This window comes from Streptomyces sp. TRD_SC_5, from assembly GCF_056836825.1.
The window spans coordinates 6081929-6138209 of the sequence record NZ_JBWZZS010000001.1; the positions used below are offsets into that span (position 1 = coordinate 6081929).

At 69.5% G+C, this 56281-nt stretch carries 52 protein-coding genes and 2 pseudogenes (2 of these 54 cut by a window edge); 38 read left to right on the plus strand and 16 right to left on the minus strand.

The genetic code is table 11. The annotated features are described in order from the left end of the window. Nucleotides 1-138, minus strand: the 5' portion of a protein-coding gene (locus tag AC1P0E_RS27865; RefSeq protein ID WP_482744856.1) for a hypothetical protein. Its footprint begins 72 nt before the window's first position; the window shows 138 of its 210 coding nt (coding positions 1-138); its start codon is at nucleotides 136-138; its stop codon lies off the left edge, out of view. A gap of 145 nt (nucleotides 139-283) precedes the next feature. Here AC1P0E_RS27865 and AC1P0E_RS27870 point away from each other — a divergent pair, with 145 nt between their 5' ends. Genes AC1P0E_RS27870 through AC1P0E_RS27885 form a run of 4 tightly spaced genes read left to right on the plus strand, consistent with a single transcriptional unit; the run spans nucleotide 284 to nucleotide 3838 of the window. After that, nucleotides 284-1498 (plus strand): sensor histidine kinase, encoded by a 1215-nt coding sequence (locus AC1P0E_RS27870; RefSeq protein ID WP_482744857.1) that lies wholly within the window; start codon nucleotides 284-286, stop codon nucleotides 1496-1498. Beyond that, entirely contained in the window at nucleotides 1495-2169 is a 675-nt protein-coding gene (locus AC1P0E_RS27875; protein ID WP_482744858.1) for a response regulator, read from the plus strand. The genes AC1P0E_RS27870 and AC1P0E_RS27875 overlap by 4 nt, the downstream gene beginning before the upstream one ends. Before the next feature lie 53 nt (nucleotides 2170-2222). Further along, nucleotides 2223-3422 (plus strand): cytochrome P450 family protein, encoded by a 1200-nt coding sequence (locus AC1P0E_RS27880; RefSeq protein ID WP_482744859.1) that lies wholly within the window; start codon nucleotides 2223-2225, stop codon nucleotides 3420-3422. A gap of 20 nt (nucleotides 3423-3442) precedes the next feature. After that, the gene (locus tag AC1P0E_RS27885; RefSeq protein ID WP_482745926.1) at nucleotides 3443-3838 is read left to right on the plus strand and encodes a PaaI family thioesterase; all 396 of its coding nucleotides are present in this window, start codon (nucleotides 3443-3445) and stop codon (nucleotides 3836-3838) included. Here AC1P0E_RS27885 and AC1P0E_RS27890 read toward each other — a convergent pair. The 5 genes from AC1P0E_RS27890 to AC1P0E_RS27910 form a co-directional block, all read right to left on the minus strand. Further along, nucleotides 3822-4802 carry an NAD(P)-dependent alcohol dehydrogenase gene (locus AC1P0E_RS27890; RefSeq protein WP_482744860.1) on the minus strand — a complete coding sequence of 327 codons (981 nt, stop codon included), beginning with the start codon at nucleotides 4800-4802 and terminating at the stop codon, nucleotides 3822-3824. The genes AC1P0E_RS27885 and AC1P0E_RS27890 overlap by 17 nt on opposite strands. Then, nucleotides 4799-5035 (minus strand): helix-turn-helix transcriptional regulator, encoded by a 237-nt coding sequence (locus tag AC1P0E_RS27895; protein ID WP_482744861.1) that lies wholly within the window; start codon nucleotides 5033-5035, stop codon nucleotides 4799-4801. The genes AC1P0E_RS27890 and AC1P0E_RS27895 overlap by 4 nt, the downstream gene beginning before the upstream one ends. After that, nucleotides 5029-5457 carry a hypothetical protein gene (locus tag AC1P0E_RS27900; protein WP_482744862.1) on the minus strand — a complete coding sequence of 143 codons (429 nt, stop codon included), beginning with the start codon at nucleotides 5455-5457 and terminating at the stop codon, nucleotides 5029-5031. The genes AC1P0E_RS27895 and AC1P0E_RS27900 overlap by 7 nt, the downstream gene beginning before the upstream one ends. Before the next feature lie 93 nt (nucleotides 5458-5550). Beyond that, entirely contained in the window at nucleotides 5551-6384 is an 834-nt protein-coding gene (locus tag AC1P0E_RS27905; protein ID WP_482744863.1) for an alpha/beta fold hydrolase, read from the minus strand. Beyond that, nucleotides 6381-7385: a Gfo/Idh/MocA family protein gene (locus AC1P0E_RS27910; protein WP_482744864.1), complete on the minus strand. Its 1005-nt coding sequence runs from the start codon at nucleotides 7383-7385 to the stop codon at nucleotides 6381-6383. Before AC1P0E_RS27910 ends, AC1P0E_RS27905 begins: the two co-directional genes overlap by 4 nt. Before the next feature lie 146 nt (nucleotides 7386-7531). Between AC1P0E_RS27910 and AC1P0E_RS27915 the strand changes: the two genes are divergently transcribed. From AC1P0E_RS27915 to AC1P0E_RS27945, 7 genes and pseudogenes are all read left to right on the plus strand, one after another. Then, on the plus strand, nucleotides 7532-8251 hold the full coding sequence (locus AC1P0E_RS27915) for a GntR family transcriptional regulator (RefSeq protein WP_482745927.1): 720 nt from the start codon (nucleotides 7532-7534) through the stop codon (nucleotides 8249-8251). Between the two features lie 110 nt (nucleotides 8252-8361). Beyond that, nucleotides 8362-9369 carry a sugar ABC transporter substrate-binding protein gene (locus AC1P0E_RS27920; protein WP_482744865.1) on the plus strand — a complete coding sequence of 336 codons (1008 nt, stop codon included), beginning with the start codon at nucleotides 8362-8364 and terminating at the stop codon, nucleotides 9367-9369. 95 nt (nucleotides 9370-9464) lie between these two features. Then, nucleotides 9465-10478: a sugar ABC transporter substrate-binding protein gene (locus AC1P0E_RS27925; RefSeq protein ID WP_482744866.1), complete on the plus strand. Its 1014-nt coding sequence runs from the start codon at nucleotides 9465-9467 to the stop codon at nucleotides 10476-10478. Next, on the plus strand, nucleotides 10475-11542 hold the full coding sequence (locus AC1P0E_RS27930; protein ID WP_482744867.1) for an ABC transporter permease: 1068 nt from the start codon (nucleotides 10475-10477) through the stop codon (nucleotides 11540-11542). The genes AC1P0E_RS27925 and AC1P0E_RS27930 overlap by 4 nt, the downstream gene beginning before the upstream one ends. Next, a pseudogene (locus AC1P0E_RS27935) lies at nucleotides 11509-12327 on the plus strand (ATP-binding cassette domain-containing protein); the annotation flags it as partial. The gene AC1P0E_RS27930 and the pseudogene AC1P0E_RS27935, both read left to right, overlap by 34 nt. A gap of 188 nt (nucleotides 12328-12515) precedes the next feature. Next, entirely contained in the window at nucleotides 12516-13664 is a 1149-nt protein-coding gene (locus tag AC1P0E_RS27940) for an ROK family glucokinase (RefSeq protein ID WP_482744868.1), read from the plus strand. Then, nucleotides 13664-14245, plus strand: coding sequence for a hypothetical protein (locus tag AC1P0E_RS27945; protein ID WP_482744869.1), 582 nt, complete (start codon nucleotides 13664-13666; stop codon nucleotides 14243-14245). The genes AC1P0E_RS27940 and AC1P0E_RS27945 overlap by 1 nt, the downstream gene beginning before the upstream one ends. Before the next feature lie 33 nt (nucleotides 14246-14278). Here the strand turns inward: AC1P0E_RS27945 and AC1P0E_RS27950 are convergent, their stop codons facing one another. From AC1P0E_RS27950 to AC1P0E_RS27965, 4 genes are all read right to left on the minus strand, one after another. Then, complete coding sequence (locus tag AC1P0E_RS27950) at nucleotides 14279-15304, minus strand: alcohol dehydrogenase family protein (RefSeq protein ID WP_482744870.1); 1026 nt, start codon at nucleotides 15302-15304, stop codon at nucleotides 14279-14281. A 25-nt stretch (nucleotides 15305-15329) separates the two neighbouring features. Then, nucleotides 15330-16505 (minus strand): MFS transporter, encoded by a 1176-nt coding sequence (locus AC1P0E_RS27955; RefSeq protein ID WP_482744871.1) that lies wholly within the window; start codon nucleotides 16503-16505, stop codon nucleotides 15330-15332. Nucleotides 16506-16620: 115 nt separating this feature from the next. Further along, nucleotides 16621-17301 (minus strand): class I SAM-dependent DNA methyltransferase, encoded by a 681-nt coding sequence (locus tag AC1P0E_RS27960; RefSeq protein ID WP_482744872.1) that lies wholly within the window; start codon nucleotides 17299-17301, stop codon nucleotides 16621-16623. Nucleotides 17302-17343: 42 nt separating this feature from the next. Continuing rightward, the gene (locus AC1P0E_RS27965) at nucleotides 17344-18735 is read right to left on the minus strand and encodes an aromatic ring-hydroxylating oxygenase subunit alpha (protein ID WP_482744873.1); all 1392 of its coding nucleotides are present in this window, start codon (nucleotides 18733-18735) and stop codon (nucleotides 17344-17346) included. A 218-nt stretch (nucleotides 18736-18953) separates the two neighbouring features. Here AC1P0E_RS27965 and AC1P0E_RS27970 point away from each other — a divergent pair, with 218 nt between their 5' ends. The 5 genes from AC1P0E_RS27970 to AC1P0E_RS27990 all read left to right on the plus strand — a co-directional run bounded on the left by AC1P0E_RS27970 (nucleotide 18954) and on the right by AC1P0E_RS27990 (nucleotide 23219). Further along, the gene (locus tag AC1P0E_RS27970) at nucleotides 18954-19676 is read left to right on the plus strand and encodes an LmbU family transcriptional regulator (protein WP_482744874.1); all 723 of its coding nucleotides are present in this window, start codon (nucleotides 18954-18956) and stop codon (nucleotides 19674-19676) included. Beyond that, complete coding sequence (locus AC1P0E_RS27975; protein WP_482744875.1) at nucleotides 19673-19864, plus strand: ferredoxin; 192 nt, start codon at nucleotides 19673-19675, stop codon at nucleotides 19862-19864. The genes AC1P0E_RS27970 and AC1P0E_RS27975 overlap by 4 nt, the downstream gene beginning before the upstream one ends. Nucleotides 19865-19873: 9 nt before the next feature. After that, nucleotides 19874-21124: an NAD(P)/FAD-dependent oxidoreductase gene (locus AC1P0E_RS27980; RefSeq protein WP_482744876.1), complete on the plus strand. Its 1251-nt coding sequence runs from the start codon at nucleotides 19874-19876 to the stop codon at nucleotides 21122-21124. Nucleotides 21125-21268: 144 nt separating this feature from the next. After that, on the plus strand, nucleotides 21269-22042 hold the full coding sequence (locus AC1P0E_RS27985; RefSeq protein ID WP_482745928.1) for a cyclodityrosine synthase: 774 nt from the start codon (nucleotides 21269-21271) through the stop codon (nucleotides 22040-22042). Beyond that, entirely contained in the window at nucleotides 22032-23219 is a 1188-nt protein-coding gene (locus AC1P0E_RS27990) for a cytochrome P450 (protein WP_482744877.1), read from the plus strand. Before AC1P0E_RS27985 ends, AC1P0E_RS27990 begins: the two co-directional genes overlap by 11 nt. 694 nt (nucleotides 23220-23913) lie before the next feature. On the opposite strand, the gene AC1P0E_RS27995 is transcribed toward AC1P0E_RS27990, so the two are convergent. Together AC1P0E_RS27995 and AC1P0E_RS28000 are read right to left on the minus strand one after the other, a co-directional pair. Continuing rightward, complete coding sequence (locus tag AC1P0E_RS27995; protein WP_482744878.1) at nucleotides 23914-25629, minus strand: alpha/beta fold hydrolase; 1716 nt, start codon at nucleotides 25627-25629, stop codon at nucleotides 23914-23916. 107 nt (nucleotides 25630-25736) lie between these two features. Then, nucleotides 25737-26303 (minus strand): TetR/AcrR family transcriptional regulator, encoded by a 567-nt coding sequence (locus AC1P0E_RS28000; protein WP_482744879.1) that lies wholly within the window; start codon nucleotides 26301-26303, stop codon nucleotides 25737-25739. A gap of 393 nt (nucleotides 26304-26696) precedes the next feature. Here AC1P0E_RS28000 and AC1P0E_RS28005 point away from each other — a divergent pair. From AC1P0E_RS28005 to AC1P0E_RS28050, 10 genes and pseudogenes are all read left to right on the plus strand, one after another. Next, nucleotides 26697-26935 (plus strand): annotated as a pseudogene (locus AC1P0E_RS28005) (helix-turn-helix domain-containing protein); the annotation flags it as partial. Nucleotides 26936-27360: 425 nt separating this feature from the next. After that, nucleotides 27361-29247 carry an AMP-dependent synthetase/ligase gene (locus tag AC1P0E_RS28010; protein ID WP_482744880.1) on the plus strand — a complete coding sequence of 629 codons (1887 nt, stop codon included), beginning with the start codon at nucleotides 27361-27363 and terminating at the stop codon, nucleotides 29245-29247. A gap of 274 nt (nucleotides 29248-29521) precedes the next feature. After that, nucleotides 29522-30820 carry a bifunctional 3-oxoadipate enol-lactonase/4-carboxymuconolactone decarboxylase PcaDC gene (pcaDC, locus tag AC1P0E_RS28015; RefSeq protein ID WP_482744881.1) on the plus strand — a complete coding sequence of 433 codons (1299 nt, stop codon included), beginning with the start codon at nucleotides 29522-29524 and terminating at the stop codon, nucleotides 30818-30820. A gap of 36 nt (nucleotides 30821-30856) precedes the next feature. Further along, complete coding sequence (locus AC1P0E_RS28020) at nucleotides 30857-31489, plus strand: MBL fold metallo-hydrolase (protein WP_482744882.1); 633 nt, start codon at nucleotides 30857-30859, stop codon at nucleotides 31487-31489. A 30-nt stretch (nucleotides 31490-31519) separates the two neighbouring features. Then, nucleotides 31520-32299: an exodeoxyribonuclease III gene (locus tag AC1P0E_RS28025; RefSeq protein ID WP_482744883.1), complete on the plus strand. Its 780-nt coding sequence runs from the start codon at nucleotides 31520-31522 to the stop codon at nucleotides 32297-32299. A 71-nt stretch (nucleotides 32300-32370) separates the two neighbouring features. Further along, on the plus strand, nucleotides 32371-32823 hold the full coding sequence (locus AC1P0E_RS28030) for a DUF6278 family protein (protein WP_482744884.1): 453 nt from the start codon (nucleotides 32371-32373) through the stop codon (nucleotides 32821-32823). Nucleotides 32824-32941: 118 nt separating this feature from the next. Then, nucleotides 32942-33685 (plus strand): amino acid ABC transporter ATP-binding protein, encoded by a 744-nt coding sequence (locus AC1P0E_RS28035; protein ID WP_482744885.1) that lies wholly within the window; start codon nucleotides 32942-32944, stop codon nucleotides 33683-33685. A gap of 18 nt (nucleotides 33686-33703) precedes the next feature. After that, nucleotides 33704-34618 carry a glutamate ABC transporter substrate-binding protein gene (locus AC1P0E_RS28040; RefSeq protein ID WP_482744886.1) on the plus strand — a complete coding sequence of 305 codons (915 nt, stop codon included), beginning with the start codon at nucleotides 33704-33706 and terminating at the stop codon, nucleotides 34616-34618. A gap of 16 nt (nucleotides 34619-34634) precedes the next feature. Then, nucleotides 34635-35279 carry an amino acid ABC transporter permease gene (locus AC1P0E_RS28045; RefSeq protein WP_482744887.1) on the plus strand — a complete coding sequence of 215 codons (645 nt, stop codon included), beginning with the start codon at nucleotides 34635-34637 and terminating at the stop codon, nucleotides 35277-35279. Next, entirely contained in the window at nucleotides 35276-36136 is an 861-nt protein-coding gene (locus tag AC1P0E_RS28050) for an amino acid ABC transporter permease (RefSeq protein WP_482744888.1), read from the plus strand. Before AC1P0E_RS28045 ends, AC1P0E_RS28050 begins: the two co-directional genes overlap by 4 nt. Nucleotides 36137-36181: 45 nt before the next feature. Here AC1P0E_RS28050 and AC1P0E_RS28055 read toward each other — a convergent pair whose 3' ends face one another. Next, nucleotides 36182-37774 (minus strand): CocE/NonD family hydrolase, encoded by a 1593-nt coding sequence (locus tag AC1P0E_RS28055; RefSeq protein WP_482745929.1) that lies wholly within the window; start codon nucleotides 37772-37774, stop codon nucleotides 36182-36184. Between the two features lie 126 nt (nucleotides 37775-37900). Next, nucleotides 37901-39088, minus strand: a complete 1188-nt coding sequence (locus AC1P0E_RS28060; RefSeq protein ID WP_482744889.1) for a L,D-transpeptidase — start codon at nucleotides 39086-39088, stop codon at nucleotides 37901-37903. 230 nt (nucleotides 39089-39318) lie between these two features. Here AC1P0E_RS28060 and AC1P0E_RS28065 point away from each other — a divergent pair, with 230 nt between their 5' ends. Next, nucleotides 39319-40083, plus strand: coding sequence for an alpha/beta fold hydrolase (locus tag AC1P0E_RS28065; RefSeq protein ID WP_482745930.1), 765 nt, complete (start codon nucleotides 39319-39321; stop codon nucleotides 40081-40083). Next, nucleotides 40080-41345: a cytochrome P450 gene (locus AC1P0E_RS28070; RefSeq protein ID WP_482744890.1), complete on the plus strand. Its 1266-nt coding sequence runs from the start codon at nucleotides 40080-40082 to the stop codon at nucleotides 41343-41345. The genes AC1P0E_RS28065 and AC1P0E_RS28070 overlap by 4 nt, the downstream gene beginning before the upstream one ends. A gap of 7 nt (nucleotides 41346-41352) precedes the next feature. On the opposite strand, the gene AC1P0E_RS28075 is transcribed toward AC1P0E_RS28070, so the two are convergent. Next, a complete protein-coding gene (locus AC1P0E_RS28075) occupies nucleotides 41353-42096 on the minus strand; it encodes a hypothetical protein (protein ID WP_482744891.1) in 744 nt (247 codons plus the stop codon). Between the two features lie 104 nt (nucleotides 42097-42200). Here AC1P0E_RS28075 and ggt point away from each other — a divergent pair, with 104 nt between their 5' ends. Continuing rightward, complete coding sequence (gene ggt, locus AC1P0E_RS28080; protein ID WP_482744892.1) at nucleotides 42201-44036, plus strand: gamma-glutamyltransferase; 1836 nt, start codon at nucleotides 42201-42203, stop codon at nucleotides 44034-44036. A gap of 152 nt (nucleotides 44037-44188) precedes the next feature. Here ggt and map read toward each other — a convergent pair whose 3' ends face one another. Further along, the gene (map, locus tag AC1P0E_RS28085) at nucleotides 44189-44956 is read right to left on the minus strand and encodes a type I methionyl aminopeptidase (RefSeq protein ID WP_482744893.1); all 768 of its coding nucleotides are present in this window, start codon (nucleotides 44954-44956) and stop codon (nucleotides 44189-44191) included. 41 nt (nucleotides 44957-44997) lie between these two features. On the opposite strand from map, the gene AC1P0E_RS28090 reads away from it, so the two are divergent. From AC1P0E_RS28090 to AC1P0E_RS28130, 9 genes are all read left to right on the plus strand, one after another. Further along, the gene (locus tag AC1P0E_RS28090; protein WP_482744894.1) at nucleotides 44998-45249 is read left to right on the plus strand and encodes a helix-turn-helix domain-containing protein; all 252 of its coding nucleotides are present in this window, start codon (nucleotides 44998-45000) and stop codon (nucleotides 45247-45249) included. A gap of 74 nt (nucleotides 45250-45323) precedes the next feature. Next, complete coding sequence (locus AC1P0E_RS28095) at nucleotides 45324-45719, plus strand: PPOX class F420-dependent oxidoreductase (RefSeq protein WP_482744895.1); 396 nt, start codon at nucleotides 45324-45326, stop codon at nucleotides 45717-45719. A gap of 134 nt (nucleotides 45720-45853) precedes the next feature. Continuing rightward, a complete protein-coding gene (locus AC1P0E_RS28100) occupies nucleotides 45854-47470 on the plus strand; it encodes a hypothetical protein (protein ID WP_482744896.1) in 1617 nt (538 codons plus the stop codon). Nucleotides 47471-47655: 185 nt separating this feature from the next. Continuing rightward, nucleotides 47656-48498 carry a nitrilase-related carbon-nitrogen hydrolase gene (locus AC1P0E_RS28105; RefSeq protein ID WP_482744897.1) on the plus strand — a complete coding sequence of 281 codons (843 nt, stop codon included), beginning with the start codon at nucleotides 47656-47658 and terminating at the stop codon, nucleotides 48496-48498. 41 nt (nucleotides 48499-48539) lie between these two features. Further along, the gene (locus AC1P0E_RS28110; RefSeq protein ID WP_482745931.1) at nucleotides 48540-49793 is read left to right on the plus strand and encodes an aspartate aminotransferase family protein; all 1254 of its coding nucleotides are present in this window, start codon (nucleotides 48540-48542) and stop codon (nucleotides 49791-49793) included. A gap of 183 nt (nucleotides 49794-49976) precedes the next feature. After that, nucleotides 49977-52244, plus strand: coding sequence for a bifunctional glycosyltransferase/CDP-glycerol:glycerophosphate glycerophosphotransferase (locus AC1P0E_RS28115; protein ID WP_482744898.1), 2268 nt, complete (start codon nucleotides 49977-49979; stop codon nucleotides 52242-52244). A gap of 240 nt (nucleotides 52245-52484) precedes the next feature. Further along, entirely contained in the window at nucleotides 52485-53888 is a 1404-nt protein-coding gene (gene hydA, locus AC1P0E_RS28120; RefSeq protein WP_482745932.1) for a dihydropyrimidinase, read from the plus strand. 26 nt (nucleotides 53889-53914) lie between these two features. Beyond that, nucleotides 53915-54916, plus strand: a complete 1002-nt coding sequence (locus tag AC1P0E_RS28125) for a TIGR03842 family LLM class F420-dependent oxidoreductase (protein ID WP_482744899.1) — start codon at nucleotides 53915-53917, stop codon at nucleotides 54914-54916. 45 nt (nucleotides 54917-54961) lie between these two features. After that, nucleotides 54962-56281, plus strand: partial view of an NCS1 family nucleobase:cation symporter-1 gene (locus AC1P0E_RS28130; protein ID WP_482744900.1) — the 5' portion only. 246 nt of this gene lie beyond the right edge of the window; only the first 1320 of its 1566 coding nucleotides appear in the window; it begins with the start codon at nucleotides 54962-54964; its stop codon lies off the right edge, out of view.

The following is a 56281-nucleotide window of genomic DNA, read 5'->3' on the forward strand; positions in this document are numbered from 1 at the left end:
GACCTCGTAGCCGTCCAGGAACGGCAGCAGCCGCAAGAAACCGAAGAACTTCGGCATCCACCCGGTGACCTCGTGCACCAGGTCCGACGCACCCGCCACGAACAGCACGAACCCCGCCACCTCAAGAATCTTCTTCATGCGCCGATCGTCGCGCCGACGGCCGCCCCGCCGCGTCGGCCGTCGGGCTCGGACGGTGCGCCGAAAGTCTGAGGCCGCGCGACTTTGGTCGCTGAACGCCGTTACGGCGCTTCGCAACCGCCTGAGCCTGCGTAGCTTTGTCGACATGACCGATCAGGAGTACCGCTGGCTGCTGCCCTCGGCGATGGCCGGTCCCGATCTGCCGGGGGACCGGGGCAGACGGCCGCGCCGTACTCCGCGGGACTGGTTCGTCGACATCCTCATGTTCCTCTGCGCCGCTCTCGTCGGGATCGGCGCGGCCGACGTCGCCGACAGCGTCGGCAATCCCGACTACATCGTCCTCCTGGACCAGCTCGTGGGCGCCGCAGCCTGCTGCGCGCTCTGGCTGCGGCGTCGCCGGCCCGTCGCCCTCGCCGTCACGCTCGTGGTCGTTTCGACGGTGGCGCCCGTCGCCTCCGGCGCCATGGTCGTCGCGCTGTTCACCCTCACCGTGCACCGGCCGTTCAAGACGGTCGCGGCGGTCGGCTCCGCCGCGACCGTCGGCGGCCTGCTCCAGGCGGTCCTGCGCCCCGATCCCACCGTCTCCCTCCGGGTCTCCCTCGTCGCGACCGTGGTGATCGTGCTGCTGATCATCGGGTGGGGCATGTTCGTACGCTCCCGCCGACAGCTCGTCGTCTCGCTGCGCGACCGTGCCCGCCGCGCCGAGGCCGAGGCAGCGCTCCGCGCCGAGCAGGCGCAGCGCCTGGCCCGCGAGGCCGTCGCGCGCGAGATGCACGACGTACTGGCCCACCGGCTCACCCTGCTCAGCGTCCACGCCGGCGCTCTCGAATTCCGCCCGGACGCCCCGCCCGCCGAGGTCGCCCGCGCCGCCGGGGTCATCCGAGACAGCGCGCACGAGGCGCTCAACGACCTGCGTGACGTCATCGGCGTACTGCGCGGACCGGCCGTCGGCGAAGAGCACCGGCCGCAGCCCACGCTCGCGACGCTCGACGCGCTCGTCGCCGAGTCCCGCGAGGCCGGCATGAAGGTCACCCTCGACAACCGCATCGTCCGGCCCCAGGAGGTGCCTGCCGCCACCGGCCGCAACGTGTACCGCATCGCCCAGGAGGGCCTGACCAACGCCCGCAAGCACGCACCCGGCGCCGAAGTCACCGTGACGGTGGCCGGCGCACGCGGCGACGGCCTCACCGTCGACGTCCGCAATCCGACCCCCGAGCGCGACGCCCCGTCCGTACCCGGCTCGGGCCAGGGCCTCATCGGCCTGACCGAAAGGGCCACGCTCGCCGGCGGGCGCCTGGAGCACGGATCCACCGCCGACGGCGGGTTCCGGATCGGTGCCTGGCTACCGTGGGCGGCATGACCATCAGGCTGCTCATCGTCGACGACGACCCGCTCGTACGGGCCGGGCTCACCTTCATGCTCGGCGGGGCCGAGGACATCGAGATCGTGGGGGAGGCGGCGGACGGCGCCGAGGCCGTGTCGATGACCGAGCTGCACCACCCCGACGTGGTCCTCATGGACATCCGGATGCCCGTCATGGACGGCCTCGCGGCGACCGAGGTACTGCGCCGACGCGCCGACGCCCCCGAAGTCGTAGTCCTCACCACCTTCCACGCCGACGAACAGGTGCTGCGGGCCCTGCGGGCGGGCGCCGCCGGGTTCGTACTGAAGGACACTCCCCCCGCGCAGATCGTCGAGTCGGTACGGCGGGTCGCGGCGGGCGACCCGGTACTCTCCCCGGCGGTCACACGCCGGCTGATGGCCCATGTCGCCGAGGAATCCGCCGACCCCCGCAGGCCCACGGCCACGCGCCGCATCGGCCGACTCGCCGAGCGTGAGCGGGAGGTCGCGGTCGCCGTCGGCCGGGGACAGTCCAACGCGGAGATCGCCGCGGCGCTCTACATGAGCGTGCCGACCGTCAAGACCCATGTGTCGCGCGTGCTGGCCAAGCTCGGCCTCAACAACCGTGTCCAGATCGCGCTGTTGGTGCATGACGCGGGCCTCCTCGACGAGGGCGGCGACGTAGGCTGACCGAGGAGCAGCCAGCACGAGCAGCAGGGCAGGGCGCAGAGAGGCGGGGGAGCATGACAGTCGTCGATCTCAGGGGGCACGCCGCGGAGTTCGCGGCGGATCCTTATCCGTACTACGCGAAATTGCGCGAGACCGGTCCCGTCCACCGGATCCGGACGGACGATGTCGAGCACGCGTGGCTGATCGTCGGCCACGACGAGGCGCGGCGGGCGCTCGCCGACCCGAGGCTCAGCAAGGACTGGCAGACCTCGGGCCTGTGGGAGGCGACCGCCAATCCCATCAACGCCAACATGCTGGAGACCGACCCGCCCCATCACACGAGGCTGCGGCGGCTCGTCGCAAGGGAATTCACGTCTCGCCGGATCGAGGCGCTGCGGCCGGAGGTCCAGCGCATCACGGACGAACTGCTGGACGCGATGACGGCCGGAGGCAGCCGTACGGCCGACCTCGTCGAGGCGCTCGCCTTCCCGTTGCCGATGACCGTCATCTGCGAACTCCTCGGCGTTCCCGACCTCGACCGGGCCTCCTTCCGCGGCTGGTCCAACGAGATCGTCGCGCCGACCGGCGCCGAAGCGGAGGGTGCGGCCGTACAGGCCATGGGGGCGTATCTCGCCGAACTCGTCGAGGACAAGCGCTCGTCCGCGCCCGGCGACGACCTGCTGAGCGCGCTCATCAGGACCCAGGCCGAGGACGGCGACCGGCTGGCCCCCGACGAACTCATCGGCATGGCCTTCCTGCTGCTCATCGCCGGCCACGAGACGACCGTCAACCTGATCTCCAACGGGATACGGGCCCTCCTCGCCCACCCCGGTCAACTGGCAGCCCTCCGGGCCGACTTCGCACTCATCGACGGCGCGGTCGAAGAGATGCTGCGCTACGACGGTCCGGTGGAGAATGCCACCTTCCGCTTCACCCGCGAGCCCTTCGAGGTCGGCGACGTCGTCATTCCGGCCGGCGAGCCGGTCCTCGTCTCGCTCGCCGCCGGGGACCGTGACGCCGCCCGCTTCCCCGACCCGGACCGCTTCGACATCACGCGCACAGCGGTTACGGGCAAGGGGCCGGGGCATCTCGCCTTCGGACACGGCTTGCACTTCTGCCTGGGAGCGCCACTGGCCCGCATGGAGGGCCGCATCGCCGTCCGTACGCTCCTCGAACGCTGTCCGGACCTCGCGCTCGACCCGGACGGCGGACCTCTGGACTGGCTGCCGGGGCTGCTCATGCGGGGCGTACGACGTCTGCCGGTGCGGTGGTGAGCGCCGGCTTCGGCCTGGACATGGCTCAGAAGGTCCTCGACAGCCAGCCCTTCAGCCGGCTGCTCGGTGCGCGGATCACCGCGTTCGGGGACGGTGCGGCCGTACTGGAGGTGGACATCCGTGACGAACTGCTCCAGCAGAACGGTTTCCTGCACGGGGGAGTCCTGGCGTACGCCGCCGACAACGCCCTCACCTTCGCGGGCGGAGCGGCGCTCGGCCCCGCCGTCCTCACCGGCGGCTTCTCCATCCAGTACGTACGCCCCGCGAGCGGCGCGAGGCTGATCGCCCGTGCCGTCGTCGTGCACGGCGGCCGCCGGCAGGCGGTGTGCCGCTGCGACCTCTACGTCCGCGACGAGGCGGGCGACGAGACGCTGTGCGCGGTCGCGCAGGGGACGGTGCTCACGGCGACACCGTGATGGCGATCTTGCCCAGCACATGACCCGCCATCAGGTAATCGATGGCCTCGGGGACATCGGCCAGCGGGTACGTACGGTCGACGACCGGGGTCACCGAGCCCGCCTCGATCATCTCCGCGAGGAGCTCCAGGTCGCTGTGGTGCAGGTTCATGACGGCGAGCCCGCGCAGCCGCCGGCCGGTGAACGGCGACACCAGCAGCGCCCGCAACTGCCGGTCGTTGCCGCCGATCCAGTCGCCGCCGCCCTCGCCGCCGATGATGACGAGGGTGCCGCGCGGGGTGAGGACGCGGCGGAGCCGGGAGAGCGGGCGGTTGCCGGCGGTGTCGAGGACGAGGTCGTAGCGGCGGTCGCCGTCGGTGGGGTCCTCGCGGGTGTAGTCGATGACCTCGTCGGCGCCCAGGGAGCGGACCAGGTCGGTTTTGGCGGTGCTGCAGACACCGGTGACGTGGGCTCCGAAGGCCTTGGCGAGCTGTACGGCGAAGTGGCCGGTCCCGCCGCCCGCGCCGATGACCAGGACGCGCTGCCCGGCTTGCAGTCGCCCGGCGTCGCGTACGGCCTGGAGGGCGGTGACGGCCGAAACCGGAACGGCGGCCGCCTGTTCGAAGGTGAGATTGGCCGGCTTGCGCGCGATGTTGTCCTCCTTGGCGCACGCGTACTCGGCGAACGACCCGTCGCAGGTGCCGTACACCTCGTCGCCCGGCCGGAAGCGGGTGACGTCCGGGCCGACGGCCTCCACGCGTCCCGCGAGGTCCTGGCCCCGCACGCGGTCCTTGGGTGCCCGCAGACCGAAGCCCATGGCGCGGATCAGGTACGGCATGCCCGCCGTGAGGTGCCAGACGCCCGGGTCGACGCCGGCCGCGTGGACCCGTACGAGTACCTCGCCGCTGCCGGGCACGGGCTGCTCGATCTCTTCCAGGCGCAGTACTGACGGAGGTCCGTAGGTGGCGTGGGTGATGGCCTTCATGGGGACTCTCCCGCGTTGTTCTGGGGGTACTGGAACACTTCGTCGAGCGGTACACCGAATGCGCGGGCGATCTGGAAGGCCATCTCCAGAGAGGGCGAGTAGCGGCCCTGCTCGATGGCGATGACCGTCTGGCGGGACACGCCGATGCGGCCGGCCAGCTCGGCCTGCGTCATCTCGCCGTGGGCGAAGCGCAGGGCTCGGATCGTGTTGGTGACACTGGTCGGCTTCACCACGGGTGGAAGCCCAGCCGGTACGAGACGATCTTCGTCGCGGATCCGAGGATCGACGACAGGACGAACGCCAGGTAGATCGCGTTGGCGATCCAGAACTGGTCGAGACCCGCCATGGCCAGGGCGAGCCCCGCCACGCCGCCGATCACGACGAACGACTGCCCGACGTGCTCTCCGAACCGGTGGATCTCCCGGTCGCGCTGGTCCTTGGTGTTCGCGTCCTCGGGAGAGAACGTCGCCAGCGCGGTGTGGAGCACGATGGACGCGGCGATCGCCGCGCCGACCGTCCACAGCAGCGCGGACACATAGGGCGTCTCGGCGAGGGGCGCGTCTCCGGGCCGCCCGAGGACGACGGCCAAATACACCGCGTACGACGCGATCGTGACCAGGACCATGCTCCAGGCCCGTTTTTCTTCGAATGCCACTCGCGCTCCCCCTTGTAAAGAATTGTTGACACTGTGGAGTGTCAAGCAGTCTCGACGTGAAGTCAAGCATTCTTTACATAGGTCCGGAGGTGGTCAGCCTTGCGTCACCGCCGCGGCGAACTCGGCCGGGCGCTCCGCCCACGGCATGTGGCCCGCCCCCGCGAGCGTCACCCGTGAGACCTGCGGCAGGGCCTGCTCCAGCGAGTCCACGGCGTCGCGCGGCCGGATGTCCTCGGCGCCGTCCACGATGACCACCGGAATGCGCAACCCACCGCAGGCGGCGTGGAGCTGATGCTCGCTCATCGTCCGCGTCTCGGCGTTGATCTCCGCGTTGCATTCGAAGTTCACGCCGAACCACGGCGTGGCCATCCGGTCGGCCAGCCGCAGCGCCCGCTCACGGTCCGGCCCCGCGAAGTCCGCCGACCACTGGAGCACACACATCTCGCGCTCCTCCGCCTCCGTCCGCCGGCCCAGGGACTTGAGCTCCTCCCACCGGGGCAGCCGCTCGCCGATCGCGGCGCGCAGATTCCCGACGAACTCCGGATGCCAGCCGGAGTCGGGCCCGATGCCCGTGCCGGACACGTACACCAGCCGCTTCACCCGCTCCGGATGCGCGAGCGCGTAGCACAGGGACAGCCGCGCGCCCCAGGAATGGCCGAGCAGAGTCACCGTCTCCAGCCCGAAGTGCCTGCGTACGGCGTCGAGATCGGCCACCGACCTGGCCACCGAATACGGGCCGCGCCGCTCGGAGCGTCCGCAGCCGCGCTGGTCCCAGCGGTGGACGGCCGCTCCTCGGTCCGCGAGCAGCCGGGCCACGTCCTCGAGCGTGTCCCACAGTCCGGGGCCGCCGTGGCAGAGGATCACCGGATCGCCCTCGCCGGTTCTCGCCGTCCAGAGCATCACCCCGTCGTCCACCTTCAGCGTCATGACGCCGGGATCTCCTCCAGCCGCACCGGCCGCCGTTCCCGGCGCGAGCGCTCGCACGCCTCCGCGATCCGCAGCGCGTGCAGCGCCTCCCGGCCGTCGCACGGGTTGTCCCGCTCTCCCAGTGCGACCCGTACGAACGCGTCCAGTTCCGCCTCGTACGCCGGGGCGAACCGCTCCAGGAAGCCGGGCCACGGCTGATCGCAGGCCGGCGGCCCCTTCGGCTCGGTCGAGGTGATCGGCGTACGGTCGTCGAGGCCCACCGACACCTGGTCGAGCTCGCCGGCCAGTTCCATCCGTACGTCGTAGCCGGCGCCGTTGCAGCGGGTGGCCGTGGCGGTGGCGAGCGTGCCGTCGTCGAGGGTGAGGACCGCGGCGGCCGTGTCGACGTCGCCCGCCTCGCGGAACATCGCGGGCCCCGCGTCGGATCCGGCGGCGTACACCTCGACGACCTCGCGTCCCGTCACCCAGCGCAGGATGTCGAAGTCGTGGACCAGGCAGTCCCGGAAGAGTCCGCCGGACAGCGGCAGATACGCGGCGGGCGGCGGCGCCGGGTCGGAGGTCATCGCCCGTACGGTGTGCAGCCGGCCGAGGCTCCCGGAGCGTACGAGCTCGCGCGCCGTCGTGTAACCCGCGTCGAAGCGGCGCATGAAGCCGAGCTGGAGCACCGTCCCCGCCGCGTCGACCTCCCGCAGCGCGCCCAGTGTCCCGGGCAGGTCCAGCGCGATCGGCTTCTCGCAGAAGGTGGGCAGTCCGGCCCGCGCCGCCCGGCCGATCAGCTCGGCGTGGGCCGAGGTGGCGGAGGCGATGACCACGGCGTCGACGCCCCAGGCGAAGATCTCCTCGACCGAGGGCGCGGCGGTGGCGCCGAGCCGGTCGGCGACCGCGACGGCCCGCGCGGCATCGGTGTCCGCGACGAGCAGGGCACCCACTTCGCGATGGCGGCTGAGCACGTCAGCGTGGAAAGAACCGATACGTCCCGTGCCGATGAGTCCGATGCGCATGCCCCAAAGTGTCGCCATGCACGCCGCCCTGTCAAGGGTATGTCCTGACAACCTGACTACAGGACTTCCAGTAGTCATTACCTGGGGTTACGCTCAATGGCGTGTCGAAACCCGCCGTTGATCCCACCATCTCCCTGCAGCTCGGCGTGGACCGAAACAGCCCGGTCCCGCTGTACTTCCAGCTGTCCCAGCAGCTGGAGGCGGCGATCGAGAAGGGCCGGCTCTCGCCGGGCAGTCTCCTCGGCAACGAGATCGAACTGGCCGGGCGCCTCGGCCTGTCGCGCCCCACCGTCCGCCAGGCCATCCAGTCGCTCGTCGACAAGGGTCTGCTGGTCCGCCGCCGGGGCGTCGGCACGCAGGTCGTACACAGTCAGGTCAAGCGGCCGCTCGAACTGAGCAGCCTGTACGACGACCTCGAAGCGGCGGGTCAGCTGCCCGCCACCACGGTCCTGCGCAACACCCTCGAACCGGCGACCGCCGAGGTCGCGGCGGCGCTCGGCGTGGCGGAGGGCGACGACGTACACCTCGTGGAGCGGCTGCGCCTCGCGCACAACGAGCCCATGGCCGTCCTGCGCAACCACCTGCCCACCGGACTCCTGGCCCTCGACACCGAGCACCTCGAAGCCACCGGCCTCTACCGGATGATGCGGGCCGCCGGCATCACGCTGCACAGCGCGCGCCAGTCGGTCGGGGCGCGCGCGGCCGGGGCCGACGAGGCGCGGCAGCTCGCGGAGGGGGAGGGGGCGCCGCTGCTGACGATGCAGCGGACGACGTTCGACGACACCGGGCGGGCGGTCGAGTTCGGCTCGCACATCTACCGGGCCTCGCGGTACGCCTTCGAGTTCCAGCTCCTCGTCAGGCCGTAAAGACGTCACCGCGTAAGAATGTTCGGACAAAGTATTGACGGGAACTCGCGTACGCCGCTAGAACTCCCCCAGCCGCAACGGGGCGGCCCGGAGACAAGGCGGAACCCACGATGCGTACCCCACGTACCCACCGCAAGGCAGCAGCCCTCCTCGCCGTGTGCGCGCTCGCGCTGGCAGCCGGGTGCAGCTCCGAGGGCGGCAAGGACTCCGAAGAGAAGAACGGCGACAGTGGCGGCGGCGGGAAGGCCGTCTCCACCCCTCGCCTGAAGATCGCGATGGTGACCCACTCCGGAGAGGGCGACACGTTCTGGGACATCGTCCAGAGCGGCGCCGAACAGGCCGCCTCCAAGGACAACGTCGAGTTCCTGTACGCCGCCGACAAGGAGGGCAAGGAACAGGCGCAGCTCATCGACTCGTACGTCGCCAAGAAGGTCGACGGCATCGTGGTCACCCTGGCAAAGCCGGAAGCGGTCAGGGCCGCCGTGGAGAAGGCCGTGGCGGCCGGCATACCCGTCGTCACCATCAACTCGGGCGGTGAACACTCCGAGGCGGTGGGCGCGCTCAGCCACATCGGCCAGGAGGAGTCCGTCGCCGGTGAGGCCGTCGGCGAAGAGCTCAACGAGCGCGGCAAGAAGAAGGCGCTCTGCGTCATTCACGAACAGGGGAACGTCTCACTCGAAGCGCGCTGCGCGGGCGTGAAGAAGACGTTCCGGGGAACGGTCGAAAACCTCAATATCGAGGGCACCAATATGCCTGCGTCGACCTCTTCCATCGAGGCGAAACTCCAGACCGGCAAGGACATCGACACGGTCGTCACCCTCGGCGCGCCCTTCGCCGCCGCCACCGTCAAGGCGAAGGCGGGGGCGGGCAGCGAGGCCGAGGTCAACACCTTCGACCTCAACGCCGAGGTGGTCAGGCAGCTCAAGGCCGAGGAGATCGGCTTCGCCGTCGACCAGCAGCCGTACCTCCAGGGCTACCTCGCCGTCGACGAGCTGTGGCTCTACACGACCAACGGAAACGTCCTGGGCGGCGGAAAGCCCGTTCTGACCGGCCCGGCGCTCGTCACCGACAAGGACGTGCCGGCGCTGGAGAAGTACACGGCCCGCGGTACCCGATGAATACGGTACGAACACCCGTAACCGATACTTGGTCGGCCGGGGACGGTCTGAATGATCCCCGGCCGCACCGAGGAGTACGAGAAGGGCACGGCGTCGTGGCAAGGGTTCGGACAGGGGTACGCGCGATGGGCGCGGTGCTGGCGGCGGTGCTCGGGGCTTCCCTCGCGGGCTGCAGCAGTACGGGCGGCAAGCGCGCCGAGGAACGGGCCGAACAGGCCGCCGCGCAGGGCAGGGCCGCGGTGAACACACCCCGCTGGACCGTCGGCATGGTCACCCACTCGGGCGACGGCGACACCTTCTGGGACATCGTGCAGAACGGCGCGAAGCAGGCAGCCGTCAAGGACAACATCAAGTTCCTGTACGCGCACAGTGACGAGGGCCAGCAGCAGGCCCAGCTGGTCGACTCGTACATCGACAAGAAGGTCGACGGGCTGATCGTCACGCTCGCCAAGCCCGACGCCATGAAGGCCGTCGTGGCCAAGGCCACCAAGGCCGGCATCCCGGTGATCACCGTCAACTCCGGCTCGGCCGAGTCCAAGGACTTCGGCGCGCTCGCCCACATCGGGCAGGACGAGACGATCGCCGGTGAGGCCGTCGGCGAGGAGCTCGGCAAGCGCGGGAAGAAGAAGGCCCTGTGCGTCCTGCACGAGCAGGGCAACGTCGGCCACGAGCAGCGCTGCGCCGGAGCGAAGGAAACCTTCGACGGCGAGATGCAGAACCTCTACGTCGACGGAACGAACATGCCCGACGTACAGGCGTCCATCGAGGCCAAGCTTCAGTCGAGCGAGGACATCGACGCCGTCGTCACCCTCGGCGCGCCCTTCGCGGACGCCGCCGTCAAGGCGAAGGAGCAGGCCGGCAGCAAGGCCGAGATCGACACCTTCGACCTCAACGCCCAGGTCGCCACCGCCCTCCAGGCCGACACGCTCGGCTTCGCCGTCGACCAGCAGCCCTACCTCCAGGGGTACGAGGCGGTCGACCTGCTGTGGCTCTACAAGTACAACGCCGACGTGCTCGGCGGCGGAAAGCCCGTCCTCACCGGGCCCCAGATCATCACCAAGAAGGACGCCGCCGAGCTGGAGGCCTACACGAAGCGGGGGACCCGATGACCGCGACCGCACCGGCACACGCGCCGGCCCCCGGCGGCAAGGCCCCCACCGACGAACGGCTGCTCAAGACGTCGCTGCTGCGCAAGCTGCTCGGCCGCCCCGAGCTCGGCTCGGTCGTCGGCGCCGTCGCCGTCTTCCTCTTCTTCGCGATCGTCGCGGACAGCTTCCTGCGCGCGTCCAGCTTCGGCACGGTCCTGTACGCCGCGTCCGTGATCGGTATCATGGCCGTCCCGGTCGCGCTGCTCATGATCGGCGGCGAGTTCGACCTGTCGGCGGGCGTCCTGGTGACCAGCTCCGCCCTGGTCTCCTCGATGTTCAGCTACCAGATGACGGCCAACATCTGGGTCGGCGTCCTCGTCTCGCTCCTGGTGACGCTCGCCATCGGCGTATTCAACGGCGTCATGCTGACCCGCACGAAACTGCCGAGCTTCATCATCACGCTCGGTACGTTCCTGATGCTGACCGGCCTGAACCTGGGCCTGACCAAGCTGATCAGCGGCACGGTGTCGACGAAGAGCATCGCCGACATGGAGGGCTTCGCATCGGCCAGGGAGGTGTTCGCGTCACAGGTCACCATCGGCGGCGTGAACCTCAAGGTCACCGTCCTGTGGTGGCTGGCCCTGGTCGCCGTCGCGACGTGGGTTCTGCTGCGTACCCGCGCGGGCAACTGGATCTTCGCGGTCGGCGGCGAGACGGAGGCGGCCCGCGCGGTCGGTGTGCCGGTCAACAAGACGCGCATCGGCCTCTACATGGGCGTGGGCCTCGGCGCCTGGATCTCCGGCCAGCACCTGCTCTTCTCCTTCGACGTCGTGCAGTCCGGCGAAGGCGTCGGCAACGAACTGATCTACATCATCGCGGCCGTCATCGGCGGCTGCCTGATCACCGGTGGCTACGGCTCGGCGATCGGCTCGGCGGTCGGTGCCTTCATCTTCGGCATGACCAGCAAGGGCATCGTATACGCCGAGTGGGACCCCGACTGGTTCAAGTTCTTCCTCGGAGCGATGCTCCTTCTGGCCACCCTGCTCAACGCATGGGTACGCAAGCGCGCGGAGGCGACCCGGTGACCGATCAGTCCACGACCCCACTGGTCGAGCTCCACGACGTCAGCAAGTTCTACGGCAACATCAAGGCGCTGGAAGGCGTCTCCCTCGAAGTCCACGCGGGCGAGATCAGCTGCGTACTGGGTGACAACGGGGCCGGAAAGTCCACCCTCATCAAGATCATCGCCGGTCTGCACCAGCACGACGCGGGCACCTTCTCGATCGAGGGCGAGGAGACCCGGCTGGCGAACCCGCGCGACGCCCTGGACCGGGGCATCGCGACCGTCTACCAGGACCTCGCCGTCGTACCGCTGATGCCGGTCTGGCGGAACTTCTTCCTCGGCTCCGAGCCGACGAAGGGCGCGGGCCCCTTCAAGCGCCTCGACGTCGACCTCATGCGCCGGACCACGCGCTCCGAACTGCTGCGCATGGGCATCGACCTGCGCGACGTCGACCAGCCGATCGGTACGCTCTCGGGCGGTGAGCGGCAGTGCGTGGCCATCGCGCGGGCCGTGTACTTCGGCGCGAAGGTACTGGTCCTGGACGAGCCGACCGCCGCGCTCGGCGTCAAGCAGTCCGGTGTCGTACTGAAGTACGTGGCGGCGGCGCGTGACGCGGGTCTCGGTGTTGTCCTGATCACGCACAACCCGCACCACGCGTATCTGGTCGGCGACCGTTTCGTGCTGCTGAAGCGTGGTGCGATGTCCGGGAGCCACACCCGGGACGAGATCACTCTCGACGATCTGACGCGCGAGATGGCGGGCGGCAGCGAGCTGGAGCAGCTGAGCCACGAGCTGGAGCGCTTGCCGCTGCGTGGCAATGTCCAGCCCCTCCGGCGTTTGAGGACACGCCCGCAGGGCGTCCGGGTTCGGGAAGGGGCGGGTAGGGGAACGCCCCGCGCAGCGGCCAGCCCGCACCCCGCCGAACCGCACCCCGCCCCACCGGATGGCAGAATCGGCGCAATGACCGCCACCGCCCCCACGACCCCGCAGGGGACATGAGCACGTACCGAGACTTCGCGCACCGCGGCTCCGCCCGCGCCACCGTCCTGAAGACCGTCGGGACCCGCGAGCGGCGCTCGCACCTCAGCGCGCCCCGGGTGCCCACCGTCGGGATCGACATCGGCGGTACGAAGGTGATGGCCGGCGTCGTCGACGCCGACGGCGTCATCCTCGAGAAGATCCGCACCGAGACGCCGGACAAGTCCAAGAGCCCCAAGGTCGTCGAGGACACCATCGTCGAGCTGGTCCTCGACCTCTCCGACCGCCACGACGTCCACGCGGTGGGCATCGGCGCGGCCGGCTGGGTCGACGCCGACCGCTCCACCGTCCTCTTCGCCCCGCACCTGGCCTGGCGCAACGAACCCCTGCGCGACGCGATCTCGGCCCGTCTCGCCGTCCCTGTCCTGGTCGACAACGACGCCAACACCGCCGCCTGGGCGGAATGGCGCTTCGGAGCCGGACGCGGTGAGGACCACCTCGTCATGATCACGCTCGGCACCGGCATCGGCGGCGCGATCCTCGAGGACGGCCAGGTCAAGCGCGGCAAGTACGGAGTGGCCGGCGAGTTCGGCCACATGCAGGTCGTGCCCGGCGGCCACCGCTGCCCGTGCGGCAACCGCGGCTGCTGGGAGCAGTACAGCTCCGGCAACGCGCTGGTGCGCGAGGCCCGTGAACTCGCCGCCGCCGACTCCCCGGTCGCGTACGGCCTCATCGAGCGCGTCGGCGGCAACATCCCCGAGATCACCGGACCGCTCATCACCGAGCTCGCCCGCGAGGGCGACGCCATGTGCGTCGAGCTGCTCCAGGACATCGGCCAGTGGCTCGGCGTCGGCATCGCCAACCTCGCCGCCGCGCTCGACCCCTCCTGCTTCGTTATCGGTGGCGGTGTCAGCGCCGCCGACGACCTGCTCATCGGCCCGGCCCGCGACGCCTTCAAGCGCCACCTCACCGGCCGCGGCTACCGCCCCGAGGCCCGTATCGCCAAGGCCCAGCTCGGCCCCGAGGCAGGTATGGTCGGCGCCGCCGACCTCGCCCGCCTCGTTGCCCGCCGCTTCCGCCGCGCGAACCGCCGCCGCCTGGAGCGTTACGAACGCTACGAGCGTTACGCCCAGGCCATCCGCTCCACCACCCAGGGACCCCAGTAATGACCCCGTCCGTCCCCCACCAGTCCCCGTCCCCCGACGAGGCGGGCAAGCCCCCCGAGAACCGCCGTCACATGATCGGCCGCCGCTGGCTGACGGCGATCATCATCGTGCTGCTCATCGGCATCCCCGCGGGCTATCTGCTGATCTCCGCCGAGCAGAGCCGTGACAGTGGCAAGGACAAGGCGAAGGTGGCCTCGGCCACCGGCCTCACCGAGGGCTTCCCGTCCCGCATGACGCGCCGTATCTACGACGTGCCCGTCCCCAACGCGGGTCAGGAGGTCGCGTACTACGAGACGAACAACTGGAAGACCAGCCGACTGTATGTCCAGTTCCGCACCGTTCCTCCGGACCTCGACTGGTTCCTGAACGACCTCGGCATCAACCGGGCCGCCCTCAAGAAGGGCAAGATCACGATCAGTGAGCGTGACGCCCAGGTCGCCGGCTGGACCCTCGACCCCGCTCGCACCTGGTCGGGCACCACGGTCGACCAGAAGGCCCCGCAGCCGACCGTGGACATCACCGTCGACGAGACCGACCCGGCGCATCCCTTCGTCTACGTCGTCTCCACCGCCACCCCCTGAGCCCCCGGGGCGAGCACGCTCGGGCTCGTTCGCTCAGGGGGTGACCACGATGTTGCCCACGAAGTCCTTCGCCATGAATCGCTTCTGGGCGCCGACCAGATCGGCCAGAGGGTACGTGCCGGCCAGCAGCGCTCTCAGCGCGCCGTTCTGGATGAGCGCCACGAGTTCCGAGAAGTCCTCGTGGGAGCCGAAGGAGGAACCGATGAGTTCGATCTGCTTCAGGTAGAGCCTGCGCAGGTCGGTCTCGACCACCGGGCCGGCTATCGCACCCGCGGTCACGTACCGCCCCAGCGGGCGGACGGCCACGCTGAGCAGTTCACCGAAGAGGCTTCCGCCGACCACGTCGGCCACGACGTCGATCTCGTCGCTGAGGCCGGCCGGATCGAAGTCCTCGCGGGTCAGGACGCAATGCGCGCCGACGCTCGCTACGGCGTCGGCCTTCGTCGCCGTGGTGAGGGCGACGGCCTTGGCGCCGCGTACAGCACAGAGCTGGATCAGTGCGGAGCCCACTCCGCCCGAGGCGCCGGTGACCAGCACGGTTTCACCCTCGGTGACGCGAGCCCGGCTCAGCATCCGCAGCGCGGTGAGGTAGGCGGTGGGGAATGTGGCCAGTTCCGGATCGCTGAGGGGGCTCCCGATGGGGTGGGCATTACCCGCCGGCACGGCGACGAACTCGGCGTACCCGCCATCGACCTCGCTGCCGAGGTAACGCGGGGTCACGAGCTCGCGCTCGCCACCCGTGTAGAGCATGGGATCGACGAGGACCCGCTCTCCGACACGTGACGCGGGCACTCCGACGCCGGTCCGGGCGATGTGGCCCGCCACATCCGCCCCCTGGACGCGGGGGAAGTCGAGAGGCTCCCCGCTCCATCCTGCGACCGCGCCGGCGTCCTCGTCATTGCCGTACGCCCCCTCGCGGGTCCAGATGTCGGTGTTGTTGAGCCCGGCGGCCGCGACACGCACCACCACTTCGCCGGGGCCGGGCCGCGGTTCGGGCAGGTCGTCGCGGTACTCAAGCTTGTCGAGCCCCCCGAAACCTGTCAGGACGACGCCTCGCACGGGCCTCACACCTCCTGGGAGTTGCTCACGGCGCGGGTTTGCTCTCGCTGAGGGCCCGCCCGGGTCGTACGAACGCGCCGAGCACGCCGATCCCGGCACAGGTGTAGAAGGCGGCAGCGCCCCCGACGGCGTCAGTCAGCGCACCGGCAAGCGGAGCCCCGACGGCCTGACCGACGGCGATCATCAGGAAGGAGACTCCGACACCGAAGGAGGCACGCTCCGGATAGATCCTGGTGCTCCACAGCAGCACCAGGCCGCACAGACAGACGTATCCGGCACCGAACAGCGCTCCCGCGACGTAAACGGCGATCGTGTTCCCGGGTGCGAGCGCCAGCAGGATCGTGGAAGCGGCCATGGCGAGCATGACCGCGGTCCACGAACGTGCCAGGCCCGCGCGCGCCACGAGATCCCCGCTGAGCGCTCCGATGAAGCCGGCGGCGCCCAGCACGGTCCACATCGTGGTCGACACCAGGCTGCTGGCCCCACCCTCGGTGGTGACCAGGTCCCGGCCGAACGTCCAAACGGCGACACTGCTCAGGCCCATGAAGAAGGCCCCGAGAACGAGCAGTGCGGTGCCCCGGGCAAATCCGCCCTCCCGGGAGTCGGTGCTGTGCTCGGAGGTGGTGAACGGAATGGTCACCCGGATCCACAGGGTCACCGCGGCGGCCATCACCGAGAACACCGCCCAGGCCCAGCGCCACTGGTCGATCAACAGGAGCGCGATCGGGCCGGAGACCAGGACTCCGATGCCGGTACCGGCGTTGACCACGCTCTGCGCGCGGTCCTGCCCTTCCGAGCGGACCCAGCGGCTCACCGCCGCCGCCATGGGCGGGGAGGCGAGCCCGGTGCTGGATCCGGCGATGAGTACGCCGGCCGCCAGGAGAGGGGTGGAGGGTGCCAGCGCGACCATCGCGGTGCCTGCGGTCGCGACAAGTCCGGCAGTCGTCGCGATCCGGCGCGCACCGACGCGCTCGGTGAGGATCAGGCTGAGCACGATCGCCAGGCAGTATCCGATGTAACTTCCGGCGCCGATGATTCCGGACACCGTGGGGGACATCGTGAAGGTGTCCTGGAACTCGGGGGCGAACAACCCGTAGGCGAACCGCGCGAACCCGTAACAGGTGCCGATGAGCGCGGTGCCTGCGCACACCAGACCCCAACGGGCACCGGTGGCTCGCCGGTCCGGGCTGACCGTGGTCATCGCCGCTCTCCCACCTGAAAGAGAATTGTCCCGAACGATGTGCCCCGAAGCCGGAGACTTACGCGCGACGGGCCGACAGTGCACGATTGTATTTCAGCCACCCCTCCCTGGAGCGTTACCGGTTCTTGCGCAGCACCCAGTATTTCGCAGGCTCCTCGGCGATGTAGGGAGCATTGTCATGGGTCTTGAGGAGGGTGACTTCTCCCTCGTCGGCCAGTTCGCCGAGGTGCTCGGCGAACCCCGATTCGCTCAGATAGCTGAGCCGGGTGCTGATGATCAGCACACCGCCGCCATGCACGACTTCCAGGAGGTGGTCGAGTGCCTGGGCTTTGACGTGTCCTACGGTGAACACGCCGCAGCACACCAGCAGATCATAGGTCTCGGGTTCCACGCATTCCACGGGCTGATTCAGGTCGACTCCACCGGTCAAGTCACCGTAGGTTCCGGTGTCACGTGCCCTTTCGACCATGGCCTGACTGAGGTCGATTCCGTCGATACGGGTGAACCCCGCCCTGGCGAGTTCCACGCCGACCAGACCGGTACCGCAACCGGCGTCGAGAACTTTGACACGGGACCGGCCCGCCTCGGCGGGGGCGACGCCGAGGGCGAGCGCCGTCGTCATCGAAGGCCCAAGGTATCCCTGGTCGGTGACGTCCGCGTCGTAGGTTTTGGCCCAGTCGCGGTAGAAGTCGTCGAGGTGGCTGACATCTCCCGAGAGGGAGTGCGAGCGTTTTATGACGTCGAAGCTGGCTTCGTCTTCCGTCCTGGAAGGGCGGGGGCCTGCGTGAGTGGACATGGAGGATCCCTTTCAGCAGTGGAAACGCGAAGGCGGAGCGAATCAGGAGACGAGAGTGGTGCGGGCAGGTCCCGGCAGACCGACATGTGTCCTGATCAGGGTCTGGAACGCGTTGATGTTGCGTTCCATGTGACGAGAGAGGAGGGGGTGCGGGAAAGCCGGTGACTGCATTCCGGCATGCATCCGCTGGATGATGTCCCAGTCCTCGTCGTTGACCTGTTTCCAGTTCTCCAGTGTCTGGGCGCGATGCGGGGCGAACTTCTCCGCGTGTGCGCCTTCTTCGCCGACGAAGTAGAAGTGAAGATGCTCGACGGTCTTGCCGGCGCTCACCGGCTCCAGCATCCAGGCGAAGAGGTGATCGGGCATGATCCCGATCAGGAAGGTGGGGTACACACTGAAGTACTCGGCCTTGACGTTCTCCGTGCCGTCCCGCATGGGCCAGCCCGGCAGCCGTTTCCCATGGATGGGTTCGGGCTGGTAGAGGCCCTGTCCGATGCCCAGCAGACGGTCGCTCAGCTTGATCTGGTACCGCTCGGAGAACGGTGAATACGTGTTGAGTGTCTGGTGGATGAAGGGAACGTGGTAGCTCTCGAGGAAGTTCTCGACGATCAGCTTCCAGTTCGCGTCGAAGTCGTAGCGCAAGGACGTGCCGTACGTCATCGAGCTCAGGTCGTAATCCGACCAGCGCTGCTCCAGTTCGGAGATCTGCGCTGCGAACGACTCGGGCATGGCCGAGAAGTTGACGAACACGAAATCGAGCCATTGCGCGACAGCGACTTCCTTGAGACCGAGTTTGTTCTGCTGCCGGTCCGGAAGGTCGGTGGCGTTTACGCCGGCGAAGTGCTTAGTCCAGCTCAACTCGCCTTTGAGATTGTACGTCCAGGCGTGGTACGGGCACACGATGTTCTTGCGTTCCTTCTGTGCCTCACACACCAGCTGACTCCCGCGGTGGCTGCACACATTGTGAAACGCCTTGAGCTTCCCCTCGTCGTCGCGGACGACGATGATGGGAACTCCCTGAATCGTGGCCGGGACAACATCCCCGGGCTCGGAAACATGACGGGCGAACGTGGCGAACATCCAGGAAACGCTGAAGAGGCGCCGGTTCTCGACCGCCAGGTATTCCTCACTCGTGTACGCGGCCTTGGGCAGAACCGCGAACTCGGTCATGTCGCTCGGGTCCGCCTCCGCGGTGACAACGGACCGCGCATGGTCTTCGGTATCGGTGGGTATCGCATTTCCGCCCGCCGAGGATTCATACACGTCGGACACGAGGGTCCCTCCGAAATTCAGGACGAAGCCTCCACCGGCTTCGGCGACGGCTGGTGTGATCGTGGAGCGGTAAAGCAACCGTGCTGGGCGGCGGCGCACGGTGTCAACGGCGGGTTGTCCCGCCGGATTCCTCCCCGGCATTCCACGGAAGCCGGAAACCACAGGTCAACGGGTGGTTCCGTGTGCCCGCCATCCATCAGGGAGTGTCTCGCCGGCGGGACGCCCCCGCGGGGCTCGCGCGCGTGACGCCACTGGCCGACGACCGGGAGCAGACAAAAGGCGTACCGGGCAGGACGAGGAAGCCGTTCAATCACCCCGTTTAGTCTTCGAAGTCGCGGGCAGCCGACTTCTGCCATGAGCGCCGGGGTGAGGAGTTACTCATGCACACCGCCAGGACGGCCGGAGGCCGCGCTGACGCCGCTCCCGCACACTTACCACTGGCCGGAGCCCCGAAGGGAGGCAACGGCCATGTGACCTCGAGCGGCCGGATCGTGACCACACGGGTCGGCCTGCTCATGTCGCCCGATCTCAGTCTTGAGGACTGGGCATCGGCCGGACGCAAACTCGCGAGAATCGCCGATTCGACGTCATGGTGTCTGGGTGACTGGCTCGCGCACGGCCAGCAGCGCTTCAGCGGCCGCTACCAACGCGCGGCCGAAGAGGTCGGACTCGACACCCAGACCCTGCGCAACTACGCATGGCTGGCGCGCAAGTTCGTGCACAACAGGCGCCGCCCCGGGCTGAGCCTCCAGCACCACGCCGAGGTCGCCTCACTGCCCGTACCGGAGCAGGATCGCTGGCTCGATCTCGCGGAAAGAGGCCGCTGGTCACGAAACGAGCTGCGCCGCCGTATCCGCGAGACGCGGCAGACGACGGCGGCCGAGCCGCCGGCCACTGGCGAGGTCGAGGCTTCCTATCTGCCACGGCTGCCGGTCGCACTCGATGAACTTGCCCGCTGGCGCGAAGCGGCGGAACAGACAGCCACCGATTTCCAGACCTGGGTCGTACAGACCCTGAACGCCGCGGCTCACCGCGAAGCGCACGGAGGTGCCGCGCAGCTCCCTGAAGAGAACCGACTCGCCCCGACGGAGGAGAACCCATGAGGATCGTCGTCAACTGGGACCGGTGCCAGGGCATAGGCGTGTGCGAATCGATCGTCCCCGACGTGTTCGAAGTGGACCAGGACGGCCGGCTGACCATCAAGTCCGACGCCGTTCCCGAGGGGGCGGAGGGCGAGGCGCGCGAGGCCGTCGCCTCGTGCCCCAACGAGGCTCTCAGCCTCGAGAACTGAGGGCCGGCGATGGCTGAGACGCTGGTCGTGGTGGGAGGTTCGCTGGCCGGGCTGCGAGCGGTCGAGGCCGTACGAGGCGACGGATGGCAGGGCTCTGTCGTCCTGGTGGGGGCGGAGGAGCATCTGCCGTACGACCGGCCGCCGCTGTCCAAGGACTACCTCTCGGCCGCCGAGTGCACCGACCCGACGTATCGCGACGAGCACAAGCTCGCCCATGAACTCGGGGTCGAGCTGGTGCTCGGCACTCCGGCCTCCGGCCTCGACACAGAGGCGCGGTCCGTGGCCGTCGGTGAGCGGGAGTTCGCTTACGACGCACTGGTCCTCGCGACCGGTTCGTACGCCCGCTCACTGCCCGGGACGGACGGTCTCGGCGGCGTCTTCACCCTCCGCACCCTGGACGACGCGCGGGCGTTGCGAGCCGCGTTGCGCGAGGGCGCCCCGAGACTGACCGTGGTGGGCGGCGGATTCATCGGCTCCGAGCTGGCGTCCGTCGGGCACGTGCTCGGCCTCGAGGTCACCATGGTCGAGATGGGGCCGACGCTGCTGGGACGTGCGATCGGTACTCCCATGGGCGAGGCCCTCACCGGGCTGCACGAGCGCAGTGGCACCCGGGTGCTCACGGGAGCCCGCGTCGAGGAGGTGCTGGGCGAGGGGAAGGTGGCGGCCGTACGCCTCTCGGACGGCAGGGAGATCGAGACCGATGTCCTCATCACCGGGGTCGGCGCGGCGCCGTCCACAGAGTGGCTCGAAGGGTCGGGGCTGACCGTCGAAGACGGCGTGGTCGCCGACGCGACACTGGCCGCCGCGCCGGGCGTCCATGTTGCCGGGGACATCGCCCGTTGGCCCAACGCGCTCTTCGACGACGTGCTCGACGGCCCCATGCGTCTTCAGCACTGGACGACCGCGGCCGAGCAGGGCGCACGCGCCGCCCGCAACGCGGTCGACCCCGGGCGGGCACGGCCCTACGAGACCGTCCCCTACTTCTGGTCGGACTGGTACTCCAGCCGTATCCAGTTCGTCGGAGTTTCCGTGGCGGACGGGCACGAGGTGCACGTCGAGGTGGTCGCGGGCGACCCCGACGGCGGCGGCCCGTTCACCGCGCTCTACCGCGCGAACGACCGGATCATCGGCGCCCTCGCGGTGGACATGCCGGCAGAGGTGATGAAGTACCGGCGGCTGATCGGGCAGCGCGCCCGCTGGACCACGGCACTCGAACTCGCCGAGACCCGGCGGCGGGAGGACCAGGCCCGTAGGAAGTAGTCGCGAAGGTGCTCGACGGTGCGGCAGTTCGGCATACCACACCGCATCCCAGCCATGCCAGCGTTCCTTTTCAGCTACATCAGCTGTTTTCGGCCAAGCGTCCCCTACTGACCCGTACATGTGGAGACTGTCTGTAGCTTGCTGATGATCGTCGCCACACCGGGGGCACGGGGCCCCTTGGGACTCGCGACGCAGAGGGCTCAGGCTCCTTTGAAAACAGCGACTGAACTATTCCATGTCAGCCCTTACACCGCGCACTGCGAAGTGATCGCGAAAGAGGGTGCGCACGCCGTGATCGGCGTCTCCTCAGGCAATAGTTACTTCTCCGCCCAGCGAGTCACAGATCTCGCCCACTGGGGCATGCGCAACTTCGACCAGGTCGACCTCATATACACCGACCTGCACGTGGCGGACATGTACGCGGCGCTCTCCTACGCCCCGGAAGACGCCCGCCGTAAGGCCGTGAAGAACCTGCGCGGGGTGCGGGCCAAGGTCAACAGTGCGGCCGAATCCGCGGACCCCTCGGGCAGCCGGGTACGCGCCCGCGCCCTGTCGGCGCTCACCGACATCCCGGCCTACCGGGACCTTCACACGGGCCTGCTCGCCATGCTCGAGGACGACCCGGAATTCCGCGCCACGTGCAACGCCCTGGTCGACGCGTTCCTCTCCTCCAAGGAGCTGGCCGGGAAGACCGCCACCACCGAGCAGCGGGACGTGTGTCTGAGGTACATCTGCGCCGAAGCGCCGCTCTTCCTCGACACACCCGCCATTCTCGGTGTGCCGTCGTCGCTCAACTGCTACCACCAACTGCTGCCGATGGCCGAACTCCTGTATTCGCGCGGCTCGGGGCTGCGCGCCTCCCGCAACCAGGGCCACGCCATCATCACGCCTGCCGAAGGAGACCGCGATGACCGTTGACACACTGCTGGACTTCCCGTTCTCCGCGCGCGGCGACCAGCTCCCCGCCGAGATCGACACCATCCTGCGCACCGAGCCCGTCAAGAAGGTCCGCACCATAGCCGGTGACGAGGCCTGGCTGGTGTCCTCGTACGCGCTGTGCAAGGAGGTCCTCGAAGACCCCCGCTACAGCCTCAAGGACACCTCCGCCCCCGGGGTGCCCCGCCAGTACGCGCTGACGATCCCGCCCGAGGTCGTCAACAACATGGGGAACATCACGGGGGCCGGACTGCGCAAGGCCGTACTCAAGGCGATCAATCCCAAGGCGCCCGGCCTCACCGACTGGATGACTGCCTACGCTCACTCCCTGGTCGACAGCATCGTCACCCAGGGAGCGCCGGCAGACCTTCGCGGCTCGTTCACCGACCCTTACTCGGCGGGCATGCACTGCCACATCCTCGGCATCCCCCAGGCCGATGGCGACAAGCTGAACCGCAGTCTCGACATCGCGTTCATGAACTCCGCCTGCCCCATCACCGGAGCCCGGCTGAACTGGGACCGCGACATCGCCTACATGATCGAGCGCCTGGACGACCCGGCCACCACCGGCCTGATGGCCGAACTCGCTGCTCTGCGCCACGATCCCGACTACGCGCATCTGACGGACGAGATGCTTGCCACCGTCGGCGTCACCATGTTCGGGGCCGGGGTCATCTCGACCATGGGTTTCCTCACCATGGCGATTGTCTCGCTGATCCAGCACCCCGACCTGACGAAGCAGTTGATCGCTGACCCGACCCTCATTCCCGCGGCCGTGGACGAGCTGCTGCGCATCAATCTGTCCATCGCCGACGGACTGCCCCGCCTGGCCGTGGAGGACATGCGACTCGGCGAGGTGCAGATTTCCAAGGGCGATCTGGTGCTGGTGCTGGTCGAGGCCGCCAACACGGATCCGGCCGCCTTCCCTGACCCGCACACCGTGGACCTGGCCCGCCACAACGCGGGCACGCATCTGTCGTTCGGCGGGGGTGCGCACTACTGCCCGGCCACGGCCTTGGGCAAGCAGCACACTCAGATCGCCCTGGAGGTCCTGCTCGACCGGATGCCCGGCCTCGGCCTGGCCGTACCCATTGAGCAACTGGTCTGGCGCACCGGCTTCATGAAGCGGATACCGGAGCGGTTGCCCGTCGTCTGGTAGGCGAGCCCTCACAGGCCACAGCACAGCGCCCGCCGATTCTGTCCAAAGCGGCGGGCGCTGTCCTGTCCAGCGATGTTGGTTGTGACCTCCGGCCCCCGCCTCACAACGGGGGCCGGTCTCACCGTGGAGCCGGGAGTGGTTGTACCAGTCCGTCTGTCAAGAAGGCGTCACATCGGCGGTGTGCTGGTGGGCGGGCCGCTCCATGCTCTGCGGCAGTGCCTGGGCGGTCTGCGAAGATCGACACTTAAGCTCGGATCAGCGGGGAGATGTGTGTCAGTGACCAACCGTTCAGGCGTGAGTCAGGTTTCGCCGACAGTCCAGATACTGGGGTACTCGCTGGGAACGCTGTGGTTCGCATTTCTTGCTGTCTCCGGTGATGAGCGCCCCACTTGGCTGCGGGCGATGTACGTCGTCACGGCAATGGTGTTCGCGGTGGGGGCTGGAGCGACGGCGATTGCTCGTATGAGAGCCCACGCCTCCAGCGGGTTCAGCAAGAGCAGTTGAGGCCCCCGCCGGGGTGGAGACGCCGCCCGTGTGACCCCGGTAGGACCTTTACCTTGGAGTTGCCTCGGCAGCCGCGCGGAACGTCCCCAAGGTGAACAGCCGCTGCGGCCGTTGTTGTTGCAGGCCGGGTGGCACACCCCAATGACCCTTGAATCCGATACGGGTGCATGGTCCGCCACCGGGGTCGGCGCTACGCGGTGGTGCGGCTCTTTTCGTCGAGGATGCGCGCTATCGCGTCGGGGTGGGTGAGCTGCGGGTAGTGCCCGGCACCGGGGACGGTAAGGGCCGGGTGGGGAGACGGGACGGTCAGGGGGTCGGTCGCGCCGGCCACCAGGGTGACGGGGGCGGGCACGTCTCGCAGTGCGCGGCGCAGCGAGGTCCGGTCGGCGTCGGCGGTGCGCAGCGCCGCGATGACGCGTCGCGCTCCGCCCGGGCGGTGGAGAGCGGCTGCCGCACTGTGGACCGCAGGGCTGAGCGGGACGTCCAGGGCGGCGGCGAGGTCCGCGGCGGGCATGCGCCGCAGTGCGGAACCGCTGAGTCGGACGGGGCGTCGCCGGCCGGGGGATTGCTGGAGGAAAGCCGGTGCGATCAGTACGAGGCCGCGGATGCGATCCGGGTGGCGCCGGGCATAGCGAAGCGCCGGGCCGCATGCCAGGGAGTGCGCGGTCAGCAGCGGCCGGGTGGTGAGGGGACGCATCAGCTCTGCCAGCCAGGAGTCCGTTGCTTCGCTGGTCGCGCCGGAGCGGCCGAGGCCGGGCAGATCGGCTGCCAGCGTCGGTGCGGTGAGGCGTCGAGTGACCTCGGTCCAGGAGTCGGCGTCCAAAGGCAGCCCGTGGAGCAGCACGTGGTCCGGTTCGTGGCGCTCACCCACGAGCCAGGTGCGGCTGCCGGCGATCTCGTGGAAGCCGTGCGGTTGTTCCGGCGCGTCGGTGGCACCGAAGCGGGTGGCGACCAGGTGGTCGGCCCAGTCGCGCAGCGCCTCCTGCACGGGGGGCATGCGCAATCCGTGGGCGTGGCCGAACGCGGTGGCGGACCGGGTCGGGTAGCGGTCCGCCGACAGGAACGGCAAGGTCTCGGGGTCGGCGCGGGTGATGCGGCGCGGCAGTGCCCGCAACAGGGGTACGGGGACGTGCCCCCGGGGTGGCCGTACGCCGGTGTGCCGGGCCAGGAGCGCGAGGAGACCGGGCAGTTCGGGTGTGGAGTCGTCGAGCACCCAGTAGTCCTGGCCCGCGGTGCCGGGGTCCTCGGGAATGGTGGCGAGGAAGCGGGTCAGATGGTCGAGGGTCACGACGGGAAGGAACGTGCGGGCGTTGCCGGGGCTGGCGCGCAGGCGCCCCCGCCACAAGTCGCCGACCATCGAGGCGAGGCCGATGAACTGGCCCCGGCCGATGACGGTGGCCGGGTTGGCGACCGTCAGGGGCACACCGAGTTCGGTGGCCCGACGGCGTACGGCGGTGTCTCCCTCGCGCTTCGACGACTCGTAGGCACCGAGCCGGGCAGGGCTTTGCGCGTCGTCCTTGGCGCTGATCCGGTAGCCGCTGATGTGGACGAGGCGGCGCGGGGAGGCCCTTGACGCGGTCCAGTCGAGGACGTTCAGCGCTCCGGCGACATTGACGGCCCGTGCCTCGACGGCATCGAGCCCGAAGGCGAAGCGGGCCGCGCAGTTGTAGACGTCCCGGACATCGCGCAAATCATCCGGGGGCAGGCCGAGCCCGGGACGGGTGATGTCGGCGGTGACGACGGTCAGCCGGCCGGTATCGACGCCGGAGGCGTCCAGCCAGGACGTCAGGTCGGTGGCGGGGTCCCGGACCGCCGCGGCCACGTGGCGTCCCCGGCCGAGCAGTTCGGCCACGAGGGCCCGCCCGATGAAGCCGGCGGCGCCGAGGACGAGAGAGTCAGCGAACACAACACTCCTTTATAGACTGGTCTACATATTTTTTGGACAGCGGGGCGCGCCGGGTGTGCAGTTCACGCGCCCGGCGCGCGGTGACCCTCCCGGTCACCGCGCTCCGGTCACAGGAGGGAGGCGACCGAACGCGCCGCCCGGTCGAGCGGCTCCCGGCTGCGATGCGCCCGCGAGAGCACCAGTGCGCCCTCGATCAGGCACAGCAGCGTGGTCGCGGTGTGGTCGGGCGCGGGATTGCCGTCCGCGGCCAGCCGTTCGGCGAGGGCCGTCTCCCAGGACCGGTACACCTCCGAGCACGCGCTCTGCAGCCCCGGGCTGTTGGCGGCCATCTCCAGTGCGACCGTGGCGATCGGGCACCCCTTGCGCCAGTCGGACTCCTCCAGCCTGTCGGCGAGCACCTCGACCAGTGCGGTGAGCAGGTCGGCGGTGCGGCGATGGGCGGTGTCCTCGCCGAGGTCCGTCATCAGCTGGGCGATCTCCCGGCCGCCCCGCCGTACGGACTCCTCGACGAGCTGGTCCTTTCCACCGGGGAAGTGGAAGTACAGCGATCCCTTGGGGGCCCCGCTCGCCGCCACGACCTGGTTCAGGCCCGCGTTGAAGTAACCGCCCGACTCGATGAGTTGCTGCGTCGCGTCCAGGAGTCGGTTCCGCGTCTCCTCGCCCTTCTGTCCCATGAAGGAAAAGTAGACCGGTCTTCATATTTTCGCAAGCTCCAGTCGACCGGGTTCACTCTGCTGCCTTGACCTCCACCAGCACTTCTCCGTCCGCCGGAGTCGGTGCGGGCCGTTCGGTGAGTTCCAGGACGTTCTCGTCGCCGTATCGGGAGAGGACCACCGCGCGCATCGAAGGCGCTCCTGTCGTATCGCAAGTCCTTGCGCCGCCCTGCGCCGTGGAGACGCCGGGCGGCGTGGTGCGGATTCGCACCCGGGCCCACCGTCGCGGCACGGTGGGCACGGAGCCATTACCCCGCCAGTACCAGGCCGGGAGGGCGGCAGGACCGGGCAGGCGGCAGGGGGGTACTGACAGGGACAGGCTGCCGGGCGCCGCTTCGACGCATACTGGCGCCCATGAACTCAGCGAGCGAGCTCGGCGCTTTCCTGAAGTCGCGGCGTTCCCGGGTGACGCCCGGAAACGCCGGCCTCCCCCTCATCGGCCGGCGCCGGGTCGCGGGGCTGCGCCGAGAGGAGGTGGCCGAACCTCGCCGGCGTCAGCGTCGTCTACTACACGCGCCTGGAGCAGGGCCGCGCCCGTAACCCGTCCGACGCCGTGCTGGACGCCCTGGCACGCGTGCTGCGTCTCGATCCGACTGTCCCTGGTCGTTTTCACCGCGCCGGACCCACGTGCGGACGACGCGCTGCGGCTGCTCGGCAGCTGGACGGCGCCGCCCGCTGCTCACCCGTCGGCCACCGACTCGGCGTTCCGCGCACCCCGGTGCGGCCACGCGCCGGGTTGGTGAACCGGGGGCGTGCCCCGAGGCGTACGCGGCAGGGCAGCGCGCGAGGCGAAGCCGGCGTCGGTCCGGGCGCCGGTGCAGCGAACCGTCCCTGCCGGAAAGCTGCCTCCGGCCGTTGTCAGCGCCCGTACTCGAGGGCGCCGAGGGGCTGTTGGGCGCTTTCACCCCACGCTTCCTCCCTTACGCGCCGGCGGGTTTGCCTCTAGTCTCACCCTGCTTGCGAGTTACCTGCCAGTTAACAAGTCCTTGAATGGGCGCATCCGGACCCGGAGGTCGATGTGAGTTCCGCGAAGTCCCCTCTTGAAAGCCGCCCGTTCTCCGTGGCGCAGCTCTTTCTGTCGAGAGTCGAGGCCACACCCGACGGTGAGGCTTACCGTTACCCCGTGCCGGCTGGTGACGGTGCTTCCGGCGCCGAGGAGTGGCGCTCGCTGACCTGGGCGCAGACGGCCGAGCGCGTCAGGGCGATCGCGGCCGGGCTGCTTGCCCTCGGGGTGGGGTGCGAGGAGCGGGTGGCGATCTCCTCCTCCACTCGGGTGGAGTGGATTCTGGCCGACCTGGGCGTGATGTGCGCGGGCGCCGCCGCCACCGCCGTCTACCCCAGCACCAATGCCGAGGAGACGGTGTACATCCTCTCCGACTCCGGCAGCCGGGCGATCTTCGTCGAGGATGCCGCACAGCTGGCCAAGGTGGTCGCCCACGCGGACCGCCTGCCCGAGCTCGGCCATGCGATCCTCTTCGACCCAGGGGCGGACATCCCCGAGGTTGAGGGGCTGGAGATACTGTCCCTCGCCGAGCTGGAAAAGCGCGGGGTCGTGTACCTGGAAGAGCACCCGGACGCCATCGAGCAGGCAGTCGGGGCAATCGAGCGGGAGCACCTCGCCACCCTCATCTACACCTCCGGTACGACAGGCCGGCCCAAGGGCGTGCGCCTGGTTCACGACTGCTGGTCCTACCAGGGCGTCGCACAAGAGGTCAGCGGACTGCTGCGCTCCGACGATGTGCAGTTCCTGTGGCTGCCCCTGTCCCACGTCTTCGGCAAGGCCCTGATCTCCGGACAGGTCAGGACCGGTCATGTGATGGCGGTGGACGGGCGCATCGACCGCATCATCTCCAACCTGCCCGCGGTCCGGCCCACCGTGATGGCATCCGCGCCGCGGATCTTCGAAAAGGTCTACAACGGCATCGCCGGCAGAGCGAGAGCCGAGGGTGGTGCCAAGTACAAGATCTTCCTCTGGGCGGCGAAGGTCGCCCGCGACTACGCCAGGATCGCGCAGGAGAGCACAGCGGCGACCGGCAAACGCCGGGTGCCCCTGCCGCTGGTTCTTCAGCACGCCGTCGCCGACCGACTGGTGTACGGCAAGATCCGCGCGGCCTTCGGAGGCAATCTGCGCGGCAGCGTTTCCGGCAGCGCCGCCCTCGCTCCGGATATCGGCTACTTCTTCTCCGGCGCCGGCGTGCATGTCTTCGAGGGCTACGGCCTGACGGAGACCAGCGCGGCCTGCACCGTCAACCCCGCCGAGGGGTATCGGGTCGGCACGGTGGGCAAACCGCTGCCCGGTACCGAGGTCCGCATCGCCCAGGACGGCGAGGTCCTGTTGAGAGGCCCCGGCATCATGCGCGGTTACCACAACCTTCCGGAGAAGACCGCCGAGGTGCTGGAGAGTGACGGCTGGTTCCACACCGGCGACATCGGTGAGGTGGACAAGGACGGCTTCCTGCGGATCACCGACCGCAAGAAGGACGTGTTCAAGACCTCGGGCGGCAAGTACGTGGCGCCCACCGAGATCGAGGGCCGCTTCAAGGCCATCTGCCCGTTCGTCAGCAACATCCTGGTCATCGGCAACGGCCGCAACTTCTGCACCGCCCTGATCAGCCTGGACGAGACCGTCATCATGCCCTGGGCGGCATCCCACCACCTCGGTGGCCGCAGCTACGCCGAAGTCGTCTCCTCGCCGCAGGTTCAGGAGCTGATCGACGGCTTCGTCCAGCGGGCCAACGGCGACCTGCAGCGGTGGCAGACCATCAAGAAGTTCTCGGTGCTGCCGCGCGACCTCGACGTCGAGCACGGAGAGCTCACCCCGAGCCTCAAGGTCAAGCGCCCTGTCGTGGAGCGCGAGTACTCCCAGGCCATTGAAGCGATGTACGAGGGATCCCGCGAAGCCTGATCTCCATCTGTCCGGTAGGCCAGCTCCAGGCCACTCCCTGAAGCACGCGTTGAGCGCTGGGTTCACTCTGGCGTGCGTGCGTCATGGACGATAACGACTTTCGCAAGGTCCGCTTGTACGATGCACGCGCGTCGTGCAACGTCGAGACGACCAAGAAGTGGTACGTGACGCCGGACGTGGAGGACCTCCGCCCGGCGGCGGAAGCCCGGGGGCGGTCTGGCGGGCGTCCCGACCCCTGTCGGTGAGAAATTGTGAGATGTGGGAGCGTGAGCAGGTGAGTGAGACGAAGGCTGAGACCCTGCAATACCGCTTTGACGGGCCAGAAGACGGCCCGGTCCTGATCTTGGGACCGTCCCTCGGAACCACATGGCACATGTGGGACCGACAGATACCGGACCTGACCCGCCAATGGCGTGTCTTCCGCTTCGACCTGCCGGGTCACGGCGGCGCCCCCGCGCACCCCGCCAGTTCCGTCACCGAGCTCGCGGAGCGTCTGCTGGCGACGCTCGACAGCCTCGGCGTACACCGCTTCGGTTACGCCGGCTGCTCCATCGGCGGCGCGATCGGCGCGGAACTCGCGCTGCGGCACCCGGAGCGGGTCGCCTCGCTGGGTCTGGTCGCGGCGTCGCCCCGGTTCGGCACCGCCGACGAGTTCCGCCAGCGTGGTGTGATCGTACGGACGAACGGCCTGGAGCCGATGGCGGCCTCCGCGCCCGCCCGCTGGTTCACGCACGGCTTCGCCGCCGCGCAGCCCGCGATCGTGGAGTGGGCCGTCCAGATGGTCCGTACCACCGATCCCGGCTGCTACATCGCCGCCTGTGAGGCGCTGGCCGCCTTCGACATCCGCGTCGACCTGCGCCGCATCGGTGTCCCGACCCTCGTCCTGGTCGGCTCCGAGGACCAGGTCACGGGGCCCGCCGAGGCCCGCACCCTGGTCGCCGGCATCCCGGACGCCCGGCTGGCGCTGGTCCCCGGCGCCTCCCATCTGGCCCCCGTCGAGCAGCCCGTCGCCGTCACGGACCTGCTCGTACGCCACTTCTCCACCGCCTGGCAGGCCACGCCCGCCTCGACCACGGGCATGCAGGCGATCCAGGCCCCGCCCGTGGTGCCGGCGATCTCCGCGCCCGTCAGCCCCGTGGGCGAGATCGGCGCGGCCGCGCAGCCGGTCGCCGTACCGGAGGACGGTGGCCGCCCCGATCCGTACGAGGCCGGGCTCAAGGTCCGCCGCGAGGTCCTGGGCGACGCCCATGTGGACCGCGCGCTCGGCGAGGCCGACGGCTTCACCGGCGAATTCCAGGAGCTGATCACCCGCTACGCGTGGGGCGAGGTGTGGACCCGGGAAGGACTCGACCGGCGTACGCGCAGCTGCGTCACGCTCACCGCGCTGGTCGCCGGCGGTCATCTGGACGAGCTGGCGTTCCACACCCGGGCCGCCCTGCGCAACGGCCTGACGCCCGCCGAGATCAAGGAAGTACTGATCCAGACAGCCGTCTACTGCGGCGTCCCGGCGGCGAACTCGGCCTTCAAGGTCGCCCAGGCGGTCATTCAGGAGGAGACGACACCGCAGGCGTAGCGAGATGGCCAGGAGTGCGAGGAGGAGGATGAGCGGATGAAGCTGACCAAGAAGTCCCATGCCTGCATCCGGCTGGAGAAGGACGGGCGGACGCTCGTCATCGACCCCGGCAACTTCAGCGAACAGGACGCCGCGGTCGGCGCCGACGCCGTCCTGGTGACCCACGAGCATCCCGACCACTTCGCCGAGGACCGGCTGCGGGCCGGTCTGGAGTCCAACCCGGGCGCCGAGATCTGGACCCTGCGCAGTGTCGCGGACCAGCTCTCGGCGGCCTTCCCCGGCCGGGTGCACACCGTCGGTCACGGCGACACCTTCTCCGCCGCGGGCTTCGACGTGCAGGTCCACGGCGAACTGCACGCCGTGATCCATCCGGACTTGCCGCGGATCACCAACGTGGGCTACCTGGTGGACGGTTCGGTCTTCCATCCCGGCGACGCGCTCACCGTCCCCGAGCAGCCCGTCGAGACGCTGATGCTCCCGGTGATGGCCCCGTGGTCGAAGATCTCCGAGGTGATCGACTACGTGCGCGAGGTGAAGCCCCGGCGCGCCATCGACATCCACGACGCGCTGCTCACCGACCTCGCCCGGCCGGTCTACGACCGCCAGATCGGCGCCCTGGGCGGCACCGACCACAGCCGTCTCACGCCGGGAGACTCGGCCGAACTGTGAGTGTCAGACCGCGCCGATAGGCTGTTGCACATGCGTATCGCGACCTGGAATGTCAACTCGATCACTGCCCGGCTGCCCCGGCTGCTGGCCTGGCTGGAGAGCACCGGCACCGACGTGCTGTGCGTCCAGGAGACCAAGACCACCGCCGAGGGCTTCCCGACCGATGAGCTGCGGGAGCTCGGTTACGAATCGGCGGTCCACGCCACGGGCCGGTGGAACGGCGTGGCCCTGGTCTCCAAGGTCGGCCTGGAAGGCGTCGTCATGGGCCTGCCCGGCGGGCCCGACTACGAAGGTGTCCAGGAGCCGCGGGCGATCTCCGCGGACTGCGGCCCGCTCCGCGTCTGGTCGGTGTACGTACCGAACGGCCGCGAGGTCGCCCACGACCACTACGGGTACAAGCTGCGCTGGCTGGACGCGCTCCAGAAGGCCGTGGCCGTGGACGCCGCCGGGGACCGGCCGTTCGCCGTCCTCGGCGACTTCAACATCGCCCCGGCCGACGAGGACGTCTGGGACCCCGCGCTCTTCGTGGGCGCCACCCATGTCACCCCGGCCGAGCGGGCGGCACTCGCCGCGCTGCGCGACGCGGGGCTCTCCGACGTGGTGCCGCGCCCGCTCAAGTACGACCGTCCTTATACCTACTGGGACTACCGTCTGCTGGGCTTCCCCAAGAACAAGGGCATGCGCATCGACCTGGTGTACGGCAACGCCCCCTTCGCCGCGGCGGTCAAGGACAGCTATGTGGACCGTGAGGAGCGCAAGGGCAAGGGTGCGTCCGACCACGCACCGGTCGTCGTCGACCTCGACATCTGAGGGGCGCGGGCGCGAACGGGTCTCCGCGCGCCTGTGGTGAACATGGCGGGACGAATGCGAGGCTGAGCGATATGAAGAACATCCCTTTCCTGGACAACTGGCTCAAGCGCCGTGACACGGCGCGCGGTACGGCGGTGTTCGGATCCGGCGCCGGCGGAGACAGCGACATGGAAGGCCTCGCGGAACTGCTCGCCGAGTGCGAGCTGTTGCGCGTCCGGGCAGGGGATGCCGGCCTCGAACTCGACGACTCACCTGCCTCGTTGGAGGCCCTCGACCAGCTGACCCCGCGCTGGCGCGACGACCCCGAAGAGCTGCCCTGGCTGGGAAACGACGCGGGTCTCTACCTCGGCTCCGTGATCGTACGTACGGTCCCCGGGGCGGCCTGGCGGCTGTGGCCGAGCGGCCAGCCGGTGGTCCGGCTTGCTTCCGGCCGTGAGATCAACGTGGTCGAGTTCGGCCTCGACTGGGCGGTCAACGGGGCGCCCGAGCTCTCCCAGGTGTACGCCGAGGTCTCGGAGCTCTGACCGCCCGAACTCTTTAGTGCGCCTTATGCCCCATTTAAGCGTGTCGTGTGCGAAGTCCCTTATCCGGCTGGATAGTTTGCGCTGACCTCGACACAGCTGAGAGTGGGTAGGGCTGCGTATGGCCGTCGATCCGTTGATCGAGCTGCGTGACGTCAACAAGTACTACGGGAAGTTGCACGTCCTGCAGGACATCAGCCTCACCGTCGGTCGCGGGGAGGTGGTGGTGGTCATCGGCCCGTCCGGTTCGGGCAAGTCAACGCTCTGCCGGGCGGTGAACCGGCTGGAGACGGTCGAGTCGGGCACCGTCCTCATCGACGGAAAGCCCCTTCCCGAAGAGGGCCGGGGGCTCGCCCAGCTGCGCGCCGAGGTGGGGATGGTCTTCCAGTCCTTCAATCTCTTCGCACACAAGACCGTGCTGGCGAACGTCTCCCTCGCCCAGATCAAGGTCCGCAAACGCAAGAAGGAAGACGCCGACAAGCGCTCCCGCGAACTCCTGGAGCGCGTCGGCCTCGCCGACCAGGCCGGAAAATTCCCGGCCCAGCTCTCCGGCGGCCAGCAACAGCGCGTGGCCATCGCCCGCGCCCTCGCCATGGACCCCAAGGCCCTCCTCTTCGACGAGCCGACCTCCGCGCTCGACCCGGAGATGATCAACGAAGTACTCGAAGTCATGCAGCAGCTCGCCCGCGAGGGCATGACCATGGTCGTCGTCACCCACGAGATGGGCTTCGCCCGCTCAGCCGCCAACCGCGTCGTCTTCATGGCCGACGGCCGCGTCGTCGAGGACCGCACCCCCGAGGACTTCTTCACCGCCCCGGAGAGCGACCGCGCCAAGGACTTCCTCTCCAAGATCCTCAAGCACTGACGGGCGGTGTACGGACACATGCAGCGCAAACCCAGGACCCTCACCGCCCTCGTGCTCCTCCTCCTTGCCCTCCTCGCCGTCGCCTGCGGCAAAGAAGGCAGCCCGCCGGTGAAAGGCCCGCAGCCCGACGAACTGCCCAAGTACCGGGTCGCCAAGGACTTCCGGCTGCCCGGCTCCAGCACCTGGGAGAAGGCGAAGCGCCGCGGCCGGCTCGTCGTGGGCGCCAAGGAGGACCAGCCGTACATGGGAGAGAAGGACCCGGCGTCGGGCCGTTACTCGGGCTTCGACATCGAGATCGCCAAGATGGTCGCCGCCTCGCTGGGCTTCGACCCCAAGACGGTCGAGTTCAGGACGATCGCCTCGGCCAACCGCGAAACCGCCCTGCAGAACGGCCAGATCGACTACTACGTCGGTACCTACACCATCAACGACAACCGCAAGAAGCTCGTCGGCTTCGCCGGCCCCTACTACATGGCCGGCCAGTCCCTGCTGGTGCGCACCGACGAGGACGACATCAACGGGCCGCAGGACCTCGCGGGCAAGCGCGTCTGCTCAGCCGCCGGATCGACCCCCTATCAGCGGATCGACGCCGACTACCCCAAGGCCGAACTCGTCGCGTACGACACCTACTCCGTCTGCGTGGACAACCTGCTGACCTACCAGGTCGAAGCCGTCACGACCGACGACGCCATCCTCATCGGCTACGCGGCCAAGGTGCCCGACGAACTCAAGATCGTCGGCAAGCCCTTCTCGGAGGAGCCGTACGGCATCGGCGTCCCGCGCGACGACAACGCGCTGCGCTTCGCCATCGACGACGCCCTCGCGGCCAACGAGAAGAACGGGAACTGGAAGAAGGCGTACGACGCGACGCTCGGCCTCTCCGGAGTGCCCGCCCCGAAGCCGCCCGCGATCGACCGCTACCCGGCGGGCTGAGGGAGCGACACAAGACATGGACGTACTCACCGAGAACTTCTCCCTCTACGGCAAGGGCTTCCTCGGCACCGTCGAGCTCACGGTCTACGCCTCCCTTCTCGCGCTCGCCCTCGGCTTCGTCATGGCCTCCTTCCGCGTCGCGCCCGTCGGCTCGCTGCGGGCCCTCGGGACCGTTTGGGTCACGGTGCTGCGCAACACCCCGCTGACGCTGCTGTTCTTCGCGGTGCTGCTCGGTCTGCCGCGCTTCGGGCTCGTACTGCCGTTCCAGCTCTTCGCGGTGATCGCACTCGGCTGCTACACCTCGGCGTTCATCTGCGAGGCGCTGCGCTCCGGCATCAACACCGTGCCGCTCGGACAGGGCGAGGCGTCCCGCAGCCTCGGCATGACGTTCAGCCAGACGCTCGGCGCCGTCGTGCTGCCGCAGGCTTTCCGCACCGTCATCCCGCCGATCGGCTCCACCCTCATCGCGCTCGCCAAGAACTCCGCGATCGCCGGCGCGTTCAGCGTCACCGAGCTGCTCGGCACGTACAAGACGCTCAACGAGCTGGGCTACAGCATCATCTGGACCTTCGTCTGGATCGCCGTCGGCTATCTGATCGTCACCCTGACGATCAGCGCGCTCTTCAATGTGCTGGAGAAGCGCTGGGGAGTCGCCCGATGACCGCGACCTCCACCGCCCTCTACGACATCCCCGGGCCCGCGACCCGCAAGCGGCACTTCCTCTACGGCGTCGGGGCGACCCTGGTCATCCTCGCGCTCGCGGGCTGGGTGCTGTACCTCCTGTTCGACACGGACCAGTTCACCTCGGCCAAGTGGACTCCCTTCCAGTACGAGGGAATCCAGGAGCTGCTGCTGCGCGGGCTCGGCAACACCCTCAAGGCCTTCGCGTACGCCGCGGTGCTCTCGCTCGCACTCGGCGCGCTCCTCGCGACCGGCAGGCTCTCCGAACACCGCGCGCTGCGGTGGACGGCGACACTGCTGGTCGAGTTCTTCCGCGCCATGCCCGTACTGGTGATGATTTTCTTCATCTTCGTGGCGCTGAAGGTCCAGCCGCTGCCCGCTCTGGTGGCCGGACTGACGCTGTACAACGGCTCGGTGCTCGCCGAGGTGTTCCGTACGGGGGTCAACTCCGTGGAAAGGGGGCAGCGGGAGGCGGCGTACTCACTCGGTATGCGAAAGACGCAGGTCATGGCGTACGTCCTGGTACCGCAGGGCGTGCGCGCGATGATGCCGACCATCATCAGCCAGCTGGTGGTCGCGCTGAAGGACACTTCGCTCGGCTTTCTGATCACCTATGAGGAGTTCCTCCACGCCGGAAAACTCATCGCGTCGAATCTCGACTACGATTTGCCGTTCATCCCCGTAGTGATGGTGATCTCGCCGATCTACATCGGGATGTGCATGCTGCTCTCCTGGTTCGCCCAGTGGGTGGCCGAGCGGGAGAAGCGCAGTCCCAAGACCGAGGCCGTGGATGTGGGTCCGGCCGACGCGGGCACGCTGCTGCCGGGCGTGCGCTAGTTCAAGTTCGACAAGGGCACGTGCCTGCCCGGCAGCAGCCGGAGATCACTTGTCGCGCAGTGGGACCGACACGTATGACGGGTCGGACTCGGGCGACGAGAAGGTCAGCTGCGCGCCGGACGGGTTGTGTTCGATGTAGAGCGGGTCGACGGTGTCGATCACCAGGGCCAGCCGGTGGCCGGCCGGAACGTCGTAGGCGGTGGAGAACAGCTCCAGGTCGACGGCGAACGGCCGGCCGGGTGTCCGGTCGTGGAAGGTGTACGGCGCGTTGCTGACCAGCTTGCCGAGGCCGAGCGGGCCCACGTCGTAGAGGTATGCGACGAGGGTGCCGCTCTCCTTGGTACTGGAGAGCGTCGTGTGGACCTTGGCGGTGCCGCGCACGCGCTGCGTCCCGTCGTACCGCTCCGACTGCCAGACCGAGGCGTACGAACGGGGCAGCAGCGGTATGGACGCCATCGGCGGCAGCTTGAGGAACTGGTCGAGCGCGTTGGACAGCAGGACGACCCCGCCGTTGGCGCCCGAGTCGACGTTCGTCCGGATGGTCTTGTCGCCGCCCATGGCGATCTTCCGCTGGTTCGCGCCGACCGACTTCCAGTCGGGGTAGCCCTCGTACGCGCCGGTGGAGCGCGACTTGAGCCGGACCGGCTGCTCGCCGTCGACGCCGTTCGCCGCACCGTTGAGGTGGTGGTCGAACCAGCGCTGGGCGTTCGTCCAGACGTCGTTCGGCAGTCCGAGCAGGCCGGTGGCCTCGGCGGTGGCGTGGTCGCCGGGGCGCAGCTCCAGGCGCTTGGGGCCGGTGAGCTTCTCGTAGAAGTCGGCGTACTGGTTGGGCGGGAAGATGGTGTCGCCCCACGCGTTGCCCAGCATGATCGCCGAGCCGTTCTTGTTGATCTGGTCGAGGTAGGTGACGGGGGAGCGCTTGCGCCCCCACTCGATCATGTCCTGCTCCTTGTCCAGGTTGGAGCCGAGGAAGTCCTTCATCGTCTGCTGGAGTTCGGGGCTCGGGCGGCCGGTGAGGTAGCCGGCGCCGCTGAGCAGCCCCGCGGCCTGGAGGTGCTGCGTACGGCCGCTGTAGATGGAGTCGATGAGGTCGGCCCAGCCGCTCAGCGCGACAACTGCCTTGATCCGCTTGTCGTGTCCGGCGGCGAGGAGGCTGATTCCGGCGCCGTACGAGACGCCCGCCATACCCACCTTCTGCGGGTCGGCCGGGGTGTTGGCCAGCGCCCAGTCGATGACCTTGGAGGCGTCGGCGATGTCCGGCGGGCCGGCGACCTCGATGTTGCCGCCGGACTGCCAGAAGCCGCGGGAGTTGTAACTGACCACGACATAGCCGGAGTCGGCGAGCTTCTTGGCCTGGGCGACGTACTCGATCTGCGGCATGGCCCAGCTGGTCGGCAGCACGATCACCGGGTACGTGCGGCTGCCGTCGGCGCCGGCCGGGGTGAAGACGTTGGCTTTGAGTACGGTTCCGCCGTCGCCGGTGATGTCCACGAACCGTACGCCGGGGAGAGCGTCGGTCGCGGCCGCGGGCTGCTGCGCGGGGGCGGCGGCCTGGGCTGTGGGAGCCACGCCAGTGGCGGTCCCGGCGAGCAGTACGGCGGCGGTGGCGGCGCCGGCCGTAGTGCCGCGCAGGGACATGTGGGGGTGTCTCACGGGTCACTCCTCACTCGTGTCAGTGCAAAGTGACCCGACGGTAACCCCCAGCGCTTACCGTTGGTAACTCCCCGGTAAGTTACGTCGGGGTAACAATTATTGGACGAGGTGTCAGCCCAGGGCGCTCTTGGTCTGCCAGTCCGCCCAGGAGAGGTTCCACTCGCCGTAGCCGTTGCTGGGTGCGACCGTGCCCTTGGCGTCGTCGCCGGTCGCCTCGAACGGGTCGCCGACCTGGACGTGGCGGTAGATCCACTCGGCGTCCTTGTCACTCATGCCGATGCAGCCCGAGCTCATGTTGGCCTTGCCGAAGTGGGCCTTGTTCCAGGGCGCGGCGTGCGCGTACATCCCGGACCAGGTCAGCCGCATCGAGGAGTCGACCATCTTGTCGTACGCGTCGCCGAGGCCCACGGTCTCGGAGCGCATGTTGATCGTGCCCTCCTTGGCCATCAGGACGGACGTACCGCGCCAGGACGCCTTGTCGCCGCCGGGGGTGCCGGCCGACATCGGCACGTCCTTGACCAGCTGTCCGTCGCGCATCAGCTTGAGGCGGTGGTTGTCGAGGTCGGCCTTGACGATCTGCTGCTCGCCGACGGTGAAGTGCGTGGCGTAGTCGCGTACGAACCAGCCGCCGTCCTTGCCCGAGTCGACGCCGCCCAGATCCGCCTTCAGGGAGACCTTCGTGCCCGGCTTCCAGTACTCCTTGGGGCGCCAGTCGACGCGGTCCTTGCCGGAGTAGTCCCGCATCCAGCCCCAGGAGCCCTCGGTGTCGTTCGAGGTGCTCACCTCGAGGCGCTTCTCGACGGCGGCCTTGTTCTTGACCGGGTGGTCGAAGACGACCGACAGGGGCTGGGCGACGCCGACCTCGGTCTTGTTGCCGGGGGCGAGGCTGAGCTTGTTGATCTTGTCGGGGGCCGCCGTGGTGAAAGCGGTCCTCGCGCCGGCGCCGTTCTCGTCCTCGGCCCGCACGGAGTAGCTCGTCCCGGGGGCGGCCCCGCGGCCGGAGGTCCAGGACGTTCCGTCCTCGGACACCTTCCCGTCGAGCTTTCCGCCCTTGGAGTCCGTCACCGAGACGTCGTTCAGCCTGCCGTCGGCGATCTTGACCTGCACCGGCTCGCCGGGCTCGGCCTGCTTCCCGTGGAGGTTCACCGAGATCTGTGGACTCTTCTCGGACAGACCGGCCGCCCCAGCCGTCTCGGCACCGCCGGCGGAACAGGCGGTGAGCGCGACGGCGAGCGCCGCGGTGCCGGCCAGCAGGGTGCGGCGGCGTGTGTGGGGGTGGGTGGTGCTCGAGCGGCGCAAGGGGGAAAACCTCCGGTTCGATGTCTGTCGTCCCGAAGAGTCGATTGAACAGGGAGCGGTTGCGCGAATGACGGGAAATTCACCCAAATCCGCTGTGACAAATGCCGCAGAAGAACAGGACCAACGGCCCTGACAGCGCTCCGACGGCCGGGCACGCGGTCTTGTCGGGACCCGGCGCCTGGGTCAACGTGAGGACCGACACACAGCCGTACCTCCCGATCGGAGACGCCGTGGACCCCTTCGTACTCCCGCACACGCTGCTCGGCGACGGACCCCACCGGGTCGTCGCCGTGCACGGCTGGCTTGCCGACCGCAGCGCCTACGCCGCCGTGCTGCCGGACCTCGACACGCGGTCCTTCAGCTACGCCGTCGTCGACCTGCGCGGTTACGGAGAGGCCCGGCAGGCCCCGGGGCTGTATACGACGGCCGAGGGCGCGGCGGACGTGCTGGCGCTGGCCGACCGGCTCGGCTGGGACTCCTTTTCGCTCGTCGGCCACTCCATGGGCGGTTCCGTCGTCCAGCGCGTGCTCGCCGCCGCGCCGGATCGGGTGCGGCGCCTGGTCGGCGTGTCGCCCGTGCCCGCGAGCGGGCTGCCGATGCCGCAGGAGCAGTGGGAGCTCTTCGCGGGAGCCGCCGACCGGCCGGCGAACCGCCGCGTCATCTTCGATTCGACGACCGGTGGGAACCGCCCGGCCGCCTGGCTCGACCGCATGGTGCGCCAGTCGGTCGAGCAGAGCGACCCCAAGGCGTTCCGCGCCTGGTTCGACTCGTGGGCCGGTGAGGACTTCCACGCCGACATCAAGGGCTCCGACGTGCCCGCCCTCGCGGTGACCGGGGCCCTGGACCCGGCGCTGAGCGCCGAGCTGATGCGCCGGACCTGGCTGAGCTGGTTCCCGCGCGGCGCACTCGCCGACCTGCCGGGCGCCGGTCACTACGCGATGGACGAGACGCCGCTCCAGCTGATCCGTACGGTCGAGGACTTCCTGCGCGCATGAGCGATGTCCCCGATGTGTTCGACCCCCGGCTGTACGGCGCCGGGCTGCCGCACGAGGCCTTCCGGGTGCTGCGCGACCGGCACCCGGTGGCCCGGCAGGAGGAGTACGAGGTGCTGGGCTGGCCGGCCGGACCAGGCTTCTGGGCGGTGACGCGCCACCGCGATGTAGTCGGCGTACTCAAAGACTCATGGACCTACTCCTCCATGCTCGGCGCCACCCAGATCCGCGATCCCGACCCGGCCGACCTGCCCTTCATCCGCCGCATGATGCTCAACCAGGACCCGTCGCCAAGCTCTCCACTTCGTTCGAGCAGGGGAGACCCCACTGACCACGGCCGGCTGCGGCGGCTCGTCAGCCGGGCCTTCACCCCCGGGCGCACCGACCGCTTCGAGGCGTCCGCGCGGGCGAGGGCCCGGGCGCTGCTCGGCGCGGCCAGGGAGTCCGGCCCCGTCTTCGACCTGGTCACGGCCGTCACCGACGACTACGCCCTGCTCAACCTCGCCGATCTGCTGGGCGTACCGGAGAGCGACCGCGGCCTGCTGCTCAAGTGGACGGAACGGGTCATCGCCTATCAGGACCCCGACGAGCCGTCGGTCCTCGGCTCCGACGGGAAGCCGGTCAATCCCCGCTCGCCCGCGATGCTCCAGGAGATGTTCGCGTACGCGCAGGAGCTCGCGGCGTACAAGCGGAGCCGTCCGGGCGACGACATCATGACCTCGCTCGCGCACTCGGAACTCCTGGACGCCGAGCTGGAGATGTTCTTCTTCCTGCTGACGGTGGCGGGCAACGACACGGTGCGCAGCGCCGCCCCCGGCGGCTTCTTCGCGCTGGCCGAGCACCCGGATCAGCAGCGCGGACTGCGTGCCGGTGAGGTGTCGCTGTCCACGGCCGTCGAGGAGCTGCTGCGCTGGCACCCGCCCGTCCTCACCTTCCGCCGCACCGCTGCCAGGGACACGGAACTCGCCGGTCAGCGGGTGCGTACGGGCGACAAGGTCGTCGTCTTCCACGCCTCGGCCAATTACGACGAGCGGGTCTTCGACGCCCCGCACCGCCTCGACCTGTCCCGGTCGCCGAACCCGCACGTCTCCTTCGGCGACGGCCCGCACGTCTGCCTCGGCGCGCACTTCGCCCGGCTGCAGCTGCGGGTACTGCACGAGGAGGCGCTGCGCCTGCCCGCCCTGGAGCCCGCGGGCCCGCCGCGCCGCCTGGTCTCCAACTTCATCAACGGCGTCAAGGCGCTGCCCCTGCGGTTCCTGAGCTGAGAACCGGCTACCCGGCAGCCCGGTGGGAGGGGCGGGGGGCTGCCGGGATCGGGGTCTGGGCGGCGCGGGTCACGTCGGCGATCACTTCCACCACGTCCGGGCCGTACGCCTCCGAGTTGACGACCTTCAGGAGCAGGCAGAAGGAGCCGTTGCCGTGCTTGCGGGCCAGCTTCTCGTGGTTGCGGGCGAGGTAGCGGGTCGCGGCCTGGTTGGTGATGGCGCGCTGCCCACAGAAGAGGAACACCGGTCTGGCGTCCTGACCGGCTGTCAGGCGCGCCAGGATGACGTATTCGGCCACACCGGGCTCTATGCGGTAGCGCTCGCTGCCTATCTGGAACCCGCCCCGGTCGGGTCCCGGCTCGACGTCTGTGTTGACCCGGACCCCGGGGAGCAGGCTGTGCAGGTGGGCGGCCATGCGGCGGTTCGACGCCGGCCCGCCGACGCAGAATTCCGTACGCTCACCGAAGCCCTGCCGCGCGACGTCGTGGGAGAGGATCTGCGCGTGGGCCCCGCAGTCCTTCACGACGGCGGCGAGTTCGAGGAGCGCGAAGACGTCGAACCGGTGCACGCCGTCGCCGCCCACCTCGCGGTTCACCACGAGCAGCGACTCGGAGTTCGTGGGCAGCCCGAGAAACGCCTGCTTGCGGCGCAGCCTGCGCCGCCACAGGTACGTACGGGCGAGCCAGCCCAGTGAAGCGCTGAGTCCGGCCGCGATCACGCCGAGCACGATGTTGCGTACGTCGTCAGTCATGGGGCGGCATGCTAGCGCCACGGCGCACCCGTGTTCGACGGGGTCCTGACTCGTATGGCGTGGTGAAGTTACGCTGCGCGGACACGTGTTGACTGGAGGTACGCATGCGCCGCTCCACGGTACGAGTGCTGTCGTTCTGGGCCGTCGCGGCGGTGGTGGCGTCAGTGGGCGCCACCGCCCCGACCGCCGCTCCCGCTCCCGCGACGTCACCGCCACCACCCGTCAAGAAGCCGGTCGCCACCGGGTACGGGGGAGCGGTCGCCAGCGTGGACGCCGACGCCTCGGCCGCCGGGATCGAGGTCCTGAGGCTGGGTGGCAACGCGGTCGACGCGGCGGTCGCCACGGCGGCGGCGCTCGGCGTCACCGAGCCGTACTCGGCAGGCATCGGCGGTGGCGGCTACTTCGTCCACTACGACGCCAAGTCCCGCACCGTACGCACGGTCGACGGCCGCGAGACCGCGCCGCTGAGCGCCGACGAACCCCTCTTCCTGGAGGACGGCAAGCCCATCGCGTTCGACGAGGCGATGACGAGCGGACTCGGCGTCGGCACGCCCGGTACCCCGGCGACCTGGGACAAGGTGCTCGACGCGTGGGGCACCAAGCCGCTGCGTACGCTGCTCGGGCCGGCCCGGAAGCTCGCGCGCGACGGGTTCACCGTCGACTCCACCTTCCGCTCGCAGACCGCTGCGAACGAGGCACGGTTCCGGGACTTCCCGGACACGGCGGAGCTGTTCCTGCCGGGCGGGAACCTGCCGGTGGTGGGGTCCCGGATCAAGAATCCCGATCTCGCCCGTACGTACGAGAAGCTGGGCCGGGAGGGAGTCGGAGAGCTGTACCGGGGCGACATCGCCCGCGACATCGTGCGTACGGTACGCAAGCCTCCGGTCGCCGCCGGGGCGACCAGGGTGGTGCGGCCCGGTGATCTGAGGGCCAAGGACCTGCGGAAGTACGGCACGCTGAGCCAGGCGCCGACGAAGGTCTCCTACCAGGGCCTCGACGTGTACGGCATGGCGCCGTCGTCTTCGGGCGGTACGACCGTGGGGGAGGCGCTCAACATCCTTGAGCGCACCGACCTTTCGCCCGAGGCCGCCACGGACGCGCAGTACCTGCACCGCTTCATCGAGGCGAGCCGGATCGCGTTCGCGGACCGGGGGCGGTGGGTCGGCGACCCGGCCTTCGAGAACGTACCGGTGAAGGGTCTGCTGTCGCAGCGGTTCGCGGACTCGCGCGAGTGCCTCATCCGGGACGACGCGGTGCTGAAGAGCCCGGTCGCGCCGGGGGACCCGCGCAAGCCCGGTGGCGGCGGGTGCGGTTCTGGGGGGACGGCGGCCCCGACGACGTACGAAGGCGAGAACACGACGCATCTGACGGCCGCCGACAAGTGGGGCAACGTCGTCGCGTACACGCTGACCATCGAGTCGACGGGCGGCAGTGGTATCACGGTGCCCGGTCGGGGCTTCCTCCTCAACAACGAGCTGACGGACTTCTCCTTCGCCCCCGCCAACCCGGCGGTCCACGACCCGAACCTGCCCGGGCCCGGCAAGCGTCCGCGCTCCTCGATGTCACCGACGATCGTGCTGGAGGACGGGCGGCCGCTGCTCGCGCTCGGTTCGCCGGGCGGCGCGACCATCATCACGACGGTGCTCCAGACCCTGACGGGGCACCTGGACCGCGGGCTGCCGCTGGTCGACGCGATCGCGGCGCCGCGCGCGAGCCAGCGGAACGCGGCGACGACGGAGCTCGAACCGGGGCTGTGGAACGACCGTCCGCTGCGGGAGGAGCTCGAAGCGATCGGGCACGTCTTCAAGTTGAACCCGGAGATCGGTGCGACGACGGGTGTCCAGCGGCTGCCGGACGGGCGGTGGCTCGCGGCGGCGGAGAAGGTGCGCCGGGGCGGTGGCTCGGCGATGGTGGTGACCCCGAGCGGCGGCACGCGGTAACCCCTGGCGGGGCCCCTCTGGGGCCGCCCGTGACCCCGCTTCTCAAACGCCGGAGGGGCTGGAGGGTGCGGCTGAGCGGGCCGGGGCCCGCTGTGCGGGGAGTCCGGCCCTGAGCAGGAAATCCAGCCCGTCCGGCGCCCCCGCACCGCACCTCACAGCACCGTAAGCACCCGCGGCCCCGCATCCGTGATCGCCACCGTGTGCTCCGCGTGCGCGGCCCTGCTGCCGTCGGACGTGCGCAGGGTCCACCCGTCCGGAGCCGAGTAGAACGCGTCCCTGCCGCCACCGATCACCATCGGCTCGATGGCAAGCACCATCCCGTGCCGCAGCACGAGCCCCCGTCCCGCCCGCCCCTCGTTCGGCACCTCGGGGCCCTCGTGCATCGTGCGGCCCACGCCGTGGCCGCCGAAGTCCTGCGGGATGCCGTAGCCGGCGGACCGGCAGACGCGGCCGATCGCGTGGGCGATGTCGCCGATCCGGTTGCCCGCGACCGCGGCCGCGATGCCCGCGTCCAGCGCCTCGCGCGCCGTGTCGGCCAGGCGTACGTCGTCGGGGCGGGCCGTGCCGACGCTGAAGGTGACGGCAGAGTCGCCGCACCAGCCGTCCAGCGTCGCACCGCAGTCGATGCTGACGAGGTCACCGTCGCGCAGGCGGTACCCGTCCGGGATGCCGTGCACGATCGCGTCGTTGACCGAGGCGCAGATGACGGCGGGGAAGGGGACGGGGGCCCAGTAGGGGTGGTAGTCGAGGAAGGGCGACGACGCCCCGGCCTTCCGCAGCACGGCCCGGGCCGCCTCGTCCAGTTCGCGCAGACTGACGCCGATTCCCGCCGCCTCGCGCACGGCGGTCAGCGCCTGCGCGACCACCCGGCCCGCTTCCCGCATCGCGTCCACCGACGTATCCGTCTTGATCTCAACCATGCCAATTACTATACCGGTCGCGGCGGTATTAGAATGACGGCATGGTACGCACCCCCCTCACCCCCGAAGAGCGCGAACGCGGCGAGCGCCTCGGCCAGTTGCTCCGCCAGGCGCGCGGCGACCGCACCATGGTCGACGTCGCGGCCCACGCCGGACTGTCCGCCGAAACCCTTCGCAAGATCGAGACGGGCCGCGCCCCGACCCCGGCCTTCTTCACCGTGGCGGCACTGGCGCGCGTACTCGGCCTCTCCATGGACGAGGTCGCGGCCCGCTGTACGCCGACGCCCGTGTGACGCGCACACCCTGGTCGGGAGCGCTTGCGGGAGCGTGTGGAGGCGCGTGGCGGGTACGACGTAGTGTCGCGTGCATGACTTCCGACCAGGACCCGCTCGCCACGCTCGGCCGCAGCCCGTACGTCAGCCTGACCACCTTCCGCAAGAACGGCACGGGGGTCGCCACGCCGGTGTGGGCCGCCTCCGACGGCGCCGAGCTCTACGTCTGGACCAAAGCCGACTCGTGGAAGGTCAAGCGCATCCGTAACGACAAGCGGGTCGTCGTGACGGTGTGCGACGCGCGCGGCCGGGTCAAGGACGGGGCGCCCTCCGTCGAGGGCACCGCGCGGCTGCTGGACGCAAACGGGCTGCGCAAGGCGCGCAAGCTCCTCGCACGCAAGTACACCTGGCAGTTCTGGTTCACGGACGTGCCCGCCGCGATCGTCCGGCTCGGCAAGCGTCCGCACGTCGGTATCGCCATCAGCCTCTGACTCCCGGCGTGCTCCGCATGAGCAGTCCGCCCCTTCGGCGAAAACTGCCCGTAGCCGCGCCGTAACACAACTGCGGTCGAATGCCTGCGGACCGGATGGTTCCAGGGCGGCGGCGACAGCGTGGCAGGGCGGTTATGGCTGTGGGACAACTCCCGGCGGATGCAGAGGCGTTCGCGCGCTACCTGTGCGAGCTGACAGGGCTCGTCGACACGGGCACCGGCTGGTGCGGCGTCTTCTGGCAGCGCGACCCCGACGGCATGCGCGCCTGCCTCGACGGCGCCGAACTCCCGCCGTGGGACGTACTGGAGGCCCTGCTCCAGGACCTGGCCACCGGGTACGGACCGGCCGCCGCCGAGCGTGAGACCGCACGCGCGCGGGCCCTGCACGCGGCGGCGGCCACCGCGCACGACCGGCGGCCGGGGGGACGCGAGACGCTGGTGGAGCGGCTCGTGGCGATGCGGCGCGAGGAGGCGTACGCCGCTGAACGCGAGCGGGAGCTGGCGGGGCGGCTGCGGGCCTCGGGCGGCGGCTCCCAGTGGCAGGGGCTCGACGCCGAGGTGGCCTGGGCGCGTGACGACCACGAACGCGCGACGGCCCGCTGCGCGGAGCTGGGCGCGCGCCTGGCGGCGCTGGGCGCGCCGCCGCCGTCGCAGGGGCGGCCGCCGGCCCCGGACTCGTGGTTCCGCGCGGAGGCGCCGGCGGAGCGTTCATCTCCCCACCCCGCCCCTTCCCGCAGCTGGGGCGCCGCCCCAGACCCCGCTCCTCAAACGCCGGAGGGGCTGGGTGTGCCGCTCGGCGAAGACGCGATGCTCGGCGGAGGTACGCCGCTGAGCGGAAATGTGCCCGCCGAGCCGACAATTCCGGCCCGAGCGCAAAATCCGGGCCGAGCGCAGAGGCCAGCCCGGCCGGCGTTCCAGGACACGCCCGTATGGCGTCCGGGGGACTGGGGGCTTGCCCCCAGTTCCGGGAAGGGGCGGGGTGGGGAAGAGACCACCCAGGCGCGCCCCGGCCCCGCTCCCGCGCCCAAGCCCCGCCCCCGTGGGGCCCGTTACGCCGGGCTGGACGATCACGGCCACGATCACGGCCACGATGACGACGCCGGCGGTGTGTTCGGCGCGCCTGCCATTCCCGTGCCTCCCGTTCAGGCCGCCGTCCCCCGGGGCGCCAGGTACGCCGGGGTCGAGGCTGCGGCGCCTCCGCCCGCCGCAGCGGATTCCCCTCAAGACACCCGTGCCGTCACCGACACCGTCGCCGCGCTCGTACAACTGCGTGCCCAGGGGCGTACCGGCGAGGCGCACGTGCTGCTCTGCGAGGCCGCCGGCTGGCCCGCCGCCCGGCTGCCGCTGCTCGCCGACGCCCTGCACCATGCCGGGCTCGGCGCCGACTGGTCCACCCTCCTCTGGGAGGCGGCGTCGTGGCCGCCCGACCGGGTCGCCGCCGTCGCCGCGGCGCTCGAAGGCGCGGGGCTCGGCGACGACGGCCGGCAGCTGCTGCGCCAGGGCGTCGTACGCCCCGCCGCCGAGATCGCCGTCGCCCTGCTCGCCCTGGACGACTCGGGCGGCCACGAGCGCGAAGTGCGGGCGCTGGTCGACGCGTTCGTACGCGTACGAACGCCCGAGGACGTGGCCCAGGTCGCCCGCACCGACCCGCGCCGCCTCTCCCCGCTGCTGCTCGAAGCCGCGCGCCAGGTGTCGCAGAGCCGGTACCGGGACGTGGTCCACGCCCTGCGCGTGGCGGGCGCCGCACCGTGAGCGCGGTGAAGCGCGTGAACATCGGTACGCCCCCGTGTCACTCCCTCGGGTGCGAAACGTGATCGACTCCGCGGGTTGACGACGATGGTCTTGCCCCACTCCCCGCCGGGGCTTACGTTCATCCCTCTACGTCCCGAATCTACGGGCGTAGAAGGTCTCTGACGTCCCGTTGAAGGAGACAAGTCATGGCCAACGTCGTACGCGCCGCACTCGTCCAGGCGACCTGGACAGGCGACACCGAATCCATGATCGCCAAGCATGAGGAGCACGCCCGCGAGGCGGCCCGGCAGGGCGCGAAGATCATAGGGTTCCAGGAGGTCTTCAACGCCCCGTACTTCTGCCAGGTGCAGGACGCCGAGCACTACCGGTGGGCCGAGCAGGTCCCGGACGGGCCCACCGTCCGCCGTATGCAGGATCTCGCCCGCGAGACCGGCATGGTCATCGTCGTCCCCGTCTTCGAGCGCGAGCAGTCCGGCTTCTACTTCAACACCGCCGCCGTGATCGACGCCGACGGCAGCTACCTCGGCAAGTACCGCAAGCACCACATCCCCCAGGTCAAGGGCTTCTGGGAGAAGTTCTACTTCAAGCCGGGAAACCTGGGCTGGCCCGTCTTCGACACGGCGGTCGGCAAGGTCGGCGTCTACATCTGTTACGACCGTCACTTCCCCGAAGGGTGGCGTCAACTCGGCCTCAACGGCGCCCAGATCGTCTACAACCCCTCCGCCACCCACCGCGGCCTGTCCGCCCACCTCTGGCAGCTGGAGCAGCCCGCGGCCGCCGTCGCCAACGAGTACTACATCGCCGCCATCAACCGGGTCGGTCAGGAGGAGTACGGCGACAACGACTTCTACGGCACCAGCTACTTCGTCGACCCGCGAGGCAAGTTCGTCGGTGGGACGGCGAGCGACAAGGAAGAGGAACTCGTCGTCAGGGACCTGGACTTCGACCTCATCGAGGAAGTACGCCAGCAGTGGGCGTTCTACCGGGACCGCCGACCCGACGCGTACGAAGGACTGGTCAATCCGTGACCCACCATGTGAACCACCTGCTCGGCCGCCACCAGGCCGTCATGCCCGACTGGCTGTCCCTCTACTACCGGCAGCCGATCGAGATCACCCACGGCGAGGGCCGGTACGTCTACGACGCCGACGGCAACCGCTACCTCGACTTCTTCGGCGGCATCCTCACCACCATGACCGCCCACGCGCTCCCCGAGGTGGCCAAGGCCGTCAGCGAGCAGGCCGGCCGCCTCATCCACTCCTCGACGCTCTACCTCAACCGTCCCATGGTCGAGCTGGCCGAGCGCATCGCCACCCTCTCCGGCATCCCGCAGGCGCGGGTCTTCTTCACCACGTCCGGCACCGAGGCCAACGACACCGCGCTGCTCCTCGCCACGACGTACCGCCGCTCGAACCAGATCCTGGCGATGCGCAACAGCTACCACGGCCGGTCCTTCTCCGCCGTGTCGATCACCGGAAACCGCGGCTGGTCCCCGACCAGCCTGTCCCCGCTCCAGACGCTGTACGTCCACGGGGGCGTCCGCAGCCGCGGACCGTACGCGCAACTCTCCGACGCGCAGTTCATCGAGGCGTGCGTCGCCGACCTCGAAGACGTCCTGGGGCAGGCCGGCGGCCAGGTCGCCGCGCTCATCGCCGAACCGGTGCAGGGCGTCGGCGGGTTCACCTCCCCGCCCGACGGTCTGTACGCCGCGTTCCGCGAAGTACTCGACCGGCACGGCATCCTGTGGATCACCGACGAGGTGCAGACCGGGTGGGGGCGTACGGGCGAACACTTCTGGGGGTGGCAGGCCCACGCCCAGAACGGGCCGCCGGACATCCTCACCTTCGCCAAGGGCATCGGCAACGGCATGTCCATCGGCGGCGTCGTCGCCCGCGCCGAGGTCATGAACTGCCTCGACGCCAACTCGATCTCGACGTTCGGCGGCAGCCCCATCACGATGGCGGCGGGCCTCGCCAACCTCAACTACGTCCTCGAACACCACCTTCAGGACAACGCCCGCCGTGTCGGCGGCCTGCTCCTGGAACGGCTGCGAGCGATCACCGCCGGGGTGCCGTCCGTACGCGAAGTACGTGGCCGGGGCCTGATGGCGGCCATCGAGCTCGTCAAGCCCGGCACCGACGAGGCCGCACCGGAGACGGCGGCGGCCGTACTCGAAGCCGCCCGCGAGGGCGGCCTGCTGATCGGCAAGGGCGGCGGCCACAACACCGCCGTTCTGCGGATCGCCCCGCCCCTGACGCTGAGCGTCACGGAGGCGGAGGAGGGCGCCCGCATCCTCGAGAAGGCACTGAGGAACGCGCAGTGAGCCGCGGAGCCGCCTCCGGGAGGCGGCTCCGCCCACCACTTCCACCCGTGTGATGTACGACTCTTTCTGGCTACCTTTGTGCAACCTGTGGGCCACCTCGAAAGTCTCCGACCAGAGGCTGAGACCATGTTTGAGCAGCCCATTTCTCTCAGTGATGAGATCAGCACAAGGAGTAGCACTTTTATGTCGGCCACCGATGGCTCCGGCGCTCCCCGGTTCAGCATTGTCATACCCGTGTACAAGGTCCGCGGATATCTGCGTGAATGTCTGGACTCGGTCCTGGCCCAGACCTTCGTGGACTTCGAGGTGCTCGCCGTCGACGACCGCTCACCCGACGAATGCGGGGCGATCCTCGACGAGTACGCGGCCCGGGACGACCGGATCATCGCGATACACCGGGAGGAGAACGGCGGCATAGGCCAGGCCCGCAACACCGGCGTGGAGCGGGCCACGGGCACCTACCTGCTGTTCCTTGACAGCGACGACACCTTCACCCCCGACGCGCTGGAGAACATGGCACGCCGTCTCGACGAGGCGGACGACCCGGAGATCCTGCTCTTCGACCATGTGCGGACGTACTGGTGGGACAAGCGGCAGCCCAGCGCGAGCACCGAACTGCTCGCCGAGGCGGGCGACGAGGTGTTCAGCCCCGCCGACCGCACCGAGTTCCTCAAGATGTTCGCCGTCGTCTGGAATCGCGCGTTCCGCCGCGACTTCTACCTCGCGGGCGGCTTCACCTACACCGACGGTCTGTACGAGGACGCGCTTATGGTCTACACGACCATGCTCAGCGCCGAGCGCGTCGCCTGCCTGAATCACGTCTGCGTCGAGTACCGCCAGCGCCGCCAGGGCAGCTCCATGGTGACACCGGGCCGCAAGCACTTCACCATCTTCGAGCAGTACCAGCGGCTGTTCGACTTCCTGGCCACCAGACCGCACCTCGACCCACTGCGCTCCTTCCTCTTCGAGCGCATGGTCAATCACTTCCTCTTCACCTTCGCCCGCGCCAGCCGTGTCGTACCGGCCGACCGGGCGGAGTACTTCCGCGCCGCCTCCGCGATGTACCGCAAGCACCTGCCGGCCGGCTACGAGCCGCCCCCGGGCGTGACGGGCGCCAAGTTCCAGGCGCTCGGACGCGGTTCGTACTCCTCCTTCCAGGCGCTCAAGCTCGTCAACAAGACCCGGGTCACCGTGCGGCGCAGGCTGAAGAGCGCCAGGACGACCGTCGGCAAGCGCGCGCTCACCAGCCTGTACCAGATGCACTCCAAGCGGCCCCTGGATCCCAAGCTGGCCGTATACGCCGCCTACTGGAACCGGGGCGTGGCGTGCAACCCCGGCGCCATCTTCCGCAAGGCCCAGGAGCTCGCCCCCGACATCCACGGCGTGTGGGTGGTCCGCAGGGGGCTCGAGGACACCGTGCCGGAGGGCGTCGACTACGTGGTGCCGGGCTCGCCCCGCTACTGGGAGGTCATGGCTCGTGCGACGTACTTCGTCAACAACGTCAACTACCCGGACGACATCGTGAAGCGTCCCGGTCAGATCCACATCCAGACCCACCACGGCACGCCGCTCAAGCGCATGGGCATCGAGCAGCAGCGCTATCCGGCCGCCGCCAAGGGCATGAGCTTCCGCAAGCTGCTCCAGCGCGCCGACCGCTGGGACTACAGCGTCTCCTCCAACCAGCACTCCTCGGAGAACTGGGAGCGGGTCTACCCCTGCACCTTCGAGTCGCTCGACGCCGGATACCCGCGCAACGACGTGTACTTCACCGCCACCGCCGAGGACGTCCTCGCCGCCCGCGAGAAGCTGGGCATCGCACCGGGGAAGACGGCCGTGCTGTACGCCCCCACGGTCCGCGACTACCAGGCAGGCTTCGTCCCGCGCATGGACCTGGAGAAGGTCACCCGAGGCCTCGGCCCCGACGTCGTCCTGATGGTCCGTACGCACTATTTCTACGGTCAGGACTCCGCCCTGCGGCGGCTGCACGAGCAGGGCCTGCTGCTCGACGTGTCGACGTACCCCGTCGTCGAGGAGCTCTGCCTGGCCGCCGACGCGCTCGTCACGGACTACTCGTCCATCGTGTTCGACTACGCCTGCCTGGACCGGCCGATCATCACGTACGCCGACGACTGGGAGGTCTACGTGAAGTCCCGCGGCGTCACCTTCGACCTCTTCTCCGGCGAGCCGGGCGAGACCCCGGGCGTGCTGGCCACCACGGACGACGAGCTGATCGAGGCGTTCCGCGGCGGCGACTGGGACAGCGAGCGGGCAGCGGCCCTGCGCGCGGCCTTCCGTGAGCGGTTCGTCCAGTACGACGACGGAAACGCCGCCGAACGTGTGGTGCGCCGCGTCTTCCTGGGCGAGGGAATGACCCCCGCCCCGCAGCCGCTGTCGTTGCGTACGCCGGCTCCTTCCCCGAGCAAGGCCGCGGCGGCGTCGGCGGTGCGCTGAGGGGACGCGCCGAGTGTCCGGGTTCCGTCCGCCGGGTGCGGCGGACGGGGCCCGGACGGCCGGCGACACATTCGTCACACGTGATTAACAGCCACGGTATTGCCACGGTGGGTGACATGCTTCTACGGTCTCCTGCACACGCGGTTCTACGGGTGTAGACCGAGGGCGGTGCAAGTTCGACAGGCGGCGGGTCCCCCGGCTGCGCGGGCATCCGGTCCTGCTGCTCGGAAGGGAGCAGGAATCGTGAACCGTACTGTTGTCCGTGGAGGGCTCGTCATCACGGCCTCCGACGAAGTCCACGCCGACGTCCTGATCGAGGACGGGCGCATCGCGGCCCTCGCCTCGCACGGCAGCAGCGCGGCCGACGCCTGGACCGCCGGCCGAACGATCGACGCCACCGGGAAGTACGTCATCCCGGGCGGCGTCGACGCGCACACCCACATGGAACTGCCCTTCGGCGGCACCTTCGCCTCCGACACCTTCGAGACGGGGACGCGGGCGGCCGCCTGGGGCGGCACCACGACCATCATCGACTTCGCCGTGCAGAGCGTCGGGCACGCCGTGCGCGAAGGCCTCGACGCCTGGTACGCGAAGGCCGACGGCAAGTGTGCGATCGACTACGCCTTCCACATGATCCTCTCCGACGTCAACGAGCACTCGCTCAAGGAGGTGGACCTGCTGGTGGGGGAGGGGATCACCTCCTTCAAGCTGTTCATGGCGTACCCCGGCGTCTTCTACAGCGACGACGGACAGATCCTGCGCGCGATGCAGCGTTCCGCCCGCAACGGCGGGCTGATCATGATGCACGCCGAGAACGGCATCGCCATCGACGTCCTCGTCGAGCAGGCGCTGGCCGAGGGCCGCACCGACCCCCGCTACCACGGAGAGGTCCGCAAGGTCCTCCTCGAAGCGGAGGCGACCCACCGCGCGATCCAGCTCGCACGGGTCGCGGACGCCCCGCTGTACATCGTGCACGTATCGGCGGAAGAGGCCGTCGCCGAGATCGCCGCGGCCCGCGACAAGGGGCTGAACGTCTTCGGCGAGACCTGTCCCCAGTACCTCTTCCTGTCCACGGACAACCTCGCGGAGCCGGACTTCGAGGGGGCGAAGTACGTATGCAGTACGCCGCTGCGGCCGCGCGAGCACCAGGCCGCGCTCTGGCGGGGGCTGCGGACCAACGACCTCCAGGTCGTCTCGACGGACCACTGCCCCTTCTGCTTCTCGGGACAGAAGGAACTCGGCCGGGGAGACTTCTCGAAGATCCCCAACGGGCTGCCCGGCGTGGAGAACCGCATGGACCTCCTCCACCAGGCCGTCGTCGACGGACGCGTCTCGCGCCGCCGCTGGATCGAGATCGCCTGCGCGTCCCCGGCCCGCATGTTCGGCCTCTACCCGAAGAAGGGGACGATCGCGCCGGGCGCCGACGCCGACGTCGTCATCTACGACCCGCACGCCGAGCAGACCCTCTCGGCGGACACCCACCACATGAACGTCGACTACTCGGCCTACGAAGGAAAGCGGATCACCGGTCAGGTGGAGACGGTGCTCTCGCGCGGCGAACTCGTCATCGACAAGCGGGAGTTCACCGGCCGGGCAGGACACGGCAGCTATACGCCCCGATCCACGTGTCAGAACCTGAACTGACCCCGAACAACCGGGAGGTCCCCGTCATGGACTTCGGACTCGTCCTGCAGACCGACCCGCCCGCATCGGCGGTCGTCGGCCTGATGCGGCGCGCGGAGCGCAACGGCTTCCGCTACGGCTGGACCTTCGACTCCGCCGTGCTGTGGCAGGAACCCTTCGTCATCTACAGCCGCATCCTCGAACACACCGACCGGCTGATCGTCGGACCGATGGTGACCAACCCCGGCACGCGAACCTGGGAAGTCACCGCCTCCACCTTCGCCACCCTCAACGAGATGTACGGCAACAGAACCGTGTGCGGCATCGGCCGCGGCGACTCCGCGATGCGCGTGGCGGGCCGCAAGCCCAACACCCTGGCACGCCTCGGCGAGGCGATCGGCGTCATCCGTGACCTGGCCGAGGGACGGGAGGCGGACGTCGGCGGGCAGCGGCTGCGGCTGCCGTGGGTGCAAGGCGGCAAACTGCCGGTGTGGATGGCGGCGTACGGGCCGAAGGCGCTGGAAATGGCCGGGCAGAAGGCCGACGGGTTCATCCTCCAGCTCGCGGACCCGTTCCTGACGGAGTGGATGGTCAAGGCGGTACGTACCGCCGCGTCGGACGCGGGACGGGACCCGGCGTCCATCACCATCTGTGTCGCCGCCCCGGCGTACGTCGGCGACAACCTCACCCACGCGAGGGACCAGTGCCGGTGGTTCGGCGGCATGGTCGGCAACCACGTCGCCGACCTGGTCGAGAGGTACGGCGAACACTCCGGCCTGGTGCCGGACGCCCTGACGGAGTACATCAAACAGCGCCAGGGCTACGACTACAGCCACCACGGGCGGGCCGGGAACCCGGACACCGCCTTCGTGCCCGACGGGATCGTCGACCGCTTCTGCCTGCTGGGGCCGGCCGAAGCGCACATCGAGAAGCTCAAGGCGCTGCGGGCCCTGGGCGTCGACCAGTTCGCCGTCTACAACATGCACGACGCGCGCGAAGAGACGATCGACGCGTACGGCGCCGAGATCATCCCCGCACTGACTTCCTGAGCCACCGGACGAACCGCACGAACCCGGACGAAGGGTCCCGCCGCCATGACCGCAACCGTCCCCAGCGACTCCCCGCACCCAGCCCCCATATCCGACCCGGACGACCCGGACGGCCGCGTCGGGCTCGCGCCCGGCGCGGCCGGCTCCGACAGCCGCTTCGTCAACGACGACCTGCTGCCCGTGCCCGTGGAACGGCGCCGGTGGACGACGTACAACTTCGCGGCCCTGTGGGTCGGCATGGCGCACAACATCCCCTCCTGGATGCTCGCTTCGGGGCTCGTCGCCCTCGGCATGGACTGGAAACAGGCGGTCTTCACGATCGCCCTGGCCAACGTGATCGTGCTGCTGCCGATGCTGCTCACCGGTCACGCCGGGCCGAAGTACGGCATCCCCTTCCCGGTACTCGCGCGGGCGTCCTTCGGACTGCGCGGGGCCAACCTGCCCGCGCTGATCCGGGCGGGAGTCGCCTGCGCCTGGTTCGGCATCCAGACCTGGATCGGGGGCCAGGGGATCTTCGTCCTGCTGGGGAAGATCTTCGGCGGATGGGCGGAGGCGTCGAGGATCGGCGGGCAGCCCTGGACGCTGTGGGTCTGTTTCGTACTCTTCTGGGCGCTCGAACTCGCCATCATCTACCGGGGGATGGAGGCACTGCGGCGCTTCGAGAACTGGGCGGCGCCCTTTGTCATCGTCGGCGCGCTGGCCCTGCTCGGGTGGATCACCTGGAAGGCGGGCGGCGTCGGCCCGCTGCTCGACCAGCCGTCGAAGCTCGGCTGGGGAAGCGACTTCTGGCCCGTCTTCTTCCCTTCGCTGATGGGGATGATCGCCTTCTGGGCGACGCTGAGCCTGAACATTCCTGACTTCACGCGGTTCGCGTCCGGCCAACGCGCGCAGATCTGGGGCCAGTCGCTCGGCCTGCCGACGACGATGACGCTGTTCGCGTTGCTTTCGGTGTTCGTGACGTCGGGATCGCAGGCGGTGTACGGCGTGCCGCTCTGGGACCCGGTCGCGCTGGCCGCGAAGACCGACAACGTCTTCGGGCTGCTGTTCGCGCTGGTGACAGTGCTGATCGCGACGATCTCGGTGAATCTGGCGGCGAATGTCGTGTCCCCGGCGTACGACCTGGCGAACCTGGCGCCGAAGGTCATCAACTTCCGTACCGGCGCGCTCATCACGGGCGTGGTGGGCGTACTGATCATGCCGTGGAAGCTGACCGCCACACCGGAGCTGTACATCTTCACCTGGCTGGGAGTGGTGGGCGGTCTGCTCGGTACGGTAGCGGGCATCCTGATCGCCGACTACTGGATCATCCGGCGGACGGTACTGGAACTGCCCGACCTGTACCGGCCGGAGGGCCGGTACTGGTAC

Bases quoted from the DNA above. Each gene is read 5' to 3' on its own strand.
- AC1P0E_RS27960 (WP_482744872.1), bottom strand. From the start codon at position 17,301: ATGTCCACTCACGCAGGCCCCCGCCCTTCCAGGACGGAAGACGAAGCC.
- AC1P0E_RS28045 (WP_482744887.1), top strand. From the start codon at position 34,635: ATGGACGTACTCACCGAGAACTTCTCCCTCTACGGCAAGGGCTTCCTC.
- AC1P0E_RS28000 (WP_482744879.1), bottom strand. From the start codon at position 26,303: ATGGGACAGAAGGGCGAGGAGACGCGGAACCGACTCCTGGACGCGACG.
- AC1P0E_RS28055 (WP_482745929.1), bottom strand. From the start codon at position 37,774: ATGTCCCTGCGCGGCACTACGGCCGGCGCCGCCACCGCCGCCGTACTG.
- AC1P0E_RS27985 (WP_482745928.1), top strand. From the start codon at position 21,269: ATGATCGTCGCCACACCGGGGGCACGGGGCCCCTTGGGACTCGCGACG.
- AC1P0E_RS28025 (WP_482744883.1), top strand. From the start codon at position 31,520: ATGCGTATCGCGACCTGGAATGTCAACTCGATCACTGCCCGGCTGCCC.
- AC1P0E_RS27990 (WP_482744877.1), top strand. From the start codon at position 22,032: ATGACCGTTGACACACTGCTGGACTTCCCGTTCTCCGCGCGCGGCGAC.
- AC1P0E_RS28115 (WP_482744898.1), top strand. From the start codon at position 49,977: ATGTCGGCCACCGATGGCTCCGGCGCTCCCCGGTTCAGCATTGTCATA.
- AC1P0E_RS28090 (WP_482744894.1), top strand. From the start codon at position 44,998: ATGGTACGCACCCCCCTCACCCCCGAAGAGCGCGAACGCGGCGAGCGC.
- AC1P0E_RS27885 (WP_482745926.1), top strand. From the start codon at position 3,443: ATGGCTCAGAAGGTCCTCGACAGCCAGCCCTTCAGCCGGCTGCTCGGT.
- map (WP_482744893.1), bottom strand. From the start codon at position 44,956: ATGGTTGAGATCAAGACGGATACGTCGGTGGACGCGATGCGGGAAGCG.
- AC1P0E_RS28030 (WP_482744884.1), top strand. From the start codon at position 32,371: ATGAAGAACATCCCTTTCCTGGACAACTGGCTCAAGCGCCGTGACACG.
- AC1P0E_RS28100 (WP_482744896.1), top strand. From the start codon at position 45,854: ATGGCTGTGGGACAACTCCCGGCGGATGCAGAGGCGTTCGCGCGCTAC.
- ggt (WP_482744892.1), top strand. From the start codon at position 42,201: ATGCGCCGCTCCACGGTACGAGTGCTGTCGTTCTGGGCCGTCGCGGCG.
- AC1P0E_RS27940 (WP_482744868.1), top strand. From the start codon at position 12,516: ATGAGCACGTACCGAGACTTCGCGCACCGCGGCTCCGCCCGCGCCACC.
- AC1P0E_RS28075 (WP_482744891.1), bottom strand. From the start codon at position 42,096: ATGACTGACGACGTACGCAACATCGTGCTCGGCGTGATCGCGGCCGGA.
- AC1P0E_RS27945 (WP_482744869.1), top strand. From the start codon at position 13,664: ATGACCCCGTCCGTCCCCCACCAGTCCCCGTCCCCCGACGAGGCGGGC.
- AC1P0E_RS28020 (WP_482744882.1), top strand. From the start codon at position 30,857: ATGAAGCTGACCAAGAAGTCCCATGCCTGCATCCGGCTGGAGAAGGAC.
- AC1P0E_RS27930 (WP_482744867.1), top strand. From the start codon at position 10,475: ATGACCGCGACCGCACCGGCACACGCGCCGGCCCCCGGCGGCAAGGCC.
- AC1P0E_RS28050 (WP_482744888.1), top strand. From the start codon at position 35,276: ATGACCGCGACCTCCACCGCCCTCTACGACATCCCCGGGCCCGCGACC.
- AC1P0E_RS27980 (WP_482744876.1), top strand. From the start codon at position 19,874: ATGGCTGAGACGCTGGTCGTGGTGGGAGGTTCGCTGGCCGGGCTGCGA.
- AC1P0E_RS28105 (WP_482744897.1), top strand. From the start codon at position 47,656: ATGGCCAACGTCGTACGCGCCGCACTCGTCCAGGCGACCTGGACAGGC.
- AC1P0E_RS28070 (WP_482744890.1), top strand. From the start codon at position 40,080: ATGAGCGATGTCCCCGATGTGTTCGACCCCCGGCTGTACGGCGCCGGG.
- AC1P0E_RS28125 (WP_482744899.1), top strand. From the start codon at position 53,915: ATGGACTTCGGACTCGTCCTGCAGACCGACCCGCCCGCATCGGCGGTC.
- AC1P0E_RS28035 (WP_482744885.1), top strand. From the start codon at position 32,942: ATGGCCGTCGATCCGTTGATCGAGCTGCGTGACGTCAACAAGTACTAC.
- AC1P0E_RS27975 (WP_482744875.1), top strand. From the start codon at position 19,673: ATGAGGATCGTCGTCAACTGGGACCGGTGCCAGGGCATAGGCGTGTGC.
- AC1P0E_RS27870 (WP_482744857.1), top strand. From the start codon at position 284: ATGACCGATCAGGAGTACCGCTGGCTGCTGCCCTCGGCGATGGCCGGT.
- AC1P0E_RS27970 (WP_482744874.1), top strand. From the start codon at position 18,954: ATGCACACCGCCAGGACGGCCGGAGGCCGCGCTGACGCCGCTCCCGCA.
- AC1P0E_RS27955 (WP_482744871.1), bottom strand. From the start codon at position 16,505: ATGACCACGGTCAGCCCGGACCGGCGAGCCACCGGTGCCCGTTGGGGT.
- AC1P0E_RS27890 (WP_482744860.1), bottom strand. From the start codon at position 4,802: ATGAAGGCCATCACCCACGCCACCTACGGACCTCCGTCAGTACTGCGC.
- AC1P0E_RS28040 (WP_482744886.1), top strand. From the start codon at position 33,704: ATGCAGCGCAAACCCAGGACCCTCACCGCCCTCGTGCTCCTCCTCCTT.
- AC1P0E_RS27910 (WP_482744864.1), bottom strand. From the start codon at position 7,385: ATGCGCATCGGACTCATCGGCACGGGACGTATCGGTTCTTTCCACGCT.
- AC1P0E_RS27880 (WP_482744859.1), top strand. From the start codon at position 2,223: ATGACAGTCGTCGATCTCAGGGGGCACGCCGCGGAGTTCGCGGCGGAT.
- AC1P0E_RS28110 (WP_482745931.1), top strand. From the start codon at position 48,540: ATGCCCGACTGGCTGTCCCTCTACTACCGGCAGCCGATCGAGATCACC.
- AC1P0E_RS28095 (WP_482744895.1), top strand. From the start codon at position 45,324: ATGACTTCCGACCAGGACCCGCTCGCCACGCTCGGCCGCAGCCCGTAC.
- AC1P0E_RS27920 (WP_482744865.1), top strand. From the start codon at position 8,362: ATGCGTACCCCACGTACCCACCGCAAGGCAGCAGCCCTCCTCGCCGTG.
- AC1P0E_RS27875 (WP_482744858.1), top strand. From the start codon at position 1,495: ATGACCATCAGGCTGCTCATCGTCGACGACGACCCGCTCGTACGGGCC.
- AC1P0E_RS27905 (WP_482744863.1), bottom strand. From the start codon at position 6,384: ATGACGCTGAAGGTGGACGACGGGGTGATGCTCTGGACGGCGAGAACC.